The sequence below is a fragment of the Bradyrhizobium frederickii genome (assembly GCF_004570865.1).
In the GTDB taxonomy this organism is placed as follows: Bacteria; Pseudomonadota; Alphaproteobacteria; order Rhizobiales; family Xanthobacteraceae; genus Bradyrhizobium; species Bradyrhizobium frederickii.
The window spans coordinates 343,404-400,930 of sequence record NZ_SPQS01000005.1; the positions used below are offsets into that span (position 1 = coordinate 343,404).

At 65.4% G+C, this 57,527-nt stretch carries 52 protein-coding genes and 1 tRNA gene (2 of these 53 cut by a window edge); 26 read left to right on the top strand and 27 right to left on the bottom strand.

The features are described 5' to 3' along the window. A protein-coding gene (locus E4K64_RS11350) for a LysR family transcriptional regulator (RefSeq protein ID WP_135163581.1) crosses the window boundary here: on the bottom strand, positions 1–131 show its 5' portion. 781 nt of this gene lie to the left of the window's left edge; only the first 131 of its 912 coding nucleotides appear in the window; the start codon lies at positions 129–131; its stop codon lies beyond the left edge, outside the window. A gap of 116 nt (positions 132–247) precedes the next feature. Here E4K64_RS11350 and E4K64_RS11355 point away from each other — a divergent pair, with 116 nt between their 5' ends. Next, entirely contained in the window at positions 248–1,255 is a 1,008-nt protein-coding gene (locus tag E4K64_RS11355) for an aldo/keto reductase (RefSeq protein ID WP_135163582.1), read from the top strand. A gap of 9 nt (positions 1,256–1,264) precedes the next feature. Here E4K64_RS11355 and E4K64_RS11360 read toward each other — a convergent pair whose 3' ends face one another. Beyond that, a complete protein-coding gene (locus tag E4K64_RS11360; protein ID WP_135163583.1) occupies positions 1,265–2,068 on the bottom strand; it encodes a HesA/MoeB/ThiF family protein in 804 nt (267 codons plus the stop codon). A gap of 248 nt (positions 2,069–2,316) precedes the next feature. Here E4K64_RS11360 and E4K64_RS11365 point away from each other — a divergent pair, with 248 nt between their 5' ends. Together E4K64_RS11365 and E4K64_RS11370 are read left to right on the top strand one after the other, a co-directional pair. After that, positions 2,317–3,675: a peptidoglycan-binding protein gene (locus tag E4K64_RS11365; protein ID WP_167771945.1), complete on the top strand. Its 1,359-nt coding sequence runs from the start codon at positions 2,317–2,319 to the stop codon at positions 3,673–3,675. Between the two features lie 377 nt (positions 3,676–4,052). Beyond that, entirely contained in the window at positions 4,053–4,796 is a 744-nt protein-coding gene (locus tag E4K64_RS11370) for a ParA family protein (RefSeq protein WP_135163584.1), read from the top strand. A 130-nt stretch (positions 4,797–4,926) separates the two neighbouring features. Here the strand turns inward: E4K64_RS11370 and mutM are convergent, their stop codons facing one another. Further along, positions 4,927–5,826, bottom strand: coding sequence for a bifunctional DNA-formamidopyrimidine glycosylase/DNA-(apurinic or apyrimidinic site) lyase (gene mutM / locus E4K64_RS11375; RefSeq protein ID WP_135163585.1), 900 nt, complete (start codon positions 5,824–5,826; stop codon positions 4,927–4,929). A gap of 81 nt (positions 5,827–5,907) precedes the next feature. Here mutM and ubiE point away from each other — a divergent pair, with 81 nt between their 5' ends. The 12 genes from ubiE (at position 5,908) to E4K64_RS11435 (ending at position 24,263) form a co-directional block, all read left to right on the top strand. Then, complete coding sequence (gene ubiE, locus E4K64_RS11380) at positions 5,908–6,669, top strand: bifunctional demethylmenaquinone methyltransferase/2-methoxy-6-polyprenyl-1,4-benzoquinol methylase UbiE (RefSeq protein WP_135163586.1); 762 nt, start codon at positions 5,908–5,910, stop codon at positions 6,667–6,669. Further along, positions 6,666–8,240, top strand: a complete 1,575-nt coding sequence (gene ubiB / locus E4K64_RS11385; protein ID WP_135163587.1) for a 2-polyprenylphenol 6-hydroxylase — start codon at positions 6,666–6,668, stop codon at positions 8,238–8,240. The genes ubiE and ubiB overlap by 4 nt, the downstream gene beginning before the upstream one ends. A 56-nt stretch (positions 8,241–8,296) precedes the next feature. Next, on the top strand, positions 8,297–9,748 hold the full coding sequence (gene coaBC, locus E4K64_RS11390; RefSeq protein ID WP_135163588.1) for a bifunctional phosphopantothenoylcysteine decarboxylase/phosphopantothenate--cysteine ligase CoaBC: 1,452 nt from the start codon (positions 8,297–8,299) through the stop codon (positions 9,746–9,748). Continuing rightward, a complete protein-coding gene (gene dut, locus E4K64_RS11395) occupies positions 9,745–10,203 on the top strand; it encodes a dUTP diphosphatase (RefSeq protein ID WP_135163589.1) in 459 nt (152 codons plus the stop codon). The genes coaBC and dut overlap by 4 nt, the downstream gene beginning before the upstream one ends. Positions 10,204–10,509: 306 nt before the next feature. Then, entirely contained in the window at positions 10,510–13,014 is a 2,505-nt protein-coding gene (locus tag E4K64_RS11400; protein WP_135163590.1) for a sensor histidine kinase, read from the top strand. Next, the gene (tsaE, locus tag E4K64_RS11405; RefSeq protein ID WP_135163591.1) at positions 13,011–14,531 is read left to right on the top strand and encodes a tRNA (adenosine(37)-N6)-threonylcarbamoyltransferase complex ATPase subunit type 1 TsaE; all 1,521 of its coding nucleotides are present in this window, start codon (positions 13,011–13,013) and stop codon (positions 14,529–14,531) included. Before E4K64_RS11400 ends, tsaE begins: the two co-directional genes overlap by 4 nt. Before the next feature lie 184 nt (positions 14,532–14,715). After that, positions 14,716–15,033: a PilZ domain-containing protein gene (locus E4K64_RS11410; RefSeq protein ID WP_135163592.1), complete on the top strand. Its 318-nt coding sequence runs from the start codon at positions 14,716–14,718 to the stop codon at positions 15,031–15,033. A 118-nt stretch (positions 15,034–15,151) separates the two neighbouring features. Then, positions 15,152–15,874 (top strand): nucleotidyltransferase family protein, encoded by a 723-nt coding sequence (locus E4K64_RS11415; protein ID WP_135163593.1) that lies wholly within the window; start codon positions 15,152–15,154, stop codon positions 15,872–15,874. 196 nt (positions 15,875–16,070) lie between these two features. After that, a complete protein-coding gene (gene addB / locus E4K64_RS11420; RefSeq protein ID WP_135163594.1) occupies positions 16,071–19,217 on the top strand; it encodes a double-strand break repair protein AddB in 3,147 nt (1,048 codons plus the stop codon). Continuing rightward, entirely contained in the window at positions 19,211–22,720 is a 3,510-nt protein-coding gene (gene addA, locus E4K64_RS11425) for a double-strand break repair helicase AddA (protein WP_167771946.1), read from the top strand. Before addB ends, addA begins: the two co-directional genes overlap by 7 nt. A 68-nt stretch (positions 22,721–22,788) precedes the next feature. Beyond that, positions 22,789–23,109: a thioredoxin gene (gene trxA, locus E4K64_RS11430; RefSeq protein ID WP_008540017.1), complete on the top strand. Its 321-nt coding sequence runs from the start codon at positions 22,789–22,791 to the stop codon at positions 23,107–23,109. Positions 23,110–23,255: 146 nt separating this feature from the next. Next, on the top strand, positions 23,256–24,263 hold the full coding sequence (locus E4K64_RS11435; protein ID WP_135163635.1) for an ATP-dependent DNA ligase: 1,008 nt from the start codon (positions 23,256–23,258) through the stop codon (positions 24,261–24,263). 123 nt (positions 24,264–24,386) lie between these two features. Here the strand turns inward: E4K64_RS11435 and E4K64_RS11440 are convergent, their stop codons facing one another. The 12 genes from E4K64_RS11440 to aroA form a co-directional block, all read right to left on the bottom strand. Continuing rightward, on the bottom strand, positions 24,387–25,127 hold the full coding sequence (locus E4K64_RS11440) for a metallophosphoesterase family protein (protein WP_135163596.1): 741 nt from the start codon (positions 25,125–25,127) through the stop codon (positions 24,387–24,389). 131 nt (positions 25,128–25,258) lie between these two features. Continuing rightward, entirely contained in the window at positions 25,259–26,602 is a 1,344-nt protein-coding gene (locus E4K64_RS11445; RefSeq protein WP_135163597.1) for a bifunctional folylpolyglutamate synthase/dihydrofolate synthase, read from the bottom strand. After that, on the bottom strand, positions 26,599–27,540 hold the full coding sequence (gene accD, locus E4K64_RS11450) for an acetyl-CoA carboxylase, carboxyltransferase subunit beta (RefSeq protein WP_135163598.1): 942 nt from the start codon (positions 27,538–27,540) through the stop codon (positions 26,599–26,601). The genes E4K64_RS11445 and accD overlap by 4 nt, the downstream gene beginning before the upstream one ends. A gap of 110 nt (positions 27,541–27,650) precedes the next feature. Next, positions 27,651–28,487 carry a tryptophan synthase subunit alpha gene (gene trpA / locus E4K64_RS11455; RefSeq protein WP_135163599.1) on the bottom strand — a complete coding sequence of 279 codons (837 nt, stop codon included), beginning with the start codon at positions 28,485–28,487 and terminating at the stop codon, positions 27,651–27,653. After that, on the bottom strand, positions 28,484–29,698 hold the full coding sequence (gene trpB / locus E4K64_RS11460; protein ID WP_135163600.1) for a tryptophan synthase subunit beta: 1,215 nt from the start codon (positions 29,696–29,698) through the stop codon (positions 28,484–28,486). The genes trpA and trpB overlap by 4 nt, the downstream gene beginning before the upstream one ends. Next, positions 29,695–30,369, bottom strand: a complete 675-nt coding sequence (locus E4K64_RS11465; RefSeq protein WP_135163601.1) for a phosphoribosylanthranilate isomerase — start codon at positions 30,367–30,369, stop codon at positions 29,695–29,697. Before E4K64_RS11465 ends, trpB begins: the two co-directional genes overlap by 4 nt. 66 nt (positions 30,370–30,435) lie before the next feature. Then, positions 30,436–30,828, bottom strand: a complete 393-nt coding sequence (locus E4K64_RS11470) for a lipopolysaccharide assembly protein LapA domain-containing protein (RefSeq protein ID WP_135163602.1) — start codon at positions 30,826–30,828, stop codon at positions 30,436–30,438. 74 nt (positions 30,829–30,902) lie between these two features. Further along, positions 30,903–31,208: an integration host factor subunit beta gene (locus E4K64_RS11475; protein WP_008539997.1), complete on the bottom strand. Its 306-nt coding sequence runs from the start codon at positions 31,206–31,208 to the stop codon at positions 30,903–30,905. 171 nt (positions 31,209–31,379) lie between these two features. Next, on the bottom strand, positions 31,380–32,360 hold the full coding sequence (gene sppA / locus E4K64_RS11480; RefSeq protein WP_135163603.1) for a signal peptide peptidase SppA: 981 nt from the start codon (positions 32,358–32,360) through the stop codon (positions 31,380–31,382). Positions 32,361–32,737: 377 nt separating this feature from the next. Continuing rightward, complete coding sequence (gene rpsA / locus E4K64_RS11485; RefSeq protein WP_126256970.1) at positions 32,738–34,444, bottom strand: 30S ribosomal protein S1; 1,707 nt, start codon at positions 34,442–34,444, stop codon at positions 32,738–32,740. Positions 34,445–34,711: 267 nt separating this feature from the next. Next, on the bottom strand, positions 34,712–35,350 hold the full coding sequence (gene cmk, locus E4K64_RS11490) for a (d)CMP kinase (RefSeq protein ID WP_135163604.1): 639 nt from the start codon (positions 35,348–35,350) through the stop codon (positions 34,712–34,714). Beyond that, positions 35,347–36,684 (bottom strand): 3-phosphoshikimate 1-carboxyvinyltransferase, encoded by a 1,338-nt coding sequence (gene aroA / locus E4K64_RS11495; protein WP_135163605.1) that lies wholly within the window; start codon positions 36,682–36,684, stop codon positions 35,347–35,349. The genes cmk and aroA overlap by 4 nt, the downstream gene beginning before the upstream one ends. 160 nt (positions 36,685–36,844) lie before the next feature. Between aroA and E4K64_RS11500 the strand changes: the two genes are divergently transcribed. The 3 genes from E4K64_RS11500 to E4K64_RS11510 all read left to right on the top strand — a co-directional run bounded on the left by E4K64_RS11500 (position 36,845) and on the right by E4K64_RS11510 (position 38,073). Further along, a complete protein-coding gene (locus E4K64_RS11500) occupies positions 36,845–37,252 on the top strand; it encodes a TIGR02300 family protein (RefSeq protein WP_126256965.1) in 408 nt (135 codons plus the stop codon). A gap of 94 nt (positions 37,253–37,346) precedes the next feature. Beyond that, a tRNA-Ala gene (locus E4K64_RS11505) sits at positions 37,347–37,422 on the top strand. Positions 37,423–37,836: 414 nt separating this feature from the next. Next, a complete protein-coding gene (locus tag E4K64_RS11510; protein ID WP_135163606.1) occupies positions 37,837–38,073 on the top strand; it encodes a GIY-YIG nuclease family protein in 237 nt (78 codons plus the stop codon). A 5-nt stretch (positions 38,074–38,078) separates the two neighbouring features. Here E4K64_RS11510 and E4K64_RS11515 read toward each other — a convergent pair whose 3' ends face one another. Then, positions 38,079–38,540, bottom strand: a complete 462-nt coding sequence (locus E4K64_RS11515) for a MarR family winged helix-turn-helix transcriptional regulator (protein WP_135163607.1) — start codon at positions 38,538–38,540, stop codon at positions 38,079–38,081. A gap of 150 nt (positions 38,541–38,690) precedes the next feature. Between E4K64_RS11515 and E4K64_RS11520 the strand changes: the two genes are divergently transcribed. The 8 genes from E4K64_RS11520 (at position 38,691) to E4K64_RS11555 (ending at position 46,254) form a co-directional block, all read left to right on the top strand. Further along, complete coding sequence (locus E4K64_RS11520; RefSeq protein ID WP_135163608.1) at positions 38,691–39,116, top strand: organic hydroperoxide resistance protein; 426 nt, start codon at positions 38,691–38,693, stop codon at positions 39,114–39,116. A gap of 185 nt (positions 39,117–39,301) precedes the next feature. Continuing rightward, on the top strand, positions 39,302–40,507 hold the full coding sequence (locus E4K64_RS11525; RefSeq protein ID WP_126256961.1) for a CaiB/BaiF CoA transferase family protein: 1,206 nt from the start codon (positions 39,302–39,304) through the stop codon (positions 40,505–40,507). A 421-nt stretch (positions 40,508–40,928) separates the two neighbouring features. Next, positions 40,929–42,245, top strand: a complete 1,317-nt coding sequence (gene ugpB, locus E4K64_RS11530) for a sn-glycerol-3-phosphate ABC transporter substrate-binding protein UgpB (protein ID WP_135163609.1) — start codon at positions 40,929–40,931, stop codon at positions 42,243–42,245. Between the two features lie 48 nt (positions 42,246–42,293). After that, complete coding sequence (ugpA, locus tag E4K64_RS11535; protein ID WP_126256959.1) at positions 42,294–43,175, top strand: sn-glycerol-3-phosphate ABC transporter permease UgpA; 882 nt, start codon at positions 42,294–42,296, stop codon at positions 43,173–43,175. Further along, entirely contained in the window at positions 43,175–44,023 is an 849-nt protein-coding gene (ugpE, locus tag E4K64_RS11540) for a sn-glycerol-3-phosphate ABC transporter permease UgpE (protein WP_135163610.1), read from the top strand. Before ugpA ends, ugpE begins: the two co-directional genes overlap by 1 nt. Before the next feature lie 108 nt (positions 44,024–44,131). Continuing rightward, a complete protein-coding gene (locus E4K64_RS11545; protein ID WP_135163611.1) occupies positions 44,132–45,220 on the top strand; it encodes a sn-glycerol-3-phosphate import ATP-binding protein UgpC in 1,089 nt (362 codons plus the stop codon). 285 nt (positions 45,221–45,505) lie between these two features. After that, positions 45,506–45,931: an Hsp20 family protein gene (locus E4K64_RS11550; protein ID WP_028133593.1), complete on the top strand. Its 426-nt coding sequence runs from the start codon at positions 45,506–45,508 to the stop codon at positions 45,929–45,931. Between the two features lie 50 nt (positions 45,932–45,981). After that, positions 45,982–46,254, top strand: a complete 273-nt coding sequence (locus E4K64_RS11555; RefSeq protein WP_011083553.1) for a BQ00720 family protein — start codon at positions 45,982–45,984, stop codon at positions 46,252–46,254. A gap of 109 nt (positions 46,255–46,363) precedes the next feature. Here the strand turns inward: E4K64_RS11555 and E4K64_RS11560 are convergent, their stop codons facing one another. The 11 genes from E4K64_RS11560 to E4K64_RS11610 all read right to left on the bottom strand — a co-directional run. Continuing rightward, the gene (locus E4K64_RS11560) at positions 46,364–47,386 is read right to left on the bottom strand and encodes a glycoside hydrolase family 5 protein (RefSeq protein WP_135163612.1); all 1,023 of its coding nucleotides are present in this window, start codon (positions 47,384–47,386) and stop codon (positions 46,364–46,366) included. A 13-nt stretch (positions 47,387–47,399) separates the two neighbouring features. Further along, on the bottom strand, positions 47,400–48,680 hold the full coding sequence (locus E4K64_RS11565; protein ID WP_135163613.1) for an O-antigen ligase family protein: 1,281 nt from the start codon (positions 48,678–48,680) through the stop codon (positions 47,400–47,402). A 512-nt stretch (positions 48,681–49,192) separates the two neighbouring features. Then, the gene (gene ptsN, locus E4K64_RS11570) at positions 49,193–49,654 is read right to left on the bottom strand and encodes a PTS IIA-like nitrogen regulatory protein PtsN (RefSeq protein WP_014438750.1); all 462 of its coding nucleotides are present in this window, start codon (positions 49,652–49,654) and stop codon (positions 49,193–49,195) included. Between the two features lie 216 nt (positions 49,655–49,870). Continuing rightward, a complete protein-coding gene (gene hpf, locus E4K64_RS11575; protein ID WP_126256954.1) occupies positions 49,871–50,488 on the bottom strand; it encodes a ribosome hibernation-promoting factor, HPF/YfiA family in 618 nt (205 codons plus the stop codon). A gap of 195 nt (positions 50,489–50,683) precedes the next feature. Then, positions 50,684–52,315 carry an RNA polymerase factor sigma-54 gene (gene rpoN / locus E4K64_RS11580; protein WP_135163614.1) on the bottom strand — a complete coding sequence of 544 codons (1,632 nt, stop codon included), beginning with the start codon at positions 52,313–52,315 and terminating at the stop codon, positions 50,684–50,686. Positions 52,316–52,406: 91 nt separating this feature from the next. After that, positions 52,407–53,426, bottom strand: a complete 1,020-nt coding sequence (gene lptB, locus E4K64_RS11585) for an LPS export ABC transporter ATP-binding protein (protein WP_135163615.1) — start codon at positions 53,424–53,426, stop codon at positions 52,407–52,409. A gap of 219 nt (positions 53,427–53,645) precedes the next feature. Further along, positions 53,646–54,374: an LptA/OstA family protein gene (locus E4K64_RS11590; protein ID WP_167771947.1), complete on the bottom strand. Its 729-nt coding sequence runs from the start codon at positions 54,372–54,374 to the stop codon at positions 53,646–53,648. A gap of 5 nt (positions 54,375–54,379) precedes the next feature. Continuing rightward, a complete protein-coding gene (lptC, locus tag E4K64_RS11595; protein ID WP_126256950.1) occupies positions 54,380–55,108 on the bottom strand; it encodes an LPS export ABC transporter periplasmic protein LptC in 729 nt (242 codons plus the stop codon). Between the two features lie 173 nt (positions 55,109–55,281). Beyond that, entirely contained in the window at positions 55,282–55,896 is a 615-nt protein-coding gene (locus tag E4K64_RS11600; RefSeq protein WP_135163617.1) for a ribonuclease D, read from the bottom strand. Positions 55,897–56,036: 140 nt separating this feature from the next. Continuing rightward, entirely contained in the window at positions 56,037–56,585 is a 549-nt protein-coding gene (locus tag E4K64_RS11605; RefSeq protein WP_235884647.1) for a hypothetical protein, read from the bottom strand. 35 nt (positions 56,586–56,620) lie between these two features. Then, on the bottom strand, positions 56,621–57,527 hold the 3' portion of the coding sequence (locus E4K64_RS11610) for a beta strand repeat-containing protein (protein WP_235884648.1). Its footprint extends 623 nt past the window's final position; only the last 907 of its 1,530 coding nucleotides appear in the window; its start codon lies off the right edge, out of view; the stop codon is at positions 56,621–56,623.

The following is a 57,527-nucleotide window of genomic DNA, read 5'->3' on the forward strand; positions in this document are numbered from 1 at the left end:
TCCTCCAGGTCCCGGAGTCGCTGGCTGAGACTCGACACCGACACACGGATTTCGACCGCCGCACGCCGGAAATTGCGGGTGCGGGCGACCGCCATGAAGACATCGAGATCGCGCAGGTCAGGCTCGGCCATTGTTCGCTAATGTGAACAAGCCATTCCGGATTGTCCAGCTTATCGGCTCAATCGATCGGGCGCATATCTGCCCTCGTCACGCGGCGCTCAGCCGCCGCCCTTCGAGGAGAGCCATCATGGAACAACGAAAACTCGGTTTAACCGGCCCCACCGTCTCGAGCCTCGGTCTCGGCTGCATGGCCATGTCCGACGCCTATGGTCCTTCCGATCGCGGCGAAAGCATCGCCACCATCCACGCGGCGCTCGATGCGGGCATCACGCTGCTCGACACCGGCGATTTCTACGCCATGGGCCACAATGAAATGCTGATCCGCGAGGCGCTCAAGGACGTTTCACGCGAGAAGGTGCGGATTAGCGTCAAGTTCGGCGCGCTGCGCGGTCCCGCCGGCGACTTCATCGGCATGGACTGCCGGCCGGCCGCAACCAAGAACTTCCTCGCCTATTCGCTCCAGCGGCTCGGCACCGACCATGTCGACATCTATCGTCCGGCGCGGCTCGATCCGAACGTTCCCATCGAAGAGACCGTCGGCGGCCTCGCCGATCTCGTGAAGGCGGGCTATGTCAGGCATATCGGCCTGTCCGAGGTCGGCTCCGACACCATCCGCCGCGCGCATGCGGTGCATCCGATCGCCGATCTCCAGATCGAATATTCGCTGATCGAGCGCGGCATCGAACGCGACATCCTCAAGACCTGCCGCGAGCTCGGCATCGGCATCACCGCCTACGGCGTCCTGGCGCGCGGCCTGATCAGCGGTCACTGGTCGAAGGATTCGGGCAAGGCCGGCAAGGACTATCGGCTGATGACGCCGCGCTTCCAGGGTGCGAACCTCGACGCCAATCTCGCGCTGGTGGATTCTCTGCGCACGATCGCGAACGAGGTCGGCGCGACGCCGGCGCAGGTCGCGATCGCCTGGGTGGCGGCGCAGGGCCCGGAGATTGTGCCATTGGTCGGCGCCCGCACCCGCAACCGTCTGGCCGAAGCGCTCGGCACAACCAAGGTGACGCTGACGCAAGCTCATCTCACAGCATTGGGCAAGGCCTTCCCGCCGGACGTCGCTTCGGGCACGCGTTACGCGGCCGAGCAGATGGCGCATCTCGACAGCGAGAAACCGGCCACCAGGTAACGGCGGCAATCAGGTGCGATGGGCGCCGAGATCGCTGATCACAGGCCCGTCGCCGTTGAGCGGATTGGCCGGATCGCGCCCGTAGCGCAGCGTCTCGAAGCGCATCGCGCGCGCATCGATCATCAGGAGACGGCCGACCAGGCCGTCGCCGAAACCGACGATCTCGCGGATCGCCTCCAGCGCCATCATCGAGCCGAGCACACCCGCCAGCGCCCCCATGACGCCGGCTTCGGCGCAGGCCGGAACGGTGCCGGGCGGCGGCGCCTCCGGAAACAGGCAGCGATAGGTCGGGTTGAATTCGCCCTGCTCGTTCCGCTCATGCGCGCGAATGGTGGTGAGCGAGCCGTCGAAGGTGCCGAGCGCGGCGGTAATCAGCGGCCGCTTGGCAAAGAAGCAGGCGTCCGAGACCAGATAGCGCGTGGCGAAATTGTCGGAGCCGTCGAGCACGAGATCATAGTCGCCGACCAGACCGAGCGCATTGTCGGCATTGAGCCAGGTGGCGTGGCCGACGAAGCGGACGTGCGGATTGAGCGCCGCGATCCGCTCGGCGGCGCTCTCGACCTTGTGCCGGCCGATATCAGGCGTGGTGTGGATCACCTGGCGCTGCAGGTTCGACAGCGACACCACGTCGTCGTCGACCACGCCCAGCGTGCCCACACCGGCAGCGGCCAGATACATCAGGGCGGGCGCGCCGAGGCCGCCGGCGCCGATCACCAGCACAGAGGACCGCTTCAACGCGGCCTGGCCTGGGCCGCCGACATCGCGCAGCACGATATGGCGGGCATAGCGTTCGAGTTCGTCCGGGCCCAGCATCGTCGTCCGTCTCTCCTACCGAGCCATCGCTCTATCCCCTCATGGTGAGGAGGCGCAAAGCGCCGTCTCGAACCATGAAGGCCCGACTCCCGCCCCCTGCCATCCTTCTAGACGCGGCCTTCGGACGCTCCTCAGGATGAGGACCTGATTGCATGGCTCGGTCACGAGCCTGAACCAGCCCAACATTGTTCGCGACCAACGAGATGTGCTTCAATGGCATTGCGTTCAATGGGCTGGCTGGATTTGTCATGAGATCGATGCTTGCGGCAACCTTGATGTTTGCGGCCGCCACGGCTGCGAACGCCCAGATGACGACGCAGCAGATCCCCGGCACCAAGCCGAAGACGGTCCAGACCGTGCCGATCCAGCCTCCGGCGATGCAGACACCGTCGGCAACGGCGGATGCCATGGCAAAAGCCGAGCGGTTGGCGCTGCAATCCGACCTCGCCTGGGTCGGCCAGTACAACGGCGCCATCACCGGCGACGTCAGCGAGCGCCTGGTCAACGCCATCAAGGAATACCAGAAGGCGAAGGGCGGCAAGCCAACCGGCGTGCTCAATCCGCAAGAGCGCGCCGCGCTCGCCGAGTCGGCACGAAAGAAGCAGGACAGCGTCGGCTGGAAGATCGTGACGGAGCCGACCAGCGGCGCCCGGCTCGGCATCCCCTCGAAACTGGTGCCGCAGCAGGCGAGCGACGCCAACGGCTCGAAATGGACCTCGCCGACCGGAACCGTGCAGGTGCTGCTCAGCCGCCGCAAGGAGGCGAACCCGACTACGGCAAAACTCGCGGAGCTGGAGAAGGAGCCGTCCGGGCGCAAGGTCGACTACACCGTGGTGAAGCCCGACTTCTTCGTGCTGTCGGGCTTGCAAGGCCAGAAGAAGTTCTATGTCCGCGGCACCTTCAAGGGCGACGAGGTCCGCACCATGACGATCCTCTACGACCAGGCGACCGAGAACACGGTCGAGCCGGTCGTGATCGCGATGTCGAGTGCGTTCAATGCGTTCCCGTCGGGACCGCAGGCCGGGCCGCCGCCGCGCAAGACCGTCGAATACGGCACCGGAATCGTCGTCAGCGACGACGGCGCGATCGTTGCCGACCGCCTCGTCACCGACGGCTGCCTCGCGATCACCATCGCCGGCCATGGCAATGCCGACCGTCTCGCCGAGGACAAGGAGCGCGGTCTCGCGCTGTTGCACATCTATGGCGCGCGCGGCCTGAAGCCGTTCAGCCTCACTGGCGGCGCGGCAAAGACCAATGTCGATGTCGTCGGCATCGCCGATCCGCAGAGCCAGGGCGGCGCGGGCGGCGTGTCGGTCGTCAAGGCCGCGCTGGCGCCGGTCCCGAGCAGCGAGTCCATGCTGTCGCCACCGCCGGCGATCGGGTTTTCCGGTGCTCCGGCGATCGATGGCGAGGGCAGGTTCGCCGGCATCGCGCTGTTGAAGCCGGCCATGGTTGCGGGACCTGCGACATCGGTGCCGGCCTCGCAGGCGGTGATGGTGTCCGCGGACGCCGTGCGCGATTTCCTGAGGGCGAACAATGTCGCGGCGAATGGCACGTCGATGGATGCCAAAGCCGCGATCGTCCGCGTGATCTGCGTGCGGAAGTAAGACGGGCAACGTCACCGCTCTCTCTCTCGTGTCCCGGACGCGGCGCGGCATGAAATGCTGCTCCGCTGAGCCGGGACCCACGCGTCGACAGCTCCGCTTGCGGCCTCTCGGCCCCGGCTCGGCAGCACCGCTTGCACGCTGCGCTTTGTCCGGGGCAGGAGACCGATCGGCACCGCCTTACGTACGACTACTGGTCCAGTAATGGTACGGATTCGCTGGCATTCCCCATTTCGCCATCATCGCTACTGCTGATTCGGACCTCCGCGATCCCCTTTGGATCGGGCCGGCACGTCCTGAGCGAGAAGAGCTCAGCATCGAGATCGATGCACGTTCGCGTGGCGTATTCTGACCCAAGCACTCCAAAGGATTGATCTCAAATGCACACGATCGTACTGGCCACCCAAAAGGGTGGTAGCGGCAAGAGCACGCTTGCCGTCGGCCTCGCGCTCGCGGCCAAGCAGGCCGGCTTCACCGTCCGCCTGATCGAGACCGACCCGCAGGGCACCCTGTCCAACTGGCAGCGCCGCCGCACCGCCGATGATGTCGTCGTCGAGCCGATCTACCATGCCGCCGACATCGAGCCGCGCCTGAAGATGCTGGCTGACAGCGGCCTGCAGCTCGCGATCGTCGACACCGCCGCCGGCCTGTCCGCCGCCACCACCGCTGCGATCCGCCATTCCAATCTCTGCCTGATCCCGGCCCGCCCGAGCGTCGCCGACATCGAGGCGACGGCCTCGACGCTCAGCGTCGCGCGCGCCTGGAAGCGGCCCTACAGCTTCGTGCTCAACCAGACGCCGATCCGGGGCCAGCGCATCGACAACGCCGCTGGCGCGCTCGCCGAGGAAGCTTCGCTCGATCTCGCTGAGGTGCTCGCGCGCCCGCTGATCGTGATGCGCAATGATCATCAGGATTCGCTCGCCAGCGGTCTTGCCGTGAGCGAATTCGCGCCGAACGGCAAGTCTGCGGACGAGATCCGCGGCCTCTGGTGCTGGATCGCGGCCCGGCTCGAGCTTGACGCCACGATCAATGTCCTGATCGACCGGGTGATGTCGGCCGCGGACGGCATGCTGCATGTCGCCGCCGATCTTGCGGCGGACGAGACCACGACACTGGCGTCCTGAGCGGGGCGATCGCTCGGACGGCAGCCGGCCCTTCACCATCCGAAGGGCCCCAGCGACGAAGCAATCCAGGCTCTTCCTCGGAAAGAATCTGGATTGTTTCGCTGCGCTCCATCTGGGCTACGGCACTACCTCACTTCTGACATTTCGGACACCAGAACGTCGATCGTCCGTTCTGCGTAAACCGCTTGATCGTGCCGCCGCAGCCCGGCGTCGTACATTTCTCGCCCTCGCGGTCATAGACCTTGAACGAGTGTTGGAAATAGCCGAGCTCGCCGGAGGTCTGGCGATGATCGCGCAGACTGGATCCGCCGGCCTTGATGGCATCGTTCAGCACAGTGTGAATCGCGCCGACCAGTCGCTTGGCATGATCGGTCGGCTCGCCCCCGCCGACGCCCTTGCGGCCCTTGGTCGCGAGCGTCGCGGCGATCCGGCGCGGCGACAGATGCGAGCGATGCAGCGCCTCGCAGACATAGATGTTGCCGAGCCCGGCAACCACGCGCTGGTCGAGCAGCGCCGCCTTCAGGCTGGTGGTCTTGCCGGCGCAGGCCCGCGCCAGCATCGCGGCGTCGAATTCGTTGCCGAGCGGCTCGGGACCGAGCCCGCGCAGCAACGGCTCGTCTTCGAGCGCGTTGCGCGCTATCACTTTCATGTAGCCGAAGCGGCGCGGATCGTTGAACACGATGTCGGCGCCGGAGGACATCCGAAACAACACGTGGTCATGCGCGGAATCCTTACCCCGCGGATAGTGAAATTCGCCGGGCACGGCGTCGTTGTCCGGCTTGATGACACGGAACGAGCCCGACATGCCCAGATGCATCAGCAGCACATCGCCGGAGGCAAGGTCCGCCATGAGATATTTTGCCCGGCGGCCGAGCCCCGTGACGACCTGCCCCTGCAGCCGGGCGACGAAATCCGGCTGGAACGGAAAGCGCAGGTCCCGCCGGCGAGCCTCAGCTTTGAGGATCTTTGCGCCCTCCATGACGGGCTGAAGGCCGCGGCGGACGGTCTCGACTTCGGGCAATTCAGGCATGGTCAGGCATTCACCTTATGAGGGCGGTGTGATAGCGCCATTGCGGCGGGCGCGCTATGGTCCGCCCAGTGGAGTAGAGTAATGGATCGGCCGGGCGAAACCACGCATTTTGGCTTCAAAGACGTCCCTCTCGGGGACAAGCAGACGCTGGTGAACGACGTGTTTCACAGCGTGGCGTCGCGCTATGATCTGATGAACGACCTGATGTCCGGCGGCCTGCACCGGGTCTGGAAGGACATCATGATCGCGGCGCTCGACCCGCCCAGAAGCGACCGGCCGTTCGCATTGCTCGACGTCGCCGGCGGCACCGGCGACATCTCGTTCCGCGCCGCCAAGGCCGCGGGTACCGGCTTCCATGCCACCGTCTGCGACATCAACGCGGACATGCTGGCGGTGGGCCGCGAGCGCGCCGTCAGGCGGCATCTCGAAACCCGGGTGGATTTCGTCGAAGGCAATGCCGAAGCGCTTGGCTTCGCCGACCGCAGCTTCGACGCCTATACGATCGCTTTCGGCATTCGCAACGTGCCCCGGATCGATCTGGCGCTACGCGAGGCCTATCGCGTGCTCAAGCCCGGCAGCCGCTTCCTCTGCCTGGAATTCTCCACCGTCGAGATCCCCGGGCTCGATCGCCTCTATGACCTGTTCTCGTTCAAGGTGATCCCGCCGCTCGGCCGCATGATCACGGGCGATGCCGAATCCTACCAATATCTCGTCGAATCGATCCGCAAGTTTCCGAAGCCGAACGCCTTCGCCGACATGATCCGCGACGCCGGCTTTTCCCGCGTCAGCTGGCAGACATTGTCCGGCGGCATCGTCGCACTGCATTCGGGCTGGCGTTTGTGATCTCTGCCTTCACCCACATTTCGCGCCTGATCCGCGCCGCGTTCGTGTTTGCGCGCGAGGGCGTGTTCGGTTCGGTCGATCCGAGCCTGGTGCCGCCGCCGGGACAACTCGCGCTGAAGCTGGCGCGCCTCGTCGAGCGGCGCGGCGTCAAGCACGGCCCACGAATCTCGCGCGCGCTGACGCGGATGGGCCCGGCCTATCTCAAGCTCGGACAATTCCTGGCCACGCGTCCCGACGTCGTCGGCGTCATCATGGCCCGCGACCTCGAAAGCCTGCAGGATCGCCTGCCGCCGTTTCCGCAGGACGAAGCCGAGGCCGCCATCGCGACGTCGCTGGAGCGGCCGCTGAAGGACATCTTCGTGAGCTTCGGGCCGGCCGTCGCGGCCGCCTCGATCGCGCAGGTGCATCGCGGCGAAGTCCTGCATGACGGCATCCGCAAGTCGGTCGCGGTCAAGGTGCTTCGGCCGAACGTCGCCGCGCGTTTCCGCCGCGATCTCTCCGACTTCTTCTTCGTCGCATACAAGGCCGAGACCTACTCGGCGGAAGCGCGGCGGCTGCGCCTGATCGAAGTCATCAACACCATGTCGCGCTCGGTCGCCATGGAGATGGACCTGCGGCTGGAGGCGGCTGCGCTGTCGGAGATGGCGGAGAACACGCGCGACGATCCCGACTTCCGCGTGCCGAGCGTCGACTGGGATCGCACCACGCACAACGTGCTGACGATGGAATGGATCGACGGCATCGCGCTGAACGATCACAAGCGCCTTGCAGAGGCGCGGGTCGACCTGCCCGATCTCGGCCGCAAGGTGATCCAGAGTTTTCTGCGCCACGCGCTGCGCGACGGTTTCTTCCACGCCGACATGCATCCGGGCAATCTGTTCCTCGATGACGCCGGCCGTCTCGTCGCGGTCGATTTCGGCATCATGGGCCGGCTCGGCATGAAGGAGCGGCGCTTCCTCGCCGAAATCCTGCTCGGCTTCATCACCCGGGATTATCGCCGCGTCGCCGAGGTGCATTTCGAGGCGGGCTACGTGCCCGCGCATCACTCGGTCGAGAATTTCGCGCAAGCCATCCGCGCCATCGGCGAGCCGATCCACAATCGCACGGCGGAAGAGATCTCGATGGCGCGGCTGCTGACGCTGCTGCTCGAGGTCACCGGCCTGTTCGACATGAGGACGCGGCCCGAGCTGATCCTGCTCCAGAAGACCATGGTCGTGGTCGAAGGCGTGGCGCGCGGCTTCGATCCCAGGCTCGACATCTGGAAGGTCGCCGACCCTGTGGTGCGCGAATGGATCGAGCGCAATCTCGGACCCGTAGGCCGGGTGCAGGGCGCGCTCGCCGGGACCGGGGACATTGCGCGCGTGCTGATGCGCCTGCCGGAGATCGCCGAGCGATCGGTGAAGGTGCTTGAGCAGCTCGAAACCATGACGCGGGACGGCATCAGGCTGTCGCCGGAGAGCATCGCAGCGATGGGCCGTAGCGAGGGGCGCAAGAACCGTTGGCGCACCGTCGCGCTCTGGATCATCGCCGCAACTTTCATCGGTATCCTGATCGCCGTCCGGAATTTGTGATTGCATTGCAATCACTCGGATGATAGCATCGCTATCATTCCGTGCTGGAGGGCGCCGTGGCAAGCCTGACCATCCGCAAGCTCGACGACACCGTCAAAACCTATTTGCGGCTGCGCTCGGCCAAGAATCGCAGATCGGTCGAGGAAGAGGTCCGGGTCATCCTGCGAGAGCTGATCGAGGGCCGCGAGGAGCCGCTGACGCCGTTCTCGGCGCCGCCAACAGCATCCACTGCCCCGACGCCGCAGCGCACCGGAGCGATTCCCGAGGCCAGCGTCACCCTGATCATCGGCGGCGGCATCGCGGCCTATAAATCGCTGGACCTGATCCGCCGGCTGAAGGAGCGCCGCATCGAGGTCCGCTGTGTGCTGACCAAGGCGGCACAGCAGTTCGTCACGCCGCTGGCGGCGAGCGCGCTGTCGCATGAGCGCGTCTATACCGACCTGTTCGACCCCCAGAGCGAGTTCGACGCCGGACACATTCGCCTCGCGCGCGACTGCGACCTGATCGTGGTGGCGCCGGCCACCGCCGACCTGATGGCGAAGATGGCCAATGGCCATGCCGACGATCTCGCCAGCGCCATCCTGCTTGCGACCAACCGCAAGGTGCTGCTGGCGCCGGCGATGAATCCGCTGATGTGGAGCAATGCGGCCACGCGCCGCAATGTCACCCAGCTTCAGCGCGACGGCGTGGTGCTGATTGGGCCCAATTCCGGCGAGATGGCGGAGGCGGGGGAGGCCGGCGTCGGCCGGATGTCCGAGGCGATCGAGATCGCCAATGCCGCCGAGCGGCTGCTGCGGCCGCCGGTGCCAAAGCCGCTCGCCGGCAAGCGCGTGCTGATCACCGCAGGCCCCACGCACGAACCGATCGATCCGGTGCGCTACATCGCCAACCGCTCCTCCGGCAAGCAGGGCTTTGCCATTGCCGCGGCCGCGCAGGCCGCCGGCGCCGAGGTGATCCTGGTGAGCGGCCCGGTCGATCTCGGCGATCCCGCCGGCGTCACCGTCAAGCATGTCGAATCGGCGCGGCAGATGCTGGAGCAGGTGCAGGCCGCGCTGCCCGCCGACATCGCTATCTTCGCCGCCGCGGTCGCCGATTGGCGCGTCGCCAATGAGGGCGAGCAGAAGCTGAAGAAGACGTCCGCCGGCATGCCGCCGCTGCAACTGGTCGAGAACCCCGACATCCTCGCCACGATCTCCAAGCTGACCGACAAGCGCCCGCCGCTGGTGATCGGCTTTGCCGCCGAGACCGAGCACCTCATCGACAACGCCAAGTCCAAGCTTGCGCGCAAGGGCTGCGACTGGATCGTCGCCAACGACGTCTCGCCCGCCACCGGCGTGATGGGCGGTGACCGCAACACGGTGCATTTGATCAGCCGCAAGAATGGTGAGAAGGACGGCGAGATTACAGTTGATTCCTGGCCGGTGATGACCAAGGAACAGGTCGCCATCGAGCTGGTCGCGCATGTTGCGAAAACCGTGAGCGGCAAATTTCTGGAGCCGGCATCTTGAGCACTGAGGTCACCGTCGAACTGCAGCAACTGGCCCATGCCGACGGCCTGCCATTGCCGGCCTATCAGACTATGGAGGCCGCCGGGCTCGATTTGATGGCGGCGGTGGCGGACAGCGCGCCGCTGACGCTCGCGCCCGGCCAATACGCGCTGGTGCCGACGGGGCTTGCGATCGCCTTGCCGCCCGGGCACGAGGCGCAGGTGCGGCCGCGATCGGGACTCGCCGCCAAGCACGGAGTCACCGTGCTGAACTCGCCGGGCACGATCGACGCGGACTATCGCGGCGAGATCAAGGTGATCCTGATCAATCACGGCGCGGCACCGTTCGTGATCAAGCGCGGCGAGCGCATCGCCCAGATGGTGATCGCGCCCGTGGTGCAGGCCGCGCTGGTTCCCGTCGCCACCTTGTCGGCCACCGATCGCGGCGCCGGCGGCTTCGGCTCGACCGGCCGCTGATACAGCCGCGAGTTGGCTTCACCTCTCCCGCTTGCGGGAGAGGTCGCGGAGCGAAGCGACGCGGGTGAGGGCTCTTGCCTCTGGGGGCGCCCCATTGCGGAGATTGCCCGCTAACACACGGCAATCTCAGCCGAATCATCCCGAAGAAATACGTGATGGGGAACACCGCCGCCCGCATTTTTTAGGGGCCATCTTTACGTTCACGATCTGGACTCTTACCGGCGGAGTCACGGTGAGAGTATTGTCTTTTGATTCGCGCGCGACGGGGGTTCGCCGCGCGCAAATTCGTGCGGTCTTGGGGCAACTATGTCAGGCGTGATCGTGTCGATACGTCGGACGCTGCTGTCGTGCACATCGCTTGCGCGCAACGGCTTGTTGGGAGGCGCTCTCGCAGCGCTGCTGCCGGCTGCGCCGGCCGAGGCCGCCGACCTCATCGACACCCTCTCCATCATGCTGGATTTCAACCGGCAGGAACTCGCGGTGCTCGCCACCGCGCTGGCTCTGCTCGGCTTCTCGGTGATGGCCGCGATCCTGTTGATGCGCACGCGGGTGCGGACGGCGAAGAACGAGGCGCGGCTGCGCGCCCGAATCGGGGAACTCCAGCTCCAGGCCGACCGCTTCGGCGCGCTGCTGTTCGCCGAGCCGCAGATTCTGATCTCCTGGCCGGCCGGCGACAATCGCGCCCAGATCTCCGGCGACATCTCCATGGTGCTGCCGCGCGATTCTTCGCCGCAACGCGTGCTCGCATTCGGAACCTGGCTGCCGCCGGAACCCGCGCTGCAGATGGACCATGCGGTCGACGCCCTGCGTGACCGCGGCGACGGGTTCCAGCTGACGCTGAGCACCGCGCACGGCCATACGCTGGAAGCGATCGGCCGCGCCATCGGCGGCCAGGCCATCGTCCGGATTCGCGAACTTTCGGGGCTGCGCCGCGAGCTGGCCGAGACCCATCTGCGCTATAACGCGCTCTCCGACGAGACCGAGATGCTGCGCGGCTTTGCCGCCGCCGCACCCTGGCCGATCTGGGCCAAGGGCGAGAACGGCGCGCTGACCTACGCCAACCCCGCCTATGTCCGTGCGACCGAGGCGAACAGCGTCACCGACGCGCAGGAGCGCAAGCTCGAGCTGCTCGACAGCGCCGACCGCACCGCGATGGAGCGGGGCCTGAAAGAGGCGGCCAATTTCAACGCGCGGTTGCCGATCGTGATCGGCGGCGAGCGCCGTATTTACGACGTGCGCGCCGTCAATGTCGGCAGCGGCAGCGTCGGCGTCGCTATCGATGCCAGCGAGGCGGATGGGCTCAGCGCGGCGCTGGTGCGCATGGCCGAGGCGCATCGCCGCACGCTCGACCAGCTCTCCTCCGGCGTGGCCGTGTTCGACGGCCAGCGTCGCCTGGCCTTCTACAACGATTCCTACCGCCGGCTGTGGGACCTCGACCGCAGCTTCCTCGACGCCCATCCGGACGATTCCAGCGTGCTCGACCAGCTCCGCGCCGCGCGCAAGCTGCCGGAGCAGCCGGACTTCCGGGCCTGGAAGGCCAAGCTGCACGAAGCCTATCGCGCGGTCGAGACCGCGAAGGAGACCTGGTATCTGCCCGACGGCCGCGCGCTCTCGGTCGTCACCACGCCGAACCCGGAAGGCGGCGTCACCTATCTGTTCGACGACGTCACCGAGAGCCTCGACCTCGCCCGCCGCTTCGACGGCCTGATCCGCGTCCAGCGCGAGACCCTGGACAGCCTCGCCGAGGGCGTCGCGGTGTTCGGCAGCAACGGCAAGGCGCAGCTGTTCAACCCGGCCTTCGTCCGGATGTGGAAGCTGTCGAGCGACGCCATGCGCGACGAGCCGCACATCCAGACCGTGGAAGGCTGGTGCCATCAGCTGTTCGACGACCCCGCGGTCTGGCGCCAGATTCGCGAGGCCATCACCTCGATCGAGAACCGCGCCGACGTCCCGCTCAAGCTGGAGCGCAAGGACGGCAGCGTGCTCGACGGCATGATCCGCCCACTGCACGACGGCGCCACCATGCTGACGTTCCAGGACATCACCGACACCGAGAACGTCGAGCGCGCGCTACGCGAGCGCAACGAGGCGTTGGAGGCCGCCGACCAGATGAAGGTGGATTTCGTCCACCACGTCTCCTACGAGCTGCGCTCGCCGCTCACCACCATCATCGGCTTCGCGCATTTCCTCAGCGATCCCTCGACCGGGCCGCTGACGCCGAAACAGGCCGAATATCTCGACTACGTCACCAAATCGACCAACGCGCTGCTTGCACTCACCAACAACATCCTCGATCTCGCCACCATCGATGCCGGCGCGATGAAGCTGGAACTCGGACCCGTCGACGTCAGCAAGGCCATCGAGCTCGCGGCCGAGGGCATCCAGGACCGGCTCGCCACCGACCGCATCCGCCTCAAGGTCGAGATCGCGCCCGATGTCGGCAGCTTCGTCGGCGACGAGAAGCGCGTGGTGCAGGTGCTCTATAACCTCCTCGCCAACGCCATCGGGTTTTCTCCACAGGATTCCACCGTCGGCATCAGCGCGCGGCGCACCGAGCGCAGCGTGGTCTTCACCGTGACAGATTCCGGGCCTGGAATACCTGCCGACATGAAGGACAAGGTGTTCAACTGGTTCGAAAGCCGCTCGCAGGGCTCGCGTCATCGCGGCGCCGGCCTCGGCCTGTCGCTGGTGCGCTCCTTCGTCGAGCTGCATGGCGGCAAGGTACGGGTGGATTCGATCGTCGGCCGCGGCACGGTCGTGATCTGCGATTTCCCGACCGACCAGGCGGCGCATCGCGACGCCGCCGAATGACAGAACCCACCAAACTCTCCGTCGCACTCCACAACGAAACGGCCACCGCGCAATTGATGGCCGACCTCGCGCTTCTGGTCGGCGCCGGCGACGTCATCACGCTCACCGGCGATCTCGGCGCCGGCAAGACTGCGGCGGCGCGCAGCCTGATCCGCTATCTCGCCGGCGACGAGGAGCTGGAGGTGCCGAGCCCGACCTTCACGCTGGTGCAGGGCTACGAGCTGCCGCCCTTCCCGGTGCTGCATGCCGATCTCTACCGCGTCGAGGACGAGAGCGAGCTCGAGGAGATCGGGCTGTCGCCGCTGCCCGATGCCACGCTGGTCCTGATCGAATGGCCGGAGCGTGCACCGTCGGCGATGCCGCAGGACCGTATCGACATCGCGCTGACGCACCGGCCGGCACTGGGATCGAGCGCACGCGCGGCCGACATCACGGGCTACGGCAAGAGCGCGGCCGTCGTGGCACGACTGAAGGTGTTGCGCGAATTCCTCGACGCGTCCGGTTACATGGACGCAACGCGCAGGCGCATGGCCGGGGATGCTTCGACGCGCTCCTATGCCCGCCTGTTGCACGACGACGAGGTCGTCATCCTGATGAACTTCCCGCAGCGGCCCGATGGCGCTGCGATGTACAACGGGAAATCCTACAGCGCCGCCGTGCATCTCGCCGAGAACGTCAAGCCGTTCGTGGCCATCGACGAAGGCCTGCGTGCGCAGGGACTCTCGGCGCCGGCGATCCATCATTTCGATCTCGACCACGGTTTCCTGATCTCCGAGGATTTCGGCAGCGAAGGCGTGATCGAGGGCGATCCGCCCCGCCCGATTGTCGAGCGTTACGAGGCCGCGATTGACGTGCTGGCCGCCCTGCACGGCAAGACGCTGCCGGAGACGTTGCCACTCGACGGGCAGACCTACGCCATTCCCGTCTTCGACATCGAGGCGATGCTGATCGAGATCGGGTTGATGCCGGAATGGTATCTGCCCGACCGCAACGCACCGCTCGCCGACGAGAAGCGCGCGGAATTTTTTGCGATGTGGCGCGAGCTTTTGGAGAAGCCGCTAGCGGCACCGCGGACGTGGATCATCCGCGACTATCATTCGCCCAATCTGATCTGGCTCGGCAATCGCACCGGCATCGAGCGCGTCGGCGTAATCGATTTCCAGGACGCCGTGCTCGGGCCGCAATCCTACGACGTGGTGTCGCTGCTCCAGGACGCCCGCATCGACGTGCCCGAAAGCATCGAGCTGACGCTGCTGTCGCGTTACATCAAGGCGCGCCGTGCCGCCGACGCCGGTTTTGACGCGGCCGGCTTCGCCGAGCTCTACGCCATCATGTCGGCACAGCGGAACACGCGCCTGCTCGGCACTTTCGCGCGCCTCAACCGCCGCGACGGCAAGCCGCATTATTTGCGCCATCAGCCGCGGATCTGGACCTATCTCCAGCGTTCGCTGGCCCATCCCGCGCTGGGCTCCTTGCGCGACTGGTATCTCGCCAACGTGCCGCCCCCTCAAGGCTGATCTGGAGCATGATCCGGAAAAGTGCGCAGCGGTTTTCCGAAAAGATCATGCTCAAACAACAACCTAAAGCGCCATGACGATCCTGATCTCATCGCGCTTCAGGCCCGGTTTACCGGCCGTTAGCCAAGATGTCGCTATTCTGACGGCGAGGCAGCCGGTTCATTACGGGGCTGGAGCAAGGCAGATGGCGGCGAAAGCGGATCAGCGCGGAAATAGCAGGGTTATTTTCGAGCGTGGGATTCCGGCCCAGATGATGGGAATCGACGGGACCTGGCGGCGCGAATGCACCATGGAAGACGTCTCCGATAGCGGCGCCAAGCTGACCATCGACGGCTCGGTCGAGGGCCTGCATCTGAAAGAGTTCTTTCTGCTGCTGTCGTCCACCGGGCTGGCCTACCGGCGCTGCGAGCTTGCCTGGGTCAATGGCGACCAGATCGGCGTCAATTTCCTCAAGGTGGGTGACAAGAAGAAAAAGGCCCGTTCCACAGCCGTCGGGGCATGACGGCAACACCCGTCGTACAACCGTCACGGCGGGTGGCTAAGGCGGTTGAGATGCGGTGCGGCTGGTCTAACCTCGTGCTAGGATTGCTGCGAACGCGAAAGGTCTGAGAAAGCGAAGGATGTCCGTCAAACCGACCAAAGCCATGGTGCTCGCCGCGGGGTTCGGCCTGCGCATGCGTCCGCTGACGGACAAGATGCCGAAACCGATGGTGCCTGTGGCCGGCCAGCCGCTGCTCGACCACGTGCTCGACAAGCTCGCCCGGGCCGGCGTGACCGAGGCCGTGGTCAACGTGCATTACCTGCCGGACCAGATCATCGATCACGTCGCATCGCGCCAGCATCCGCGCGTGACCATCTCGGACGAGCGCGATCAGGTGCTCGGCACCGGCGGCGGCGTGGTCAAGGCGCTGCCGCTGCTCGGCGATGCGCCGTTCTTCCATGTCAATTCCGACACGCTCTGGATCGACGGCGTGCGCTCGAACCTGACGCGGCTTGCCGAAAATTTCGACCCCGCGCGCATGGACATCCTGCTGCTGATGGCGCCGACCGCGACCAGTATCGGCTATAGCGGCCGCGGCGATTACGGCATGCTGCCCGACGGGGCCTTGCGCAAGCGCAAGGAAAAAGAGGTCGTTCCGTTCGTCTATGCGGGCGCGGCGATCCTGTCGCCGTCGATCTTCGAGGGCGCGCCGGAGGGCGAGTTCTCGCTGACCAAGATGTTCGACCGCGCCAACGAGCAGGAGCGGCTGTTCGGCCTGCGTCTCGACGGCGTCTGGATGCACGTCGGCACGCCCGATGCCGTGCATGCCGCGGAAGAGGCGTTTCTGGAGAGCGTGGCGTAGGGCCCCGCGAAGGCGGGGCATCCAGTACGCCGCGGCCTCTGGGGTCAAACTCCATCGCCTCTGGAATACTGGATCATCCGCCTTCGCGGATGATGACACCTGTCCAGCCTGGCGAACAGCGGGGACTACTCGCGTGAACCCATGACCATTTGACCCCGCCTCCCTATATTGCCTGATCTTTCGAATCAGGCAGCTCATGCGCGTTTTCAGCGTTCCCATCTCAGTTCCGTTCCTGCGCACGGTCGTCACGGCCCTGCTCGAGGGACGGCTGGTCGAGGGATTCGAGGCGCGCAAGGAACCGGCGCGGCTTGCCGATGCCACGCTGTATCTGCCGACCCGACGCGCCATGCGCGTCGTCCGCGAGATTTTCCTCGACGAGATGAAGGCCGATGCAGTGGTGCTGCCGCGCATCGTCGCGCTCGGCGACATCGACGAGGACGAGCTCGCTTTCGCCGGTGAAGGCGAACAGTTCTCGGGCGCGACGCCGCTCGACATTCCGCCGCGGCTCGGCGAGCTCGAACGGCGACTGACATTGGCGCGGCTGGTCGCGGCCTGGGCCAAGGGTCCGGTGCTGGCGCCGCTGGTGGTCGGCGGGCCCGCCTCGACGCTGGCGCTCGCCGGCGACCTCGCGCGCCTGATCGACGACATGGTCACGCGCGGCGTCGACTGGAATGCGCTCGACGGCCTCGTGCCTGATAACCTCGATCGCTACTGGCAGCACTCGCTCGAGTTCCTGCGCATCGCGCGCATCGCCTGGCCCGGTCATCTTGCCGAAATCAACCGGATCGAGCCGGCGGCACGGCGCGATCTCCTGATCGCGGCGGAAGCCAAACGGCTGACCGCGCATCCGAACGGGCCTGTGATCGCGGCGGGCTCGACCGGCTCGATGCCCGCGACGGCAAAATTCCTGCACGCCGTCGCAGCGCTGCCGCATGGCGCCGTGGTGCTGCCCGGCCTCGACACCGATCTCGACGACGACGCCTGGCGGACCATCGGCGGCGTGCGCGATGCGCTCGGCAAATTCGTCGAGCACCCGGCCTCGAACCATCCGCAATATGCCATGCACGCGCTGTTGCAGCGCTTCGGCATCAAGCGCAGCGACGTCGAGATCCTTCAGCCACCGGCCGAAGGCGGCCGCGACCTGCTCGCCTCCGAATCGATGCGCCCCTCCGCCAAGACGGAAGTCTGGCACGACCGGCTGAAGCAGCCGGATGTTGCCGCGAAGATCGCAGGCGGCATGACCAAGCTCGCGGTCGTCGAAGCCCCCAATCCTGAAATGGAAGCCCTCGCCATCGCGATTGCCATGCGCGAGGCAAGGCATCTCGACAAGACGGCCGCGCTGGTGACGCCCGACCGCGCGCTGGCGCGACGGGTAATGGCCGCGCTCACCCGGTGGGGCCTCAGTTTCGACGATTCCGGCGGCGACGTCCTGATGGAAACCTCCGCCGGAATCTTCGCACGCCTCGCGGCAGAGGCGGCGACGAAGGGATTGGAGCCGCCGACGCTGCTGGCGCTGCTGAAGCATCCGCTCTGCCGGCTCGGCCGCGCGCCCGGCGCGTGGAAGGCGGCGATCGAGGGCCTGGAGCTGGCGGTCTTGCGCGGCACGCGTCCGCCTGCCGGCACGGCCGGCCTCCTGCGCGAATTCAACCGCTTTCGCGAGGAGCTTGCCAAACTGTGGCGCAGCGAGGTCTCCGCGCTGCACCGCGCCGAGCCGCGCGCACGTCTCAAGGCCGAGGATCTCGATCGCATCCAGGGCCTGATCGACGCCCTGCAAAAAGCGCTGGCGCCGATCGAGAGCATGGCGTCATCGAAGCCATATGACTTCGCCGAGCTCGCGCACCGGCACCGCGAGATCATGATCGAGCTGGCGCGCGACGAGCAGGGCATCCCGCTCGCCTTCGAGGACCGCGAGGGCCTCGCGCTCGCTGCCGCCTTCGACGATCTGCTGCGCGGCGGCACGACCAGCGGATTGATGGTGCCGCTGCCGGACTATCCGGACGTCTTCCAGACCGCGTTCAGCGATCGCGCGGTGCGGCGGCCGGACAGACCAGGCGCGCGGCTGCAGATCTACGGCCCGCTGGAATCTCGCCTGATGCAGGCCGATCGCATCATCGTCGGCGGTCTGATCGAAGGCGTCTGGCCGCCGGCGCCGCGCATCGATCCCTGGCTGAGCCGGCCGATGCGGCATGAGCTTGGGCTCGACCTGCCGGAGCGCCGCATCGGCCTCTCCGCGCACGACTTCGCGCAACTGCTCGGCGGCGACGAGGTGATCCTCACCCATTCCGCCAAGGCCGGCGGCGCACCCGCGGTGGCTTCGCGCTTCCTGCACCGGCTGGAGGCGGTCGCGGGAGACGATTTCTGGAAGGCGGCGATCCGCGCCGGTGAAAAATACGTGCAGTTCGCGGGCGCGCTGGATCAGCCCGACAAGGTCGAGCCGATCAAGCAGCCCGAGCCACGGCCGCCGCGCGCGACGCGACCGCTCAAGATGTCGGTGACCGCGATCGAGGACTGGCTGCGCGATCCCTACACGATCTACGCAAAACACATTCTGCGGCTGGATGCGCTCGATCCGGTCGACATGCCGCTCTCGGCAGCCGACCGCGGCTCGGCGATCCACGAAGCCATCGGCGAGTTCACCGAAATCTATGCAACGCGTCTGCCCGACGATCCCTCGCGCGTGCTGCGCACGATCGGCGAAAAGCATTTCGCGCCGTTGATGGAACGGCCCGAGGCGCGGGCATTGTGGTGGCCACGGTTCCAGCGCATCGCGCGCTGGTTCGGCGAATGGGAGACGGCGCGGCGGGATGCGATCGAGGCGATCATGGCCGAGACAAGGGGCGAGATCTCGATCCGGCTCGACAATGCGCGCACGTTCTATCTGTCTGCGCGCGCCGATCGCATCGAGCGGCGCCAGGGCGGCGGCTATGCCATCCTCGACTACAAGACCGGACAGCCGCCGACCGGCAAGCAGGTCCGCATGGGCCTGTCGCCGCAGCTGACGCTGGAGGCGGCGATCCTGCGCGAAGGCGGCTTTCCGGATATCGACGCGGGTTCGTCGGTTAGCCAGCTCGTCTATGTCCGCCTCAGCGGCAACAACCCGCCGGGCGAGGAGCGCATCCTCGAGCTCAAGTACAAGCAGGGCGACGAGCCGCAGCCGCCGGATACGGCGGCCGCTGAGGCAAGGGCGAAGCTGGAGGCGCTGATCCGTGCTTTTGAAGACGAGAATCAGCCCTACACCTCGCTGAACCTGCCGATGTGGACCAACCGCTACGGCGCCTATGACGATCTCGCCCGGATCAAGGAATGGTCCGCGGCCGGCGGATTGGGGATCGAGGAATGGTGAAGGCGCCGCGCCCCATCCCGGATGAAGTGCGTGGGCGGCAGGCGCGCGCATCGGACCCGACCGCCTCGGCTTTCGTGTCGGCCAATGCCGGCTCCGGCAAGACCCATGTGCTGGTGCAGCGCGTGATCCGCCTGCTGCTGGCGGGCGTGCCGCCCGAAAAGATCCTCTGCATCACCTTCACCAAGGCCGCCGCGGCCAACATGGCCGAGCGCGTGTTCACCACACTCGGGCATTGGGTGACGCTGGATGATGCCGGGCTCGATGCCGCCATCCGCGCCGTCGGCATCCCGCATCCGAGCGCAAAGCTGCGGCGCGAGGCACGGAAGCTATTCGCCTGCGCGCTGGAGACCCCGGGCGGGCTGAAGGTGCAGACCATCCATGCGCTGTGCACCCGCCTGCTCCAGCAGTTTCCGTTCGAGGCCAATGTGCCCGCGCGGTTTTCCGTGATCGACGAGCGCGACCAGACGGACATGATGGAGCGCGCCAATCTGAAGGTCTTGCTGGAGGCCGCGCGCGATCCGGACAGCGTCACCGGCCGCGCCTTGCTGACCGCGATGGCGAGCGCCGCGGACGTCACCTTCAAGGAGGTCGTACGCGAGGCCTGTCTCAGCCGCGATCATTTCATGGCCTGGACCGACGAGGCCGGCAATGCGGAAGCCGCCGCTGCGCAGATGGCGAGCGTGTTGGGCGTCGATGCAAGCGACCGCATCGAGGACGTCGAGAGCGAGATTCTTGATGGGCCCTACCTGCCGCGCTCGCGCTGGGACGACATCGCGTTTGCGTTGGAGGACGGCAGCAAGTCCGACAACGATCAGGCCGGCCGGCTGCGCGAGGCCAAGATGTTTTCCGGCGGCGCGCAGGTCGATGCCTATCTGTGCGTCTTCCTCACGGACGACAAGCTGCCGCGCAAGGCGGTGCTGACCAAGAAGTTTTGCGATCACAATCCGGCCGTCGCCCGCCTGTTCGAGAACGAGGCGCAGCGCGTCAGCGGATTGGTCGAGAAGCGCCGCGCCGTGACCATGCGCGACCGCACGGCGGCCCTGCTGCACATCGCAACCGCCGCCGCCGCGAACTACCGCCGCGAGAAGCAGGAGCGCGGCCTGCTCGACTACGACGATCTCATCGACAAGACGCTGGCGATGCTCGACCGCGTCGCTTCGGGTTGGGTGCACTACAAGCTCGACCGCGGCGTCGATCACGTCCTGATCGACGAAGCCCAGGACACCAGCCCGCGGCAATGGGACATCGTCGCCCACATCATCTCGGAATTCACCGCCGGGGAAGGCGCGCGCGAGGGGCTGAACCGCACCATCTTCGCGGTCGGCGACGAGAAGCAGTCGATCTTCTCATTCCAGGGCGCGGCGCCGCACGAATTCGATGCGCGCCGGCGCGAGCTGCACCGCAAGTTCACCGCCGCCGGGCTGAAATTCGATCCCGTCGCCTTCACCTATTCGTTCCGCTCGGGCGCGACGATCCTGCACTCGGTCGACCACGTCTTCCGCGATCCGCAGATCTACAAGAGCATCCATTCGGTCGAGATCGGCCATCCCCTGCACAATGCGCTCGCTGACGCCGGCCCCAGCATGATCGAGCTGTGGGATCTTGCCGAGGCCGACGACCGGCAGGACATCGAGGGCTGGCGCGCCCCGTTCGACGGCGTCGCCGTCACCAGCCCCGAGGTCAAGCTTGCGCGCCGCATCCAGGCCGAGATCAAGCGGCTGGTCGAGAGCGGCACGCTGACGGGACACGAAGGCGAGCGCCGGCCGCTGCGTTACGGCGACATGCTGATCCTGGTGCGCCGGCGCGGCAATGCGTTCGACGCCGTGATCCAGGCGCTGAAGCACGCTGGCGTCCCGGTCGCCGGCGCCGACCGACTCAAGCTCACCGAGCATATTGGCATCATCGACCTGATGAACCTCGCCGATGCATTGCTGCTGCCGCAGGATGATCTCGCGCTGGCGGTGGCGCTGAAGAGCCCGCTGTTCGGGCTCGACGACGACGACCTGTTCCAGTTGGCCCATGGCCGCAAGGGATCGCTGCGCCGCGCGCTCGGCGAACACGCGGCAGCAAGCGAGAAGTTCGCGACCGCGTTGCGCCGCCTCGAAGCCTGCGAGATGCGTGCGCGCGAGGAGACGCCGTTCGCCTTCTACGCCTGGCTGTTAGGGGGCGACGGCGGGCGCGCGCGCATCCTGCGCCGGCTCGGTCACGAGGCCAACGACGCGCTCGACGAGTTCCTCGAGCTGGCGCTGAACTACGAGCGCAAGGCACCGGCCTCGCTGCAGGGCTTCATGGCCTGGCTGCGTTCGGCTGACACCGAGGTTAAACGCGACATGGAGATCTCGCGCGACGAGGTGCGGGTGATGACCGTGCACGGCGCCAAGGGCCTCGAAGCCTCGGTCGTGTTCATGGTGGACACCACGTCGTCGCCCGCGGACTCCCAGCGTCTGCGCCTGATTCACGTGCCCCGCGGCAATGGCGGCGAGGTGGTGGTCTGGGCCGGGCGCAAGGCTGACGATCCCAAGCCGGTCGCGGAGGCGCGCAAGGCGATGATCGAGGAGACCGAGGACGAATATCGCCGCCTGCTCTATGTCGCGATGACGCGCGCGGCCGACCGCCTGATCGTCGGCGGTTGCATGCCGGGCAACATGAAGACGGTCCGCAAGCTGAGCTGGTATGACCTGGTCGACACCGGGCTCGCCGGCTCGAGCCTGGACAAGCAGGTGATCGAGACGCCGCTCGGCAAGGTCACCCGATTCGCCCGGCCGGAGGACGTCGCGGCGCTGGGCACGCCGACGGCGTCCGTCGATCAGACCATCGCCCTGCCCGACTGGCTGCGGACGCCGGCACCACACGAGACCGTCGACGATGACCTGGTCCGCCCGTCCGGTCAGCCGGCCGAGGAGGGCCGCAGCGTACGCTCAGGCGAATCGGTGCAGTCGCGCGCGCTGGCGCTGCAACGCGGCACGCTGGTGCACCGTCTCCTGCAATCCCTGCCGGATATCGCAACCGAACGCCGCCGCGAGGCGGCACTCGGCTTCATGGCCCGCAATGCCGCGGACTGGACCGAGGCTGACCGCGCCGCGCTGGCCGACAAGGTGCTCGGCTTGATTTCGGACCCGCGCGTTGCGCCGGTCTTTGCCACCGGCAGCCGGGCGGAAGTCGCCATCGCCGGCAGGCTGGAGCGGCCGGGCCGCCCTCCGGCCTTGGTGTCGGGGCAGATCGACCGGCTGGTCGTTCGCCCGGATGAGGTCTTGATCGTCGATTTCAAGACCAACCAGGCCGCGCCCAGGAGCGCCGGCGAGGCGCCTGCGGCCTATGTCCGGCAGCTGGCGCTGTACCGGGCGGTGCTATCGCGGCTTTATCCCCAGACCCCGATCCGGGCCGTCCTGCTCTGGACCGAGGCCCTTGAATATATGGAGATTTCAGCCCCCGCGCTGGACGCGGCGCTGGCATCCCTTCATCTCGGCGTGAGCGTCCTTGACCCGGCAAGGGGCCGTTCATAGGTTGGCTGCATGATCCCGGGCGCGATTCCAGGTCGCGCCGATTCTTTCAACCGAGTGAGGTAATCCCCATGGCCGTTAGCAAGGTTTCCGACGCCGATTTCGAAGCCGAAGTGCTCAAGGCGAACGGCCCCGTGGTCGTCGATTTCTGGGCCGAGTGGTGCGGCCCGTGCCGCATGATCGCGCCCGCCCTCGACGAGATCGCCGGCGCGATGGGCGACAAGGTCAAGATCGTCAAGCTGAACGTCGACGAGAGCCCGAAGACCGCCTCGAAATACGGCGTGATGTCGATCCCCACCCTGATGATCTTCAAGGGCGGCGAGATGGCCTCCCGCCAGGTCGGCGCGGCGCCGAAGGCGAAGCTGCAGCAGTGGATCACCTCCGCGGTCTGATCCACCTGCCATAAGATTATTTTCGACAACGGCCGGCGAAATGCCGGCCGTTCTGCGTTGATGGGGCGTGTCCGGCGTATGACGAGTCCCAGCCCTTGCCTGCTCCTGCCGTAAAGCGCGCCCGAAGCTCGACCTCGCTCGTCGCGATGGAGGCGCGGTCGGTCGACGAAATCCCGCGCGGCAAGGAGTGGCAGTACGAGCCGAAATGGGATGGCTTCCGCTGCCTGCTCTCGCGCGACGGCAACATCGTCGATCTGCGCTCGAAGTCGGGTGAGGACCTCGCGCGCTATTTTCCCGAGATCGTTTCCGCCGCGCTGCAACTGAAAGCGGATCGATTCACCCTCGACGGCGAGCTCGTCGTGCCGCACGGCAAGGGCTTTTCCTTCGACGCGCTGCTGCAACGGATCCATCCCGCTGCAAGCCGCGTGAAGAAGCTCTCGCAGGACACGCCGGCGCTCTATCTCGTCTTCGATCTGCTCGCGACCGCCAGAGATAAGATGCTTGCCGAAAAGCCGCTGAGCGAACGGCGGCCGGCGCTGGAAGCATTTGCGAAAGCCAATCTGAAGGGCAGCCCCTTCCGTCTTTCGCCGACGACGACAAGCTACGCCACGGCCAAGAAATGGCTGGCCCAATCCGGCGGCGGCTCGGACGGCGTCATCGCCAAGCGCATCGATCTGCCCTATCAGGCCGGAAATCGCGACGGCATGCAGAAGATCAAGAAATTCCGCAGCGCCGATTGCGTGGTCGGCGGCTTCCGCTACGCCACCAACAAGATCGCGGGCCGCAACGTGGTCGGCTCGCTGCTGCTCGGGCTGTACGACGATGCCGGCCTGCTGCACCATGTCGGCTTCACCTCCGCGATCAAGGCGGAGCAGAAGCCCGCGCTGACCGACCGGCTGGAGGCGCTGATCGGCGAGCCTGGCTTCACCGGCAACGCGCCGGGCGGGCCGAGCCGCTGGTCGACCGAGCGCTCGGCAAAATGGTGTCCGCTGAAGCCGAAGCTGGTGATCGAGGTCTGCTACGACCATTTCAGCGGCGAGCGCTTTCGCCACGGCACCTCGATCCTGCGCTGGCGTCCCGACAAGGCACCGCGGCAATGCACATTCGAGCAGCTGAAGCAGAAGGCGGCGGATCCGATGAAGCTGTTGAAGTGATCCGCGCTCGTGCCCCGGACGCAGCGCGGAGCGCTGCAGAGCCGGGGCCCATGTCGCTACATTCTGGGTCCCGGCTCTGCGGAGCAGCGCTAGCGCCGCACCGCGTCCGGGACACGAGAGCATTTACCTGAGCCATCCGCTCGCGATTGCTTGTGCCAGTTCTGGCTGCCCATTGCGCCGCGCCAGCGACGCCATGGCCTGGTGATCATACGCGACGTGGCGGAACGTCACCTGCCAGGCACCGTTCGCAAGTTCGAGGATCGCATAGCGCGCATGCGGCGTGCCGGCTTCGACGACATGCGGATACGGATGCTTGTCGCGAAAGCCGGGACTGCCGACGCTGCCGGGATTGACGATCAGCCGGCCGTCGCGCAAGCGCACGGCACGGGCGAGATGGGTGTGGGCGCAGAGGATCAGGGATTGCGTGAGCCCCAGCGCGAATTGCTCGATCCGGTCCAGCGGCGACAGCGCCACCGCGCCATCGGGATGCACAATGTCGAGCCAGTACACCTCGTCATTGCCGGGCGTCGCATGACAGAGAAACACCTGGTCGCGGAATACCCGCGTCATCGGCTGCCCGCGCAGCCAGTCGAGTTGCGCGGCATCGAGCGCGGCATGGGCAGGGCGATCCCAGGAGCCCATCTTCTCCGGCGGACGGTCGAGCAGATAGCGATCGTGGTTGCCGAGCACATGCACGGCGTCGAGATTCATCAGGATCTCGATGGTGCGGCGCGCATCGAGCGGACCGCTCAGCATGTCGCCGAGATTGACGATGTCGGTGATGTCAAGCGCGTGGATGTCGGCGAGCACCGCCTCCAGCGCGAGATAATTCCCGTGGACATCAGCGATGACGGCAATGCGCATTGTTGTTATCCCTGCTCTCGTGCCCCGGACGCAGCGCAGCACGTCTTCCGCGGTGCGCTGCAGAGCCGGGGCCCATATTGCGGCAGTCTGGGTCCCGGATCGGCGCTGCACCGCGTCCGGGACAAGAGACATCATGCAGGCGGCGTGCCGTTGATGGCGAGCACGTGGCCGGCCAGATACAGCGAGCCGGTGATCAGGATACGCGGCGGCACCTCGTAGGCCAGTTTCGACAGCGTCCGCAGCGCGGCTTCGATTCCGGGCGCGATCTCGACGCGCATGCCGAGGCTGCGCGCGGCATCCGCAAGACGATCGACCGGCATCGCGTTCTCGGTGTCGGGGATCGGCACCGCGATGATGTGACGGGTGAGGCCGGCGAAATTGGCGAGAAAACCCTGCGCGTCCTTGTTGCCCATCATGCCCGCGATCACGACCAGCGGCCGCGACACCCGCTCTTCGAGATCGCCGAGCGCGGCGGCTGCAACGCGGCCGCCTTCGGCATTGTGCCCCCCATCGAGCCAGATCTCCGAGCCCTGCGGACCCCAGGACAGCAGCTCGCCCGAGGTGATGCGCTGCATCCGCGCCGGCCATTCGGCGCCGACGATGCCGGCCTCGAACGCGGCTTGACTCACCTTGAAAATCGGGACCGCCCGCAGCGTCGCGATGGCGAGGCCGGCATTGGCGAATTGGTGGCGGCCGAACAGACGCGGCGCCGGAAGATCCATCAGGCCGCGGTCGTCGGAATAGACCAGGCGACCGCGCTCGACATTGACGTGCCAGCTCTCGTTCGCGGCAAACAGCGGCGCACGCATCTGCTTGGCTTGCGCCTCGATCACGGCCATTGCTTCCGGCGCCTGCTCCGCGGAGATCACCGGCACGCCGCGCTTGATGATCGCCGCCTTCTCGCCGGCAATCGAGGTCAACGTGTCGCCGAGAAAGTCCATGTGGTCCATGCTGACGGGCGTGATCACGCAGGCCGCGGGAGCGTCGATGACGTTGGTCGAGTCAAGTCGGCCGCCAAGGCCGACCTCGAGCAGCACCACGTCGGCCGGGTTCTGCGCGAACAGGTGAAAGGCGGCTGCCGTCTTCAGCTCGAACAATGTCGCGGCCTCGCCGGCATTGACGCGCTCGACCTCTTCCAGCGCGGCGCGCAGCTCGTCGTCACCGACGAGCACGCCGCCGCCCACGCGGCCGAGCCGGAAGCATTCGTTGATGCGGACGAGATAGGGCGAGGTATAGGCGTGGACCCGCAAGCCCGCAGCTTCCACCGTCGCGCGCAGATAGGCGAGCGTCGAGCCCTTGCCATTGGTGCCGGCGATGTGGATCACCGGCGGCAGCTTGCTTTCGGGATGCCCGAGCCGCGCGAGCAGCCGGTGCATCCGTTCGAGCCCGAGATCGATGCGTTTCTGATGCAGGACCGACAGCCGCCCGATCAATTCGCCGAGCGGCGCCTTCGTGCTGTCCGGGGACGCGTTCACGCGTGGGGCGCAGCCGGCGCCGTCTCAGCGGCCGATACGATCTGTGCCGGGCTGGTGACGGCCTGCGTCGGCTTCGATGCGCCCTCTTGTGCCGGCGCCTTGGTCAGCAGACGGCAGAGCCGCGCCAGGGTCGGGCGCAGCTCGTGGCGATGCACGACCATGTCGACCATGCCGTGCTCCTTGAGGTACTCGGCGCGCTGGAAACCCTCGGGAAGCTTTTCACGAATGGTCTGCTCGATCACGCGCGCGCCGGCAAAACCGATCAGCGCGCCGGGCTCGGCGATCTGCACGTCGCCCAGCATCGCGTAGGACGCGGTGACGCCGCCGGTGGTCGGATTGGTCAGCACGACGATGTAGGGCAGCTTGGCCTCACGCAGCATCTGCACCGCGACCGTCGTGCGCGGCATCTGCATCAGCGACAGGATGCCCTCCTGCATGCGCGCACCGCCGGATGCGGCGAACACGATGAACGGCGAGTTCTTCTCGACCGCAAGCTCCATCCCGCGCACGATGGCCTCGCCGGCTGCCATGCCGAGCGAGCCGCCCATGAAGTCGAAATCCTGGACAGCAACGACGACAGCGGAGCCTTCGAGCTTGCCATAGCCGACCTTGATCGCGTCGTTGAGATTGGTCCGCGCCCGCGCATCCTTGATGCGGTCGGCGTATTTCTTTTCATCGCGGAACTTGAGCGGATCGGCCGTCACCTCGGGCAACGCGACGTCGAACCAGGTCTCGTTGTCGAAGATCGACTTCAAGCGCGCCACCGCGCCCATCCGCATGTGGTAGTTCGAACCGGGGATGACGAACTGGTTGGCCTCGACGTCCTTGTAGAACACGAGCTGTCCGGAATCCGGGCATTTGATCCACAGATTCTCCGGCGTCTCCCGCCGCAGCATGTTGCGGATCTTCGGCCGGACCACATTGGTAAGCCAGTTCATGGTTTGCTCCGATGTGCGGACCCGTGGAGGGCCGCCTGAAAGGATATATGGCGGCCGGACCTCCGCCCGGCAAGCCGCCGTGTCGCCCGCCTCGAAAGCGGAATTATGGCCTATTCCGCCGCCTGTTGCGCGCCCTTGACGCCCTGGGCCAGGGCCGCCGTCAACTCGGCGACCGCGTTAACGGTTTTGGCGGTCGCCCGACCCTCGGCATCGAGGCTGTTCTTGAGCGCATCGACCAGCGCGGTACCGACAACCGAACCATCGGCCTTCTCGGCAATGGCGCGCGCCGCCTCCGGCGTGCGGATGCCGAAGCCGACGCATATCGGCAGCTTGGTATGCCGCTTGATGCGCGCGACAGCTTCACCGACGACATTCGCGTTCGCCGCCGCTGCACCCGTGATACCGGCGATGGAGACGTAATAGACAAAGCCTGACGTGTTCGCGAGCACCGCCGGCAGGCGCTTGTCGTCGGTGGTCGGCGTCGCCAGGCGAATGAAGTTCAGGCCCGCCTTCAGCGCGGGAATGCAGAGCTCGTCGTCTTCCTCCGGCGGCAAATCGACGATGATGAGGCCGTCAACGCCGGCCGTCTTGGCATCAGTCAAGAACTTGTCGACGCCATAGACGTAGATCGGATTGTAATAGCCCATCAGGACCAGGGGCGTGACGTTGTCGTCCTTGCGGAAGTCGCGCACCAGTTCCAGCGTCTTCTTCAAGGTCATGCCGGCCTTGAGCGCGCGCAGACCTGCAGCCTGGATCGACGGACCATCCGCCATCGGATCGGTGAAGGGAATGCCGAGTTCGATGACGTCGGCGCCCGCCCTGGGCAGCGCCTTGACGATGTTGAGCGACGTCGTGAGATCGGGATCGCCGGCCATCACATAGGTGACGAAGGCCGAGCGGCCCTGCTTTTTCAGCTCGGCAAAGCGAGTGTCGATACGCGTGGTCACTTCTTGCCCCTCAGGATGTCGCCGACCTGAGGGACGTCCTTGTCGCCGCGGCCGGAGAGGTTGACGACCATCAGGTGGTCTTTCGGCCGCTTCGGCGCGAGTTCCATCACCTTGGCGATGGCATGCGCGGGCTCGAGCGCGGGGATGATGCCTTCGAGCTTCGACAGCAGCTGGAACGCGGCCAGCGCCTCCTCGTCGGTCGCTGACAGATAATTCACGCGGCCGACCTCGTGCAGCCAGGAATGCTCGGGCCCGATGCCGGGATAATCGAGGCCGGCCGAGATCGAATGGGCGTCCTGGATCTGGCCGTCCGCGTCCATCAAGAGATAAGTGCGGTTGCCGTGCAGCACGCCGGGACGTCCGCCGGCGATCGAGGCCGCATGCAGCTGCGTCAGCCCGTGACCGGCAGCCTCGACGCCGAAGATCTCAACGGAGGGATCGTCGAGGAACGGATGGAACAGGCCCATCGCGTTGGAGCCGCCGCCGATGCAGGCGACCAGCGAGTCCGGCAGGCGGCCCTCGACCTCCTGCATCTGCGCCTTGGTCTCGTTGCCGATGATCGACTGGAAGTCGCGCACCAAGGTCGGATAGGGGTGCGGGCCCGCCACCGTGCCGATGCAGTAGAAGGTGTTGTGCACGTTGGTGACCCAATCGCGCAACGCCTCGTTCATGGCGTCCTTGAGCGTGCGCGTGCCCGACTGCACCGGCATCACCTTGGCGCCCAGCATCTCCATGCGGATGACGTTGGGCTGCTGCCGCTCGACGTCGACGGCGCCCATATAGACGACGCATTCCAGGCCGAAGCGCGCGCACAGCGTCGCGGTGGCGACACCGTGCTGGCCCGCGCCGGTCTCGGCGATGATGCGCTTCTTGCCCATCCGCCGCGCCAGCATGATCTGGCCGAGCACGTTGTTGACCTTGTGCGAGCCGGTGTGGTTGAGCTCTTCGCGCTTCAGGTAGATCTTGGCGCCGCCGAGATGCTCCGTCAGGCGCTCGGCGAAATAGAGCGGCGAGGGCCGGCCGACATAGTTCTTGAGATAGCCGTTCATCTCGGCCTGGAACGCCGGATCGGCCTTGGCCGCGGTGTAGGCCGTTTCGAGGTCGAGGATCAGCGGCATCAGCGTTTCGGCGACGAAGCGTCCGCCGAAAATGCCGAAATGGCCGCGCTCGTCGGGGCCGCTGCGGTAGGAATTTGGCTTGGCGATGTTCATCGGACGCTCAACTCTCTGACGCTCAACTCTTGGGTGGCGCGCGCGGCGCGGATGAAGGCTTTGATCATCTCCGGATCCTTCACACCGGGAGCGCTCTCCACCCCGGAGGACACATCGACGCCGCCGGCGCGGGTCAGGCGCACGGCTTCGGCAATGTTCCCGGCATGCAGGCCGCCTGAAACCATATAGGGCAGCGCGAGCTCGAGGTTTTGCAGCAGGTGCCAATCGAACGGCGCTCCGAGCCCGCCCGGCCGGGTCGCGTCCTTCGGAGGCCTCGCGTCGAACAGGATGCGGTCGGCGACCGCGGCGTAGCCCGGCAACACGGCGAGATCGGCCCCAGTCTCGACCGGCAACGCCTTCATCACCGGGCGGCCGTACTTCTGCTTGATATCGCGCAGCCGCGCGACGCTTTCCTTGCCGTGGAGCTGGAAAATGTCGGGCGACAGCGCGTCCATGATGTTGTCGAGCGTGGCATCATCGGCATCGACGGTCAGCGCCACCTTGAGCGCGCGCCCCTTGACCTGGCGGCCGAGCTCACGGCCGAGCTCCAGCGACAGGTGCCGCGGCGACGGCGGGAAGAACACGAATCCCACCATATCCGCACCCGCCTCGAGCGCCGTTTGAAGCGTCTCGCGCGTGGACAGGCCGCAGATCTTGACGAGCAGGGACATGGTCTCAAAGCAAATGGAGGCCGCTGGCCCGCGGCCGGAAAACGGGGTTTTGCGTTGCGGCCGCTTCTACAACGTCGCGCGCTGCTTGTCTCGCCCGATGGGCCCGTAAAGCCCCACCCCGATCGGGGCGGGAAGGCGCTGGGACTCCGGCCTTGCCGCGGCCGCCCGGGCCCGCAGATCGGCCAGTTCGCCCTTTGCGGCCCGGGCCTCCGCCTCATGCCGGCGCGCGGAGCGCCGCCAATGCCGCTGGCCGAACCAAACGGCACAGCCGCCGGCGAAGACCCCGACGGCCGCCACCAGGATCAGCAGCAGGAACAGCGGCAACGTGACCGAGAGCGAAGGGTCGTCGGCAATGAAGGGGTCGAACGAGACCGTGACGAAATGCCGGTTGGCGACGGCAAACGCCACCAGGATCAGGCCCAGCGGAATGACGATCAGCGCGGTCAGGAACTTTCGCATCGCGATCGCTCGTCTTGAATCCAGCTTGCAGCCGCATCATGCGGCCGTTCCGTTAAACGCCGACGACGACAGCCTCAGTCCGCCGCGCCCGGATCCGGATGGTCGCGGTTCAGCCGCTCGCGCATTTCCTTGCCGGTCTTGAAGAACGGAACGCTCTTCTGATCGACGGGCACATGGGCGCCAGTACGCGGATTGCGCCCGGCGCGTGCGGGGCGATGCTTGACCGAGAAGGCACCGAAGCCACGCAGCTCGACGCGATCGCCGCGTGCGAGGGCCGCTACGATCTCTTCGAGAATCGCATTCACAATGTTCTCGACATCCCGCTGGTACAGATGCGGGTTGTGCTCGGCGATGCGCTGAACAAGTTCGGATTTGATCATCGAGAGATAGGACCCGGAAGCGTGCGGATGACCATTTCCGTGAAAATACCTTGATCTGTCAAGACGCTAAATCAAGGTTGAGCGTCGTGAAAATGCGTGACAAATGCCGAAAAAGCGGGCTGTCCCGATACGCGTCAGACGGGAAAACCTTGGGAAGCTCGCCTGAACCCCTCAGTTTGAGGTGGCCGGTTGCCACAGGGCCAGCATTCCGTCCATTCCGAACCGATCGACCGCCTGCGCGACGCCGGTTTGCCCGATTTGATGCGCAATCGAGCCTAAACCAAGCGCTTCCAGCGTGACGGCGGCCGCCGTCTTGAGGAACGGCAGATCGCCAAAGCGCGGCTCAAGCTTGTAGTCGCGTACCGGCAGACCCTTCTTGACGCTCTTGTGCTCGACGAGCCAGGTCACCGCCGTCTTCTCGTCGCCGATCTGGTCGATCAGCTTGAGGTCGATCGCCTGGCGTCCGGTGAAGACGCGGCCGTCGGCCACTTTCTCGAGCTGCGTGTCATCCATGCCACGCCGATCCTTCACCAATCCCCTGAACCAGGCGTACGAATCCTTCACCAGCGCATCGAGGGCGGCCCGTGCTTCGGGGCTGGTCGGCTCGAAACCGTTCGGCGCGGCCTTCAGCGGCGACGACTTCACCTCCTCGACCTTGACGCCGATCGTCTTCAGCAGCTCGCTGACGTTGGGATATTGGAACAGCACGCCGATCGATCCGACCAGCGAGCTCTGCTGGGCGATGATGTGATCGCTCGCGATCGCCGTGATGTAGCCGCCGGAGGCAGCCAGGCCCTCGACCACCACGACCAGCGGCTTCTTCGCCTTCAGCCGGACCAGCGAATCGTAGAGCTGCTCGGAGCCGGCGGTGGTGCCGCCCGGCGAGTTGATGTGAACGATGACGGCGGCAGCCTGCGAATTCTCCAGCCGCTCCAGCGCCTGCGTGCGATCGGAATCGCTGCGGATCAGGCCCTCGATGTGAACCCGCGCGATCGAGCCGGCGGATGCGAAGGTACCCCGCGCGCCGGGTGTCGCAATCAGGGCAGCGCTGGCGATCGCCGCGATCGCGATCAGCGCGGCCACGACGCGCCAGAACGTCAGCTTGCGACGAATCCGGCGGCGATCGACGATGATGTCCGAATCGAGCGACATCGGAATATCTCCAAATGAAAGACTGGACGCGTTGTGCCGTCACGGCGTGACCAACGGCTTATCTGGATACATCAATTGCGGCGCAATTTGAACAAAACAAGGCCTCGTGAGGGCAAGCAAGTCGCCACAGAATTCAGTCGTCATCCCCGCGAAAGCGGGGATCCATAACCACAGGGCGGCGTGACGCGAGATGCCTACTCCGAGTCTTCGCCAAACCACTGCCGGTGGGTATGGGTCCCGGATCTGCGCTCCGCTCCCGACAACGCTGCGCATTGTCGGGAGCTGCGCTTGTCCGGGACGACAGCGGAGTTTGTAGAGACCGCAAAAAAAGCCCCGGCTCGCGCCGGGGCTTCGATGTCAGCGAAAGAAAGTTTCGCTTACTTGCTGTCGCGGTTCTTGAGCGCGGTGCCGAGGATGTCGCCGAGCGTCGCACCCGAATCGGAGGAGCCGTACTGCGCGATGGCCTCCTTCTCTTCGGCGACTTCGAGCGCCTTGATCGACACCTGGACCTTGCGGGCCTTCTTGTCGAACTGGATCACGCGGGCATCGACCTTCTCGCCAACGGCGAAGCGTTCGGCGCGCTGGTCGTTGCGGTCACGGGCAAGCTCGGAGCGCTTGATGAAGGTCGAGAAGTCGGTACCGGCGATCTTCACCTCGATACCGCTTTCCTTCACTTCGAGCACTTCGCAGGTCACGACCGCGCCCTTCTTGACATCGCCCGGCTCGGCGAAGGGGTCGCCTTCGAGCTGCTTGATGCCGAGCGAGATGCGCTCCTTCTCGACGTCCACATCGAGCACCACGGCCTTCACCATGTCGCCCTTCTTGTAGTTGTCGATCACCTGCTCGCCCGGAAGCTTCCAGTCGAGGTCGGAGAGATGGACCATGCCGTCGACGTCGCCCTCGAGGCCCAGGAACAGACCGAACTCGGTCTTGTTCTTGACTTCGCCCTCGACCACCGAACCGGTCGGGTGACCTTCGACGAAGACCTCCCAGGGGTTGCGCATGGTCTGCTTGAGGCCGAGCGAGATGCGGCGCTTGACGGAATCGACTTCCAGCACCTGCACTTCGACTTCCTGCGAGGTCGAAACGATCTTGCCGGGGTGCATGTTCTTCTTGGTCCACGACATCTCGGAGACGTGGATCAGGCCTTCGATGCCCGGCTCGAGCTCGACGAACGCACCGTAGTCGGTGATGTTGGTGACGCGGCCGGTGAAGCGGGCACCCAGCGGGTACTTGGCTTCGATGCCCTGCCACGGATCGTCCAGCAGCTGCTTCATGCCCAGCGAGATGCGGTGCGTCTCGTGGTTGATCTTGATGATCTTGACCTTCACGGTCTGGCCGATCGAGAGCACCTCGGTCGGGTGGTTGACGCGGCGCCACGCGATGTCCGTGACGTGCAGCAGGCCGTCGATGCCGCCGAGATCGACGAACGCACCGTAATCGGTGATGTTCTTGACCACGCCGTCGATGACCTGCCCCTCTTCGAGGTTCTGCACCAGCTCCTGACGCTGCTCGGCGCGGGTCTCTTCCAGCACGGTGCGGCGCGACACCACGATGTTGCCGCGGCGGCGATCCATCTTGAGGATCTGGAACGGCTGCGAGTTGTTCATCAGCGGCGCAACGTCGCGGATCGGACGGATGTCGACCTGCGAGCGCGGCAGGAAGGCCACGGCACCGTCGAGGTCGACGGTGAAGCCGCCCTTGACCTGGTTGAAGATGACGCCGTTGACCTTCTCGTTGTTCTGGAACGCCTTCTCGAGCTTGCCCCAGCTCTCTTCGCGGCGCGCCTTGTCGCGCGACAGCACGGCTTCGCCGAGAGCGTTCTCGATGCGATCGAGGAACACTTCCACCTCGTCGCCGACCTTCAGTTCACTGTCACGGCCGGGGCCGGAAAATTCGCGCAGGGCGACGCGGCCCTCGGTCTTCAGGCCGACGTCGATGACGGCCATGTCCTTTTCAATTGCAACCACCTTGCCCTTGACGACGGAGCTTTCCTGCAGGTTGCCGCCTGCGAAGGACTCGTCGAGCATCGCGGCGAAATCGTCGCGCGACGGGCTGTAGGTATCAGCAGAAGTCGAAGCCATTTGTTCTCCAGTTGCGGAAGCATGCCGGCCGTTGGGTTCATGGGCGCATCGCACGCGCAGTGTCGGAAGGTCCGCAGAACCTTCGAGCGACCGCTCGCTGCCCCGGCTCGACGCCGAAACAGCGGAAGCGGGCCGGCTGAGGCCCGCGCGTTCGATACGTTGAAATCTTGTGTCCGGAGCCTGGATCGTGCCGGTCCCGAAACGCGGGGCCTGACGTATCGACCTCAAAGAGCGGGAGCGGGCACTTCCTCCAATGACGGCTGCGGCTTAACCCCGCGACCGGCCCGCTCGGACAGCCTCGATAATGTCGATGGCGGCCCGGACGCCGCCTTCTATATCCAGTTGGGAGTTATCTAGCAAGTAAGCATCCGGGGCCGGTTTCAAAGGCGCAATCGGCCGGTTCTTGTCGCGTTCGTCGCGCTGGATGATGTCGGCGAGCACGGCGGCCTCGTCCGCGTCCTCGCCCCTCGCCCTGGCCTCCATGGTGCGGCGGCGGGCACGGACCCTGGGGTCGGCGACGACGAAGATCTTCACGTCGGCGTCCGGGCAGATCACGGTTCCAATGTCGCGGCCGTCCAGCACCGCGCCGGGCGGATCGGCCGCGAATTGCCGCTGGAAATTGACCAGGACCTCGCGAACCCTGGGGATCGCCGAGACGATCGAGGCGCCCTCGCCGGCCTTCTGGGTCTTCAGCGCGGGATTGCCGAACTTTTCGGGATCGAGCTCCAGCGCGGCCTGCACCGCGGCCGCCTCGTCGCGGAGATCATGACCGGATTGCATCAAGGCGTAGGCCACCGCGCGGTAGATCACGCCGGTATCAAGATGACGATAACCGTAATGATGGGCGAGACGCTTGCCGAGCGTCCCCTTACCCGAAGCCGCGGGTCCGTCGATGGCGATGATCATGAAAACTCGGCCCCTAACGAACGCATCATCGGAATGAAGTCCGGAAAGCTGGTGGCGATGAAGGCGGTGTCGTCGACGGTCACGGGCTGGTCGGAGGCGCAGCCCATCACCAGCGCGGACATCGCGATGCGATGGTCCATATGGGTGGCGACGGTGCCGCCGCCGGGAACGTGACCGCGGCCTTCGACGATCAGATCGTCGCCGGAGATCTCGACCTTCACGCCGTTGACGCGCAGCATCGCGGCGGTGGCCTCCAGCCGATCGGATTCCTTGACGCGCAGCTCGTGCAGGCCGCGCATGATGGTGGTGCCCTCGGCGAAGGAGGCCGCCACCGCCAGCACCAGATATTCGTCGATCATCGAGGGCGCGCGCTCCGGCGGCACCTCGACCCCGCGCAGTTTCGAGGCCCGCACCCGTAGTTTCGCCATCGGCTCGCCGGCGTCCCCGCGCGCCTCGCTTTCCTCGATCGAGGCGCCCATTTCGCGCAGCGTGGTGAACAGGCCGGTGCGCAGCGGATTGGTCATGACGTCGGACAGGACGACATCGGAGCCCTCGACGATCAGCGCTGCGACCACCGGGAAAGCCGCCGAGGAGGGATCGGCGGGCACCACCACGGTGGCGCCGTGCAGCTCGGGCTGGCCCTTGAGCGTGATACGGCGGCCATGCGCGCCCTCCCGCGCCGAGGAGATGTCGGCACCGAAATGCTTCAGCATCAGCTCGGTGTGGTCGCGGCTGGCTTCGGTCTCGATGACAGTCGTGGTGCCGGGTGCGGCGAGGCCCGCCAGCAGCACCGCCGACTTGATCTGGGCCGAGGCGACCGGGGTCGTGTAGGTGATCGGCCGCGGATCGCGCGCGCCCTGCAGGGTCAGGGGCAGACGGCCGCCCTCACCACCGGAGATGACCTTCGCGCCCATCTTCTCCAGCGGATCGAGGATCCGGCGCATTGGGCGGCTGCGCAGCGAGGCGTCGCCGTCGAAGATCGCCGAGATCGGGCAGCCGGCGACGGCGCCCATCACCAGCCGGCAGCCGGTGCCGGAATTGCCGAAATCCAGAGCCGCCTTGGGCGCGGCGAAGCCCGCGACGCCCACCCCGTTCACCCTCCAGGCGAAATCGCCGGTGCGCTCGACCCTGGCGCCCAGCGCCTGCATGGATTTGGCGGTGTTGAGGACGTCCTCGCCCTCCAGCAGGCCCGAAATCTTGGTCTCGCCGACCGCCAGAGCGCCCAGGATCAGCGCGCGGTGAGAGATCGACTTGTCGCCGGGCACCCGTACTGTCCCGGTCAGGGGACCGCTGGCGCGGGACTGAAGCGGCCTCGGATGGTCGGAATGAGTCAAGATTGTGTCCTTGGATGAGCCCTGAGGGGACTTCGGCGCAGGTACCACATGGTCCGTGCCTCGTCACGGGCATGTCGTTCTCCCGTAATGCGCTATTGACAGCGGGCCGCCAACTAGCCAAGTGAAACACCGCTTTTCAGACATTCCCAGGATTCCTGCCGTGGCCAAGTCCGAACTCGGAACCAAACGTATTTGCCCGACCACGGGCAAAAAGTTCTATGACCTCAACAAGAATCCGGTGATCTCGCCCTATACCGGCGAAGTGGTGCCGATCGCCCCGGTGGCGCCGGCGCGCATGCCCCGTGGCGCCGAAGCCCGGCACGCGGCGACAGCGGATGCGACGCCCGAGCCGGCAGAGGTCGAAGAGGTCTCGCTCGAGGAAGCCGATGCCGAGGAGAACACCGGCAAGGTCAAGGCCGTGGTGCCCGAATCCGAAGACGATATCGAGGTCGACGAAACCCTCGACGACGACGATGACGATGATTCAACCTTCATCGCCGACGAGGAAGAGGGCGACGAGGACGTGACCGACATCATTGGTGATGTCGGAGGTGATGAAGAGACTTGAGATCAGTCCTGATCTGTGAAAAAGGGTGCACCGCGCGAGTCGCCAGGACTCGCCGGTTGGGGTGATCCACCAGATTCACCCCGTTAAGGACTAAGGGGCCATAGCTCAGCTGGGAGAGCGCTTGCATGGCATGCAAGAGGTCGGCGGTTCGATCCCGCCTGGCTCCACCAGCCTTCGCAGGCTCCGCCTGCTTCGGCTCGGCAAGCCCTCTCGTAGCGAAGGCTGCCGCGGCGTAGCCCAAAGGGCGAAGCCGGGCTCCATCCGCAAACCTCCAGTTCGCAGCTTCGGCTCGGCAAGCCCTCTCGTAGCGAAGGCTGCCGCGGCGTAGCCCAAAGGGCGAAGCCGGGCTCCATCCGCAAACCTCCAGTTCGCAGCTTCGGCTCGGCAAGCCCTCTCGTAGCGAAGGCTGCCGCGGCGTAGCCCGAAGGGCGAAGCCGGGCTCCATCCGCAAACCTCCAGTTCGCAGCTTCGACTCGGCAAGCCCTCTCGTGGCGAAGGCTGCCGCGCGTAGCCCGAAGGACGAAGCCGGGCATCAGGAGAACGGAAGCGGGTATAAGAACTCCTCGACAACTGGGGAGCGTGCCGTGAAGTACGTCTACATCCTTGAGAGCCTTGATTCCCTCCACTTTTATGTTGGGATCACCGACGACCTGCGCGCCCGATTGGCAAAGCACAATGCCAGCGAGGTACCTCACACTTCGAAATTCGGGCCTTGGCGCCTCAAGACTTACGTCGCGTTCAGCAATGCAAAGCAGGCCGTCGCGTTTGAGAGATACCTGAAGTCAGCGTCCGGCCGCGCGTTTGCCAAGAAGCGCCTCTAACCCCCCTACTCCCCGATCACCGCGTTCAGCCGATCCCGCAGCGCCACGATCTCGTCCTTCATCGCGACCAGCTCCGGCACCGTGCAGTGGGAGGCCGCCAGGATCGACTGCGGCACGCTGCGGGCCTTTTCCTTCAAGGCATGGCCCTGCGCCGTCAGCGCGATCAACACTTGGCGCTCGTCCTCGCTGGAGCGCGTGCGCTTGACGAGATGCGCCGCTTCCAGCCGCTTCAGCAGCGGCGTCAGCGTGCCCGAATCCAGGAACAGCCGCTCGCCGATGTCCTTGACCGGCACGTCGTCGCGCTCCCACAAGACCAGCATCACCAGATATTGCGGATAGGTCAGGCCGAGCCGATCCAGCAGCGGCTTGTAGACGCGGTTGAAGGCATGCGCGGCCGAATAGACCGCGAAGCAGATCTGGTTGTCGAGCCGCAGCGGCGCGTCCGCTGCCGACGATTTTCGAGGCATGGAGAATCTCCCGGGGTTGGTCTCATTGTGGCGCCCCCTGGCGGCACATTCAATTGCGAACAATTAAATGTGAGCCCCGGCAATTTCGATTGCACACAATCTAATTGTCTGCAATAAACACCACACCCACCGAAACCCAGGGAGACGACAATGTCCGTGAACGTGCTCTACAAGACCAGCGCCAAGGCCACCGGCGGCCGCGACGGCCATGCTGCAACCCTCGACGGCGCGCTCGACGTCAAGCTGACCACGCCGAAGGAGCTCGGCGGCGGCGGCGGCGCCGGCAACAATCCCGAGCAGCTGTTCGCGGCCGGCTATGCCGCCTGCTTCATCGGCGCAATGAAGTTCGTGGCCTCGCAGGGCGGCCCGAAGGTTCCGAATGACGCCTCCGTCACCTCGACCGTCGGCATCGGCCCGCGCTCCGAAGGCGGCTTCGGCCTCGATATCGACCTCGCGGTCTCGCTGCCGGGCCTCGCCCGCGCCGAGGCCGAAGCGCTGGTCGCGAAGGCGCACCAGGTGTGCCCCTATTCCAACGCCACCCGCGGCAATGTCGACGTTCGCCTGACGGTCGTCTGATCGAACGGCGGATTGGCTGGCCCGGGATCCCCCTCGGGCCGGCCGCTTCCGCCAGAATCCGCATTTGCCGCGTCGCGGGATCGACGCAACGGCGGGCGCATGCGGCCCTACGCCGGGAGCCATTGCTGCTCCCTGCAAACCTCGCTAGGCCTGTGATCAAACGTCGATACAGGGGAAGCGAAGGCATGAGTTCTGAAGCCGCCACAGGTGCCATGAGCGGACTGCGCGTCATCGATCTCACGCGCGTGCTCGGCGGCCCCTATTGCACCCAGATCCTCGCCGACCATGGCGCCGACGTGATCAAGGTCGAGCCGCCCGCCGGCGACGAGGTGCGTGAATGGGGCCCTCCCTTCCACGAGGAGGACGCGGCCTATTTCGTCGGCATCAACCGCAACAAGCGCTCGATCGGCCTCGACCTCGCCTCCGAGGGCGGCCGCGTCGTGCTGCTCAAGATGCTGGAGACCGCCGACGTCCTGATCGAGAATTTCAAGCCGGGCACGCTGGAGAAATGGGGCATCGGCAACGACGTCCTCAGCAAGAAATTCCCGCGCCTCGTGCATTGCCGGATCTGCGGCTTCGGTGCCGACGGTCCGCGCGGCGGCAATCCCGGCTACGACGCCATCATCCAGGCCATGACCGGCATGATCGCCGCGACCGGCTCGCCCGAGAGCGGGCCGATGCGGATCGGCGTGCCCTTGGTCGACATCACCACCGGGCTCTATGCGGCGATCGGCATCCTGATGGCGCTGTCGGAGCGGCAGCGTTCGGGCCAGGGCCAGTTCCTGGAGACGACGCTGTACGAGACCGGCCTTGCCATCATGCATCCGCACACCGCGAATTATTTCATGCATGGCAAGCCGCCGTCGCTCACCGGCAACGAGCACCCCAACCTCGTGCCTTACGCGATCTTCCCGACGAAGACCGACAACATCTTCATCGGCGTCGGCAATGACGGCACCTTCCGCAAACTCTGCAAGGAGATCGGCAAGCCGGAGCTCGGCACCGATCCGCGCTTTGCGCGCAACAAGGACCGCATCGCCAATCGCGAGGCGTTGCGCGCCGAGCTCGCCGCCGTGTTCAGCCAGCACGAAGCCGAGCCGCTGTGCAATCGCCTGCTCGCCGCAGGCCTGCCCGCAGGGCCCGTGCAGAAGATCGACCAGGCGCTGACCAACCCGCACACGATCGCGCGCGGCGATATCATCGAGAAGGACTGGTACAAGGGCGTGGCCTCGCCGATCCGGCTCGACCGCAGCAAGCCGAGCCTGCGCCGGCTGCCGCCGAAATTCAGCCAGCACGCAGCCGAGGTGCTCGGCGAGTTCGGCTACGCCAAGGCCGAGATCGACGCGATGGTCGAAAACGGCACGGTCTGCGGCCCCGAGCGCAAGCGCTGAAGTGCTGAAGTAAGGCGAGCGTCAACGGTGGTGCGCTCCCTCCCCCGCTTGCGGGGGAGGGTTGGGAAAGGGTGCCTCCGCGACGGGACAATCCCTGGAGGAGAGAACCCTCACCCGGCGCTCCGCGCCGACCTCTCCCGCGAGCGGGAGAGGTTTAGGAGACCGGAGCCGCATCGGCTGCCTCACGCCGCACCACGTCAAGCCCTTCGCCTTCCACATCCAACATCAATGCCGCAGTGCGGCGCGGGCACGATAATGCACCGCGAACGAGGAGGTTGCCCGCGGCGTCTTCGCCTATTTGACGGCTTCCCTTCTGCAGCGCTTGCCGCTTTCGTATCGGCCGCTTACACAGTCATGTGAACGTCATATGGCGCTGCTAGCGCAAGCGCCTCTTTATTGACGGGCAAGGGAGGTTTTCTTGATGGCTCTTCGACACTTTGGCGCAGCTGCCGCATTTGCACTCACGGTCGGCATGACGGCGTCGCCGGCTCTGGCCCTGACTGAAATCCAGTGGTGGCACGCGATGACCGGCGCCAACAACGACGTCATCGTCAAGCTCGCGAGCGACTTCAACGCCTCGCAGACCGACTACAAGGTGGTCCCGACCTACAAGGGCAACTACCCCGATACAATGAATGCGGGCATCGCGGCGTTCCGCGCCGGCAACGCCCCGCACATCATGCAGGTGTTCGAAGTCGGCACCGCGACCATGATGGCCGCGACCGGCGCCGTGAAACCCGTCTACAAGCTGATGGCCGACGCCGGCGAGAAGTTCGATCCGAAGAACTATCTGTCCGCGATCACAGGCTATTACTCGACCTCGAAGGGCGAGATGCTGTCGTTCCCCTTCAACTCGTCGTCGACCGTCATGTGGGTCAACCTCGACGAGCTGAAGAAGGCCAATGTCGAGATCCCGAAGACCTGGCCCGAGGTGTTCGACGCGGCCAAGAAGCTGCATGACAACGGTCATGCGACCTGCGGCTTCTCCAACTCGTGGGTGACCTGGGTCAATCTCGAGCAGCTTTCGGCCTGGCACAACGTGCCGCTCTCGACCAAGGCCAACGGCCTCGACGGCTTCGACACCGTGCTCGCGTTCAACGGCCCGCTCCAGGTCAAGCACCTCGAGAAGCTGGTCGAGCTGCAGAAGGACAAGACCTACGACTACGCCGGCCGCACCAACACCGGCGAAGGCCGCTTCACCTCCGGCGAATGCCCGCTCTACCTGACCTCGTCGGCGTTCTTCGGCAACGTCAAGGCGCAGGCCAAGTTCAACTTCACCGCGGTGCCGATGCCGTATTATCCTGACGTCAAGGGCGCGCCGCAGAACTCGATCATCGGCGGCGCTTCGCTGTGGGTGATGGGCGGCAAGTCCGCCGACGAATACAAGGGCGTGGCGAAATTCCTGTCCTTCCTCTCCGACACCGATCGCCAGGTCTACATCCACAAGGCTTCGGGCTATCTGCCGATCACCAAGGCGGCTTACGCGAAGGCCAAGGCCGAGGGCTTCTACAAGGATCAGCCCTATCTCGAGACCCCGCTGCTCGAGCTGACCAACAAGGAGCCGACCGAGAATTCGCGCGGCCTGCGCCTCGGCAACATGGTCCAGCTTCGCGACGTCTGGTCGGAGGAGATCGAGCAGGCGCTCGCCGGCAAGAAGACCGCCAAGCAGGCGCTGGACGCGGCGGTCGAGCGCGGCAACACCATGCTGCGCCAGTTCGAAAAGACCGCCGTGAAGTAAGGCGATCGGCGGCAGGCCGGTGAGCCCGGCCTGCCGCTCCGGGGCATCATGCAAAAGCAAGCCATTTTCCAATCGAAGCTGTTGCCGTACGCGCTGGTTGCGCCGCAGCTCGCGATCGTCCTGATTTTCTTCTATTGGCCGGCCCTGCAGGCCGTGATCCAGTCCTTCCTGCTGCAGGACGCCTTCGGTCTATCGACCACCTTCGTCTGGTTCGAGAATTACGTCGAGCTGTTCAGCGATCCCGCTTATTTCGAGGCGATCCTGCGCACCTTCTTCTTCTCGTTCGCCATCGCGGTCTCGTCGCTGTCCTTTGCACTGCTGCTCGCGGTGATGGCGGACAAGCCGCTGCGCGGCGTGATGCTCTACCGCACGCTCTTGATCTGGCCTTATGCGGTGGCGCCGCCTGTGGTCGGCGTGCTCTGGATCTTCATGCTGCATCCCTCGCTCGGCGTGCTCTCGCGATATCTGCGCGGCCTCGGCATCGACTGGAATCCGCTGCTCGACGGTGATCAGGCCGCAGCGTTGATCATCCTCGCCGCCGCCTGGAAGCAGATCTCCTACAACTTCCTGTTCTTCCTCGCCGGCCTGCAGAGCATTCCGCGCAGCGTGCTCGAGGCCGCCGCGATCGACGGCGCCCGCCCCATGCGAAGGTTCTGGACCGTGACCTTCCCGCTGCTGTCGCCGACCATCTTCTTCCTGCTGGTCGTCAACATCGTCTACGCCTTCTTCGACACCTTCGGCATCATCGACACCATGACCCGCGGCGGTCCCGGCAAGTCGACGGAGACGCTGGTCTACAAGGTCTATTCCGACGGCCTGCTCGGCGGCAATCTCGGCAGCTCGGCGGCGCAATCGGTGGTCCTGATGGTCATGGTCATCGTGCTCACCGGAATCCAGTTCCGCTTCGTCGAACGCAAGGTGACGTACTGATGGTGGAGGAAGAGGGCTTTCGGCGCTACGTCGCCCACATCATCCTCTGGATCGGGATCGCGATCGTCGCGTTCCCTGTCTACATCGCGATCATCGCCTCGACGCAGGAGAACGCGCTGATCGCGAACGGGCAGATGTCGCTGCTGCCGGGCGGCCATTTCCTCCAGACCTATTACCAGACCATCTTCGTCGGCACGAGCGGCTCGACCCGCGAGCCGGTCGGCAACATGATGCTGAACTCGCTGGTGATGGCGCTGATGATCGCGGTCGGCAAGATCGCGATCTCGATCATCTCGGCCTATGCGATCGTGTATTTCCGCTTTCCGTTCCGCATGCCGATCTTCTGGCTGATCTTCATCACGTTGATGCTGCCGGTCGAGGTCCGCATCTATCCGACCTACAAGATCGTCGCCGACCTGCACATGCTCGACAGCTATGCGGGTCTCGCGCTGCCGCTGATCGCTTCGGCCACGGCGACGCTGCTGTTCCGCCAGTTCTTCATGACCGTGCCGGACGAGCTCCTGGAGGCCTCGCGGATCGACGGCGCCGGCCCCTTGCGCTTCTTCTGGGATACGCTGCTGCCGCTGTCGCGCACCAACATGGCGGCGCTGTTCGTGATCCTGTTCATCCTCGGCTGGAATCAATATCTCTGGCCACTACTGATCACCACGCGCGACGACATGCAGACCATCCAGATCGGCATCCGCAAGATGATCACCACCACCGACGCGCTGACCGAATGGCCGATCGTGATGGCGACCGCCGTGCTGGCGATGCTGCCGCCGGTGTTCGTCGTCATCGTGATGCAGAAATTGTTCGTGCGCGGTCTGGTCGAGACGGAAAAGTGAAGATGGCGAATAGTGTTTGGCGAGCAGCGAATGGGGTCGCTGCGTCCGCCTTGCGTACTAACCAGTCCCCATTCGCAACTCCCTGTTCGCTATTCGCCGGAAGATCCCATGGCTAACGTCACCCTGCGCAACGTCCGCAAGACCTATCCCGGCGGCTTCGAGGCCATCAAGGGCGTCGACGTCGATGTCGGCGACGGACAGTTCTGCGTGCTGGTCGGACCAAGCGGCTGCGGCAAGTCCACCTTGCTGCGCATGGTCGCGGGCCTCGAGACCGTCACCGGCGGCGAGATCGACATCGGCGGGCGCATCGTCAACGGAATCGAGCCCGCCGATCGCGACATCGCGATGGTGTTCCAGAACTACGCGCTCTATCCGCATATGAGCGTGTACAACAACATGGCCTATGGCCTGCGCAACCGCGGCATGGCGGAGACAGAGATCAGGACCCGCGTCGACGAAGCCGCGCGCATCCTCGAGCTGACATCGATGCTGGAGCGCAAGCCGCGCCAGCTCTCGGGCGGCCAGCGCCAGCGCGTCGCCATGGGCCGCGCCATCGTGCGCCAGCCGAAGGTGTTTTTGTTCGACGAGCCGCTCTCCAACCTCGACGCCAAGCTGCGCATCGCCATGCGGGTCGAGATCCGCAAATTGCAACGCCGGCTCAACACCACCTCGATCTACGTCACCCACGACCAGCTCGAGGCGATGACGCTCGCCGACATTCTGGTCGTGATGAATGGCGGCCAGGTCGAGCAGGTCGGCAATCCCCTCGCGATCTACGAAAGGCCGGCGACCACCTTCGTCGCCTCCTTCATCGGCGCACCGCCGATGAACCTGATGTCGACGCGGCCCGAGGAGATCAGATCGCAGCTCGCCGGCAGCGCGGCGGCCGACGCCGGCATCCTCGGCATCCGCCCGGAAGATTTCGTCATCACCGACCAGACCCCGGCCGGCGGCGTCGCCTTGCCGCTGACCGTGGAAGCGATCGAGCGCGTCGGCGCCGAAACCTTCGTCTACGGCTGCCGCGAGCAGGAAGAGCAGCACGTCGCCGCCACCCCGGGCGAGCTGCCGCCCGGCGAGATCATCGTCCGCATCCCCGGAACCGACGCCCCCGCGATCGGCGCGAAAATCCGGGTCGCGGCGGTGCGCAACAAGCTGCACCTGTTCAGTGGCGACGGGCGCAAGCGCCTTGAGGCCTGAGCGGTTCCGAAGGGCCGGATAACACAAACCGCGAAAACAACCCCATGCACAGTAGGAGGGGGCTTGTTTTCATTGGGATAAATCGCGCCGCGTTTTCGTCATGCCGGCCATGACGATCCAGACGCATCTGGTGCGGTGGGTGGCCGCGTGGCGGATGAATCGCGCATCCACAGCTTCCCCGCTACCTGCTTGAACCTACACGGGAACATGCCCATATTGCTGATCAAGGGGTGCCTTGACGGGCCCTGAAACACCAAAGTCGCTTCTGCGAGGACTTTGTAAACTATGTCTCGTGTTCCCACGTTATCCAGTCCGTTCCTTCTGGGCTTCGACGAGATTGAGCGCGTGCTCGATCGCGTCGTCAAAGGCGCCGACGGCTACCCTCCCTACAATATCGAGAGGTGCGACCGATCGGACGGCCAGCCCGAGCGCTTGCGCATCACGCTGGCGGTCGCCGGATTTACGCGCGACCAACTCGATGTAACCATTGAGGAAAACCAGCTCGTGATCCGCGGGCGGCAGCAGGACGACAAGTCCCGGCAATACATCCATCGCGGCATCGCCGCGCGCCACTTCCAGCGCACCTTCGTGCTGGCGGAGGGGATGCTGGTGCTGGGTGCGGATCTGAAGAACGGGCTGTTGTCGATCGATCTGGCCCGGCCTGAACCGGAGCGGATCGTTAAGACAATCGCTATCAATGAGCACGAATAATGGAACGAGTAGCGGACTCGACCGCTTAGTGTTCCAGAGGAGTCGAGACCATGAGTGAAGGTCACGTTGCGTTCGAATACGAAGCCAAGAACGTCTCGCCCGAGACGCTGGCAACCCTCGGCGAAGGCCATATCGCCTATGTGAAGCAGATCCGCTCGGAAGACGTGCCGGGCCTGTTTCCCGAAGCGCCGAAAATCGCGCCGGGCCTCAAGCTCTTCGCGCTCCATGCCGCTGACGGCACGCCGATCATGCTGACCGACAGCCGCGAAGCCGCGGTCGCCAACGCCTGGAGCAACGAGCTGCAAGCGGTGAGCGTGCACTGAGCGCACGCACGTCGCACGGATAGAGTTTCGAGCGGGCATGCCTTCGCACGAAGGCGTGCCCGTTTTCATTTCGACGCGATGACGTTCGGCATTGTCCCCAACGCGGGCCTCAATGCACCGCCGGAATCAGCGCCCGCAAAATGTCCGGCTTCCAGGTCTGACGCGCGCTGTCGAAGGCGGCGAAGTCATGATCGAACTGCCAATAGGCCCAGGACCAGCCAAGCCGCTCCGCATTGCGCGCCACGAACGAAAGATACTTCGAGCGCGCTGCGGCCGGAGCGGCCTCGTACACGCCGAACTCGCCGAGATAGATCGGGCGCTTCTCCCTTTCGGCCCAGCTACGCATCTTCTCGAAATCGGCGAGAGCCTTCCGTTCGTCCTCCGGCGAGCCCCAATCAAGTGGCCCGAGCCGCGAGAACGTTGGCGACCACGGCGCGCCCTGATGCGTGAAGCGTATCGGCGCGTAATAGTGAAACGTGACGACGAGGTTTCTGTCACCTGACGGCAGGGCCAATTCCTCGACCGGCACGTCGTCGACGTTGAGAATGGCAGCAATGACCGTCCGTCCGGGGTTGCTGCTGCGGATGATGCCGAGACACTCATTCAGAAGGGCGTTCCAGCTGGCTGACGTCATCTGCCCACCCGGCTCATTGAGGACCTCGAAGACGAGCTTCGGATATCTTCCGGCATAGCGTCCGGCGATTTGCGCCCAGAACGCCTTCAGCTTTTCGGTGCATCCGGTCACGTCGCCCTGGCAGACATGGGTGTCGTGCTCGTCGAGAATCGGAATGAGATCCCGGGCGAGCACTTCCTCGATGACGGCGTCGAGCCGCCTCAAGACGGTTTCATCCAGCAGATTCCCTGGCCCCATGAACTTGAAGCCGAAGAAATTGATCCGAACGTGCGAAAACCCGGCCTTTCGGATGGCAGTGAGGTTGTCCAGGCGAAACGGCGCGTTCCATCCTCCTTCCCAGATCCCGTCGTAGCCGAGGATGTTGATGCCGCGCCCCAATTCTCCCGGGGCGCGCGCGGTGCCCTGCCCGGCTGCGTCGGCCCGGAAGCAAATTGCGAGGACGGATATGGCCAGGGCGAGACCACAAGCCACCGACCAGCGGGCGCAGACGACCTTCATCCTGCTTCCTCCATCATTGCTGCGGCACCGGCCTGCACACCGCAAAGAAGAATGCGACGAGAAGCACCGAGGTGAACATCGTCGAGCGCAGGAACATCGTCTCCGTGAAATTCGATTGGAAGCTCAGGACGACGAATCCGATGATGAGGGCGCAGTGGCCGCGATCGATCGACCGGGTGGCGATCAGGTAAAGGACCTTCTCCGAGAACAGATAGACGCTCGCGGCGAACAGCACATAACCCAGAAATCCCGTTTCGATCGCCACCGCGATGTAGCCGCTGTGATAATTGTCGAGCACCCAGCCATGATTCTGGTTGAAATAGTCGTAAATCGCAGGGCGCGTCCAGAATCCGTTGATGCCGAAGCCCAGCAGCGGCGCTTCGTTGAAATGGCCGATGGCGTACTGCCAAATGAAGGTCCGCTCGGTCAAATCGACGGTCGATTCGCCGAGATGGATGGAATCGTATCCCGTCACATAAAAATACAGAAACAGAAAAACGGCCAGGATGCACATGATGAAGGGCAGCACCGCGTAAATCCTCATGCAGCGGATCGACCACATCGAGGTCACCAGCAATCCCCCGGCGGCAGCCGCAACTGCACCGGCGCCACGGGATTCCGAGGCGATGACGCAGGTAGAGGCCAGGAGAAACGTCGCGAGAAATGCGATCCATCCCTGCCCCGTCATCTTCCGGTAGCAGGCAAAGAACATCAGATAGGCGCTGATGAAGCCGAGCGTCTGCTTCGATTCGTAGATTCCCTGCCACTGGCCATTGTGCATCCAGCTCTGATCGACGCCGATCTCCGGCAGGAAGAGCGCACACAAGGCTGATGCGGCGACCAGAATGATGAGCCCTAGCGCCGTCGATCCGACGATCTCGTCGATGTCGATCCGCGTGATGAGGCAGTACGCACCGAACGTCGTCACTACAAGTGCCGCGCTCTTCATGATCGCTGCGGCGGCGAGGCTGGTCCAAAGAACGGACACGGCAGCGAAAGCATAGAACGCGACCAGTACGATGAGATCTGGATTAGGTTGCACGCGTATGCGTGGACGTACGAAGACGCTGGCGTAGATCAGGACGATCCACATCAGGAGCGCGACGGCCTGTTGCAGGTAGCTCCACTCGGCAGGCAGAAGCGCGGAGTGGAGGACGCCCATCGACGCGACCACGTTGACGGTGATCGAGCCGCGGATCACGTGTCTGGCGAGCTTTTCGACGCCGGCGCTGGGCGCTTTCCAAATTGCACTGTCGTAAGCCCCGGAATCCGGTGCAGTGTGCAGGCTGGTCATGAGCTGACCTTCCTGGAGCACGAGTGGTGTTTCCTTAGCGCGCGTCGCGACCGCCTTCGTGCGGTCGACGTTCCCGGGAACTCGCGCTGCCGGGGCGTCTCGCGAGGCGCGAAGCTCTTGGACGGTGGCGGGCCGGCGGCCATTTGCCGACCGACGTCCGGCTCCTCGTGCCGCTCTCTCGTCGCGGCGCCAATGCGTAAGGGCGCCCTTTCATTCCAAATCACGTCCGCTCAGTCCAAAGCTTCGAACGACCCCTAAAGCATGATGGAGTTAGGCTCGATCGGCGCGGACGATTGCCTCTCCCGACGGGCAGAGGTGATCTGAGTTCTCCGCACGCATCGATTCAACCAAACACATTCCGCTCTAGCGGATTCTGGCGGCGTCCGATGTGCCGTACGTCTCAAACGCGAAGATCTTTGGAGCGTCTACCTTTGGAGGCCACGATGCTCCGCCCGCCGGCTCAGGCTGCTTGCCGAGTCCACCGGCCCTCAACAGGCACGAAGAAGGTGGCCTTACGCCGCGGTCGCCGGCGGCAGGGCCAGCACCGAGTAGATCGCCTGGGCGTCGCGCGAGGCGCGGAGCTTCTTGGCGATGTCCTGGTCGCGGAGCAGGCGGGCGATGCGCGCGAGGGCCTTGAGGTGATCGGCGCCGGCGCCTTCGGGGGCCAGCAGCAGGAAGACCAGATCCACCGGCTGGCCGTCCATGGCCTCGAAATCGATCGGGCGGTCGAGCCGCGCGAACAGGCCGAAGATCTTTTCGAGCTTGGGCAGCTTGCCGTGCGGAATGGCGACGCCATAGCCGACCGCGGTGGTGCCGAGCTTCTCACGCTGCAGCAGCACCTCGAACACGGAGCGCTCGTTCTGCCCGGTCAGCTCGGCGGCCCTGGCCGCGAGCTCCTGCAAGGCCTGCTTCTTGCTGTTGACCTTCAATGCCGGGAGAATCGCCTCGGGTGCGACCAGATCGGTAATCGGCATGGAGGCTTTCCGAGGTGAATTAAACCGTCAGGTTCCGATTTGGCCCGCTTGATAGACCAAGCTGGGCCGGCGTCAATAACATGAAGCAGGAGGTGGACTTAGCCCAATCCAGATGTGGGGGGCTTCTACTCCAACGCAATCCCGGTGCCAACTCCCGCGTGCGGCTTTGCCACGGTCATTGTTAAGGGCCGGGATCGTACGGCCCCCCCGCCCGGCCTAACCGCCCGCCTTGCCGTCGACCTTGCCATCCGCCTTGGCCCCCGGCGGGTCGATCCAGCCGACATTGCCGTCCGCCCGGCGGTAAATGATGTTCACCCGGCCCGAAGAGCCATGCTGGAATACCAGGCAAGGTGCGCCGCTGAGGTCGAGTTCCATGACCGCCTCGCTGACCGAGAGCTGTTTCAACGACGTGGTTTGCTCCGCAATGATCACGGGGCTGTAGCCGGTGACTTCCTCTTCGCCCTCTCCGGGCGCCTCGAGCACGTAAGCCGTCGCGTCGAGCGCCGCCAGCGCTTCGGAGGCGACATGGGCCTTGCGGGCGGAGCGGTCCTTGAGCCGGTTCTTGTAGCGGCGCAGCCGCCTCTCGATCATCACCAGCGCCTGGTCGGCGCTGGCATAGGCATCCGGCGCGTTCGAATCGGCCTCCAGCGTGATCCCCGAATCGAGGTGCAGGGCGCAATCGGTGCGGAAGCCGAAGCCATCCTTGCTGAGCGTGATGTGGCCGGAATAATTGCCGTCGAAATATTTGCGCAGCACCTCGTCGGTGCGATCGGCAACGCGGCCCCGCAGGGCCTCCCCGACGCTGATGCTCTTGCCCGAAATCCGAAGAGTCATGGATGCCTCGCTTGGTTTGCTCATCAGCTGCGACGACATCATCGCAGCTGAAGTCGTTCCCTGCGCGTGATCTCCCCACGAGCACGTTCCGCGTTGATGGGGAGGGGAAACCGCTGTGCACTTTTCCGGATCATGCGCGTGCTTGGATCGGTTGCAAAGGGGAGCCGAGAGTAGCGCGATTTCGCGCCAGCGCAATCAGGCCGGTTCGGGATTGCGCGAGCGATCGGACAAGGCGGTGGAGAGGACGTTACCAAGGGCGCTCTGCTTGTCGCGGCGGCGTTGCACCGAGGAAGGAATGCGCATGGCTTCGCGGTATTTCGCGACCGTGCGGCGGGCAATATCAATGCCCGAGGCGCGCAAGCGTTCCACGATGGTGTCGTCCGACAGGATCGCGCTGGGCTCTTCCGAATCGATCAGCTGCTTGATGTGATGACGCACGGCTTCGGCGGAATGCGCCTCGCCGCCGTCGGCCGAGGCGATCGAGGCCGTGAAGAAATATTTCAACTCGAACGTGCCGCGATTGGTCGCCATGTACTTGTTGGCGGTGACGCGCGACACCGTGGATTCATGCATCTGAATGGCGTCGGCGACGGCCTTCAGATTCAGCGGGCGCAGATGCGCCACGCCGTGGGTGAAGAAGCCGTCCTGCTGGCGCACGATCTCGGTTGCAACTTTCAGGATGGTGCGGGCGCGCTGGTCGAGCGCGCGCACCAGCCAGGTCGCGTTCTGTAGCGCGTCGGTGAAATAGGATTTGTCGCCGTCCTTGCCGACCTTCTTCGACAGCTCGGAATAATAGGTCTGGTTGACCAGCACGCGCGGCAAGGTGTCGCTGTTGAGCTCGACATGCCAGCCGCCGTCGGGACCGGGGCGGACATAGACGTCGGGCACCATGGTCTGCAAACGCGCCGAGCCGAACTTCATGCCCGGCTTGGGATTGAGGCGGCGGATCTCGCCGATCATGTCGGCGATGTCCTCGTCGTCGACGCCGCAGATCTTGCGCAAGGCCACGATGTCGCGCTTGGCGAGCAGATCGAGATGCTCGACGAGAGCCTGCATCGCGGGGTCGTAGCGGTCGAGCTCGCGGAGCTGGATCGCGAGGCATTCGCTTAAGGAGCGCGCGCAGATGCCGGGAGGATCGAATTTCTGCAGCACGGCGAGGACGCCCTCGACGTCGGCTTGCGATGCGCCAAGACGCTCGGCGGCCTGGCCGAGATCGGGCGGCAGATAGCCGGCCTCGTCGACGAGGTCGATCAGGTACTGGCCGATCATGCGCTGCGCAGGCGCGGTGAAGGCCACCGAGAGCTGCTCGGCAAGATGATCCGAGAGCGTCATCTCCGCGGCCACGAAGGCCTCGAGATTGTAATCCTCGTCGCCGGAGGCGCCGCCGCCCCATTCGGTGTAGGTGGTCGGCGCGGCGTCCTGGGCGTTGCGCGCGGCCGCCTCGGCCGGCTCCTCGGAGAAGACGTTGTCCAGGCCCGTGTCCAGGGTCTGCTCGATCTCGGCGCGGGTGCCGAGATCCTTGCTCATCCATTCGTCCTGGCCCGGCTCGAAGCCGTCGGCGCTGCCGCCAAAGCCGTCGTCACCCTGACCTTCGCCCTGGCCACCGGCCTCGTCGCCATTGCCGTACTGGCCGGCATCAGTGGGGGCCTCGCCCGCGGGGGCCTCGTCATTGGCCCGTTCCAGCAGAGGGTTCCGCTCCAGCTCCTCTTCCACGAACGTCGTGAGATCGAGATTGGACAATTGCAGCAGCTTGATCGCCTGCATCAGCTGCGGCGTCATTACCAGCGACTGCGATTGCCGGAACTCTAATCTCTGCGTGAGCGCCATGAAGCAAGAACCGTTCCCAAAAAATTGGTCCGATTTTTGCTTATCTTACTCCAAGCCCGATGTACATGTCTTGACGAAACGCAAAAACGGGCTAGAGGCGGAATTCCTCGCCAAGGTAAAGGCGGCGCACGTCCGGATCGGCGACGATCTCATCCGGGCTCCCCTCGGTCAGGATTTCCCCGGCATAGACGATATAGGCGCGATCGGTCAGGCCGAGCGTCTCGCGCACATTGTGGTCGGTGATGAGCACGCCGATGCCGCGATTGGTGAGATGGCGGACGAGGTCCTGGATGTCGCCGACGGCGATCGGGTCGATGCCGGCGAAGGGCTCGTCGAGCAGCATGTAGTTCGGCCGCGTCGCCAGCGCACGCGCGATCTCGACGCGGCGGCGCTCGCCGCCCGACAGCGCGATCGACGGCGATTTGCGCAGCCGCGTGATGTTGAATTCGTCGAGCAGGGAGTCGAGCTGCTGCTCGCGCTTCTTGCGCGAGGGCTCGACCACTTCGAGCACGGCGCGGATATTCTGCTCGACGGTGAGACCGCGGAAGATCGAGGCCTCCTGCGGCAGATAGCCGATGCCGAGTCGCGCGCGCTGATACATCGGCAGTCTGGTGACGTCGTGGCCGTCGAGCTCGATCGCGCCGCGATCGGCCTTGATCAGGCCGGTGATCATGTAGAACACGGTGGTCTTGCCGGCGCCGTTCGGGCCGAGCAGGCCGACCGCTTCGCCGCGGCGCACATAGATGCTGACGCCGCGCACCACCTGCCGGCTGCCGAAGGCCTTTTCCACGCTATGCACAGCCAGGAAACCCGGCCGCTTCAGGAGCTGGGGCCCGCCGGCGCCGTTGGACTTGCCGGCAGCCCTGACGGGGTGAACCGGCTGCGGACGCGGCTCGGGTTGATAATCGTGCTGGTAGTCGCCTTGATAGTCGCCCTGGAACTGCCCGGGCGCATGCATCGCCTGGTCACGGGCAATCGGCGGCACCTCGCGGATCGGGCTGGTCACGAGCCCGCCGACACCGTCACCGAGCGTGGTGATGTCCTGACGGGCAAATCCTGGCCGGCCGCGCTTGGCGGGGCGCCGACGGAACATGCTGAAGAGATCGACCATCCCCGCCTTCCAGCCTTTCGCGACGATCCTGCGCGAATTCGCGCGATCTGCCGCAGCGGCCTTCGATTCGCCGATGCAGCATGAGTGAAGGGATGTCTCATGCCCAGTGAAACACGCCCGAAAAGCGGCGAACCCCGCTTCGAAGCCTTGTGCGCTAGATACAGTCTCGCCGGCCAAGCTTCAACCTCGGTTCGGCCGCATCCGAACCAAGCCGTTGAATTATTTCGGTTTACTTGCACCGGGCAATTGCAGAGGCGGCGCCCCGCCGGGCTTGCCGCCCTGTCCCCCCTGGCCGCAATCGCTGCCACCGCCCTGCGGCAGCAGGGCCTGAACCCGGCCATTGTCGGATTCCACCCGCGACACGCCTGTCGTCATGTCGACCATCAAGCGGTCGCCGCGCAGCACGTTCTTGCATTGGGTCAGGACGACCTGGCCGGAGCCACCGAGCATGGTGATGAGATTGGTCTTGGTGTCGAACACGGCGGTATCGCCGGTCACCACCTGGTCCTTCTGGGTGACCACGACATTGCCGCGCGCCTCCAGCCGCTTGATCGAGGAGCTGCCGCCCGGACCCGGCTGCGCCGACTGCATCGGTGCGGATTTGGCGCCTTTTGCGGGTGCGGGCTGCGGCGTGGCCGGCTTGTCGCCGCCGGATTCGTAGAACACCACCAGCGTCTTCGAGGTCATGGTGGTGTCGCCCTGGATGACCTTCACGTTGCCGGCGAAGGTCGCCTCCTTTTTCTTGTCGCGCATCTCGAGCGAGGCGGCCTCGATCTGGATCGGCTGATCGCGGTTCTGCGAAAAGCCCTGCATCGCGTTGGGCACGCCCTGCATCGCGCTCTGCGCGATGGCCGCGCTGCCCGCGACCAGCGCGATGCCGACCGCAAGTGCAGCCGCGCTGATGATGGCGCACCGCTTGTCGTCGCTGCGCGAAAAGATCCTGGTCATGAAAATCATCTTGTGTTGGCAGACTTGTTCTGAGGCGTACGTGTCTTCGCCGGCGGCGCGGGCTCGACCGGCGCAGGCTGTGCGGCGGCCGGGTCATCCAGCTTGTCCAGATGCATCACCACATTGCCTTCGAAACGGATGACGTCGCCGCCTTCCGTAATTCGCAGGCGATCCGCAGTCAGCGTGCCGTTGGTCAGCTTGACGTCGACACGCTCGTCCGAGGAGACCGTGCCCTTGTTCATGTCGACGAAGGCGGAGTTCAGCCGCGCCTCATAGCCGGTGGAGGTGCGCAGGAAGATGTCCTTGTGCAGGTCGAGCTGCTGCTGCTTGTTGTCGAAGCGGCCGGTGCGGGCATCGAGGAACAGGGTGGATTGATCCTCCATCAGCACTTTCGCGCGCAGGTCGTTGAGATCGACATGATCGGGATCGGTGATGTCCTGCGTCGCGGTCTTGGCCCAGAGCTCATAGGGCCGCCGATCCGGCGTGAAGCCGGACAGATGCGGCGATTCCATCGTGATCTTGGTGCCCGACACCACCATGTTTTCGACCGTGAGCGGCAGCTCGGGAATCCTGAACTTGTTGAAGAACGCGATGTAGATGATCACGGCCATGGCCACGACCACCGTCGCGGGGACCCCGACCCGCAGAATCCGCACCAGACGGCTGTGGCGCGCCGCGCTGGCAAACTTCGCCGCGAGCGCGGCGTCGTAGGTGGGATTGTGGGCCGAATTCACCTGAGCTCCTGAGGTGTCGCTCGCCAAGCCGGGTCGAGGGCGCCCCATTGTACCCGCCGCCGCCGCAATATGCAGCCTTGGACGTATCGGGCTTGGACGTACCAGGCTTGGACAGGCCGCAGGAAAGTGTCCGAAACGGGGCGCAGACCCGAGTCTACCCGGCGGCCGAGGGCTCAGGAATGCGCGAAAATGTCCTCTTCCGCCCAGCCCTGGAGGTCGAGCAGGGCCCGGGTCGGCAGGAAGTCGAAACAGGACCTCGCCAGCTGAGTGCGGCCTTCCCGGACCAGCATGGCATCCAGCCGTTCGCGCAAGGCATGCAGGTGCAGCACATCGGAGGCGGCGTAGGCGAGCTGCGGCTCGGTCAGGCTGTCCGAACCCCAGTCGCTGGATTGCTGCTGCTTGGAAAGGTCGACATTGAGCACCTCGCGCACGAGGTCTTTCAGGCCGTGGCGGTCGGTGTAGGTACGGATCAGGCGCGAGGCAATCTTGGTGCAATAAATCGGCCCGGTCATGACGCCGAAGGTCTGGTACAGCACCGCGACGTCGAACCGCGCGAAATGGAAGATCTTGGTGATGGCGGGATTGGCGAGCAGGGCCTTCAGGTTGGGCGCGTCGGTGTGGCCCTTGGGGATCTGCACCACGTCGGCGCTGCCGTCGCCGGGCGAGAGCTGCACCACGCAGAGCCGGTCGCGGTGCGGGTTCAGCCCCATGGTCTCGGTGTCGATCGCCACCGCATTGGTGTAGCGCGTGAGGTCGGGCAGGTCGCCGCGGTGCAGGCGTACGGTCATGGCGTTTCAAAGCCTCGGGTCGAATCGGTTGCGTCGGCACAATAGCTAATTCGGATTGCCGGCGCTGTAGCCCTTGCCGGCGGGCCGCGCAAGCACGCGGTTCGGTCAGGTCGTTGCCGTAGCGGGCGCCGCGCAACCCTTCAGGGCGTCTTCTTCTGCGCAGGCACGGCCGGCCTGCCGGGCGTCGCCTGGGCTCGCGGCTGTGCCGATGCAGCTTCCGGCGTCGCGATCGCGATCGCGAACAGGTGCCATTGCCCGGCCACGACCTGAAACGTCAGATCGAACTGGATCTGCTGCGGCCGGGTCGGAATGTGACCTGCAAGGCGCAGCATTCCGCGCTGATCGAGCGCGGGCGCATCGCTGAACTGAGGCGCCAGCAATGCCGCCGCATAGAGATCGAAGTTACGGCGCCGCAGGTCGAGAAAATTCAATGCGAGATCTGCGGCGGTGTTGCGCGCCTGGAAGTCGGGCGCAGCGAGATCGCGCAGCACCGTGTAATTGCCCGTGCGGTTGGCATCGTTGAGCGTGAGCAGCGTCGAGCGGATCAGATAGAGTGCCTTCTCCAGCGTGACAGGCAGCGAGGACTGCGCCGGGGCCGGCTCAGGCGTCTTCTGCTGCGCCATCGCCCTGTCGCTGCCGCAGGACAGCAGCAACGCCAGGGCAATCGCGGCTCGCGTAATCAATCGCATGGAACGGCCCTGTGCATGCAACGGCTCTGCTGCATTTACCAGCTGACGCGCATACCGACGCGGCCGCCCAATCCGCCGCCATTCGTGCCATAGGTCAGACCGCCGCTGGCCTGCACGTGCTCGCTGACGCGCAGCGCCGCACTCATGGAGAGCGCATTGGTATTCTGAAACGTCCCCCAGTTCATGCTCATCGCGATCTTCTCGGAAGGCATCAGCCAGGGCGAGCCGGACATCGCAAAGGCCATCGCGACACCGTTGATCGCCTTGCCGGTTCTGCCGTCGAGGTCGTTGAGGCGGGCATTGATGCCTGCAAGCTGGCTATTGATGCTTGCAATATCTGCCGAGCCCGCAAACCCGAGCGCGCTGAGCGGGGTGGCGGCAAGATTGCCGGCAGCGTCGGTGGTGACGAGCTGCAGCGGTCCGGACTGCGCGGCCTTGCTCGCGGCCGAGGTAACGCCTGACATCGTGTAGGTATTGCTCGCCGTCCCGTAGACCTGTTGGTCGGCGCGCGTCGCGGTGGCCCCATTGCCGATCGCGGTGGCGTTCGCGAAAGTTGCCGATGCGCCATTGCCGAAAGCCGACGAGTTTGCGCCGGTGGCGTTGGCGCCGTTGCCCACCGCGGTGTTTGCCACGCCGTTTCCGATCGCATGGGCGCCGTTTCCTATGGCGATGTTGAAGCTACCGGTGCCGCTGGCATCAGATTGCGCACCGTTCGCGACGTTCCCCGAATTGGTGCCATGGGCATGCGCCAGATAGCCGGTCGCCGTGTTGAAGCTGTTGGTGCCAAGCGCGACGGCGGCGTTGCCGGTGGCGACGTTGTTGCTTCCGGACCCGCTCGCGTTGGTATTCAGGCCGGTCGCGATATTGTAGCTGTTGTCGCCGGTCGCGTTGGAGTTGACGCCGGTCGCAATGTTGCTGCTGCCGTTGCCGAAGGCGTTGGCG

Excerpts from the sequence above, each read along its gene's own strand:
- E4K64_RS11355 (WP_135163582.1), top strand. The coding sequence starts at position 248 with ATGGAACAACGAAAACTCGGTTTAACCGGCCCCACCGTCTCGAGCCTC.
- E4K64_RS11360 (WP_135163583.1), bottom strand. The coding sequence starts at position 2,068 with ATGCTGGGCCCGGACGAACTCGAACGCTATGCCCGCCATATCGTGCTG.
- E4K64_RS11365 (WP_167771945.1), top strand. The coding sequence starts at position 2,317 with ATGAGATCGATGCTTGCGGCAACCTTGATGTTTGCGGCCGCCACGGCT.
- E4K64_RS11370 (WP_135163584.1), top strand. The coding sequence starts at position 4,053 with ATGCACACGATCGTACTGGCCACCCAAAAGGGTGGTAGCGGCAAGAGC.
- mutM (WP_135163585.1), bottom strand. The coding sequence starts at position 5,826 with ATGCCTGAATTGCCCGAAGTCGAGACCGTCCGCCGCGGCCTTCAGCCC.
- ubiE (WP_135163586.1), top strand. The coding sequence starts at position 5,908 with ATGGATCGGCCGGGCGAAACCACGCATTTTGGCTTCAAAGACGTCCCT.
- E4K64_RS11400 (WP_135163590.1), top strand. The coding sequence starts at position 10,510 with ATGTCAGGCGTGATCGTGTCGATACGTCGGACGCTGCTGTCGTGCACA.
- tsaE (WP_135163591.1), top strand. The coding sequence starts at position 13,011 with ATGACAGAACCCACCAAACTCTCCGTCGCACTCCACAACGAAACGGCC.
- E4K64_RS11410 (WP_135163592.1), top strand. The coding sequence starts at position 14,716 with ATGGCGGCGAAAGCGGATCAGCGCGGAAATAGCAGGGTTATTTTCGAG.
- E4K64_RS11415 (WP_135163593.1), top strand. The coding sequence starts at position 15,152 with ATGTCCGTCAAACCGACCAAAGCCATGGTGCTCGCCGCGGGGTTCGGC.
- addB (WP_135163594.1), top strand. The coding sequence starts at position 16,071 with ATGCGCGTTTTCAGCGTTCCCATCTCAGTTCCGTTCCTGCGCACGGTC.
- addA (WP_167771946.1), top strand. The coding sequence starts at position 19,211 with ATGGTGAAGGCGCCGCGCCCCATCCCGGATGAAGTGCGTGGGCGGCAG.
- trxA (WP_008540017.1), top strand. The coding sequence starts at position 22,789 with ATGGCCGTTAGCAAGGTTTCCGACGCCGATTTCGAAGCCGAAGTGCTC.
- E4K64_RS11435 (WP_135163635.1), top strand. The coding sequence starts at position 23,256 with ATGGAGGCGCGGTCGGTCGACGAAATCCCGCGCGGCAAGGAGTGGCAG.
- E4K64_RS11440 (WP_135163596.1), bottom strand. The coding sequence starts at position 25,127 with ATGCGCATTGCCGTCATCGCTGATGTCCACGGGAATTATCTCGCGCTG.
- accD (WP_135163598.1), bottom strand. The coding sequence starts at position 27,540 with ATGAACTGGCTTACCAATGTGGTCCGGCCGAAGATCCGCAACATGCTG.
- trpB (WP_135163600.1), bottom strand. The coding sequence starts at position 29,698 with ATGAACATCGCCAAGCCAAATTCCTACCGCAGCGGCCCCGACGAGCGC.
- E4K64_RS11465 (WP_135163601.1), bottom strand. The coding sequence starts at position 30,369 with ATGTCCCTGCTCGTCAAGATCTGCGGCCTGTCCACGCGCGAGACGCTT.
- E4K64_RS11470 (WP_135163602.1), bottom strand. The coding sequence starts at position 30,828 with ATGCGAAAGTTCCTGACCGCGCTGATCGTCATTCCGCTGGGCCTGATC.
- E4K64_RS11475 (WP_008539997.1), bottom strand. The coding sequence starts at position 31,208 with ATGATCAAATCCGAACTTGTTCAGCGCATCGCCGAGCACAACCCGCAT.
- sppA (WP_135163603.1), bottom strand. The coding sequence starts at position 32,360 with ATGTCGCTCGATTCGGACATCATCGTCGATCGCCGCCGGATTCGTCGC.
- rpsA (WP_126256970.1), bottom strand. The coding sequence starts at position 34,444 with ATGGCTTCGACTTCTGCTGATACCTACAGCCCGTCGCGCGACGATTTC.
- cmk (WP_135163604.1), bottom strand. The coding sequence starts at position 35,350 with ATGATCATCGCCATCGACGGACCCGCGGCTTCGGGTAAGGGGACGCTC.
- E4K64_RS11515 (WP_135163607.1), bottom strand. The coding sequence starts at position 38,540 with ATGCCTCGAAAATCGTCGGCAGCGGACGCGCCGCTGCGGCTCGACAAC.
- E4K64_RS11520 (WP_135163608.1), top strand. The coding sequence starts at position 38,691 with ATGTCCGTGAACGTGCTCTACAAGACCAGCGCCAAGGCCACCGGCGGC.
- E4K64_RS11525 (WP_126256961.1), top strand. The coding sequence starts at position 39,302 with ATGAGTTCTGAAGCCGCCACAGGTGCCATGAGCGGACTGCGCGTCATC.
- ugpB (WP_135163609.1), top strand. The coding sequence starts at position 40,929 with ATGGCTCTTCGACACTTTGGCGCAGCTGCCGCATTTGCACTCACGGTC.
- ugpA (WP_126256959.1), top strand. The coding sequence starts at position 42,294 with ATGCAAAAGCAAGCCATTTTCCAATCGAAGCTGTTGCCGTACGCGCTG.
- ugpE (WP_135163610.1), top strand. The coding sequence starts at position 43,175 with ATGGTGGAGGAAGAGGGCTTTCGGCGCTACGTCGCCCACATCATCCTC.
- E4K64_RS11545 (WP_135163611.1), top strand. The coding sequence starts at position 44,132 with ATGGCTAACGTCACCCTGCGCAACGTCCGCAAGACCTATCCCGGCGGC.
- E4K64_RS11550 (WP_028133593.1), top strand. The coding sequence starts at position 45,506 with ATGTCTCGTGTTCCCACGTTATCCAGTCCGTTCCTTCTGGGCTTCGAC.
- E4K64_RS11555 (WP_011083553.1), top strand. The coding sequence starts at position 45,982 with ATGAGTGAAGGTCACGTTGCGTTCGAATACGAAGCCAAGAACGTCTCG.
- E4K64_RS11560 (WP_135163612.1), bottom strand. The coding sequence starts at position 47,386 with ATGAAGGTCGTCTGCGCCCGCTGGTCGGTGGCTTGTGGTCTCGCCCTG.
- E4K64_RS11565 (WP_135163613.1), bottom strand. The coding sequence starts at position 48,680 with ATGACCAGCCTGCACACTGCACCGGATTCCGGGGCTTACGACAGTGCA.
- ptsN (WP_014438750.1), bottom strand. The coding sequence starts at position 49,654 with ATGCCGATTACCGATCTGGTCGCACCCGAGGCGATTCTCCCGGCATTG.
- hpf (WP_126256954.1), bottom strand. The coding sequence starts at position 50,488 with ATGACTCTTCGGATTTCGGGCAAGAGCATCAGCGTCGGGGAGGCCCTG.
- rpoN (WP_135163614.1), bottom strand. The coding sequence starts at position 52,315 with ATGGCGCTCACGCAGAGATTAGAGTTCCGGCAATCGCAGTCGCTGGTA.
- lptB (WP_135163615.1), bottom strand. The coding sequence starts at position 53,426 with ATGGTCGATCTCTTCAGCATGTTCCGTCGGCGCCCCGCCAAGCGCGGC.
- E4K64_RS11590 (WP_167771947.1), bottom strand. The coding sequence starts at position 54,374 with ATGACCAGGATCTTTTCGCGCAGCGACGACAAGCGGTGCGCCATCATC.
- E4K64_RS11600 (WP_135163617.1), bottom strand. The coding sequence starts at position 55,896 with ATGACCGTACGCCTGCACCGCGGCGACCTGCCCGACCTCACGCGCTAC.
- E4K64_RS11605 (WP_235884647.1), bottom strand. The coding sequence starts at position 56,585 with ATGCGATTGATTACGCGAGCCGCGATTGCCCTGGCGTTGCTGCTGTCC.